We start from the raw sequence: 55,329 nt of genomic DNA, 5'->3' as shown, positions 1-55,329 counted from the left end.
GCCTTGCCGTCGACCTGCGTCTCGAACACCGCGAGCACCTTGCCCTTCCGGTCGGCCTTGATCAGGAAGGGACCGAACTCCTCGCCGATCCACAACGCGCCGCCGGCAAACTGGAAGCTCTCGGGATCGAAGTCGGAGCCGGTCAGGTAGCGCTGCTTGGTGCCTTCATGGACGATGCGGAACGGCACCTTCTTGTCAGGGTCGTGCAGGAAGATGGTGTTCAAGCGGTTGAACCTGCCGCTCTTGAAGTCCACCTTGTAGTGGTTCAGGTAGAGCATGAAGTCGGGCGAGTTGGCCTTGGCGCCGGCGCCGTTGTCGGTGAGGATCCAGAACGAGCCGTCGTCCATCTTCTTGATGCCCGAGTGGCCCTGCAGCGGCTGGCCCTTGAAGGGCACCGAGACACCGGTGCCGCGGCCGGCCGAGAGACCTTCCACGGTGCCCAATGCCTCCACGCGCTTGCCCGAGGTGAACTTGCCGCTGGCCTGCAGGTCGGCGGATGCATCCCTGGGCGCGGCGACGAAGCTTTGCGCGGGCAGCACGGCGTGGCCCGCGAGCGTGGCGGGGTAGGCGGTCTGTGCACAGGCATGTCCGCAGGCGAGCGCGGCGGCCAGCGCGATGGAAGAAGAACAGAAGAAAGAGGCAGTGCGCATCATTGGAAAAGAGGGGTTCCGTGTCGAAACGCGAGACCATGCCGGCCAGGCGTGACGCGGCCATGACATGGGCTGAAGGCACCCCGCGCCTTCAGCCCAGCGCCGCGCCCGCGACGTGCCCGCGCGTGAACGCCTCCTCAAAGATCGAGTAGCCCGACCAGTCGGCGTGGGCGAACGAAAGCCGGCCCGCGACCACGCGGCCATGGTGCGCCACGTCCGGCGACATGCGGTGCGCGCCGATCTGCGCAAGCAGCCCCGGCCGCGGGATCGACATGGCGTGGCCATAGCGCGTGATCTCGATGCGCGTGGCGAGCGAAGGCAGGTCGGGATGCGGCACCGAGAGCTCGGCGAGCAGGTCGTCGCGCCATCCGGTCCAGGGGCGGTCGAGCAGCAGGCGGCGGCCATCGGCGCCGTCGTGGCGGCTCGGGCCGAGCGGACGGTACCAGCTCAGCACGGTGCCGCGCGGCGTGGGGTCGAGCGCCTGATGGCGCGCATCGACGTAGCCGAGGCCGCGCGTGCCGTAGATCACGTTGTCCCAGCTCGGCGCGGCGCCGGGGCGGTCGGCAAGCGGCCCGCGCAGGTGCACGTTGGCCACGAGCCAGGGGGCATAGCGCAGATGCGCGGCGGCGTTCTTCAATACCTCCGGCGCGTTCTCGACCACGCGCGCGGCAATGAACACCGGCAACGCGACGATGCAGCGCTCGGCCTGCCAGCGCACCAGCGATTTGGACGTGGCATCCCACGCATCGACCTCGACGCCGCCGCGAAGCTCGGCGATGCGCGCGACGGCCTGGCCTGTATGCAGCCGGTCGCCCAGGGGCTCGGCCAGCCGCTTCGTGAGCCAGCCGTTGCCCTCTGGCCAGGTGAGCACGCCGTCGCGCTCGGCGTTCGGATCGGCGCCGCTGCCCGATGGCCCCGGCGGGTGAAATCCGTGCCGGCTAGCGAAATAGTGGATGCCGGCCCAGGCCGAGACCTGTTCGATGCCCGCGCCGTAATCGTCGCGGCAGCAGTAGTCGAGGTACCAGCGCAGCTGCGCATCGCCGAAGCCCTCGCCGTCGAGCCAGTTCGCGAAGGGGAGGGCATCGAGCGCGAGCAGCTCGGGCGTGACCGCGGCCCTCTGCGCGGGAATGGCGAAGTGCGCCGCGTGCTGCAATGCATCGATGCGCTGCGCGAACCTGCGGTATTGCGCGTGCGTCTCGGTACCCACGCCGTGCACGGGCAGCAGGCCGTCCTGCCACTCGCCCTGGAAGAACAGCCGCTCCTGCGGGCTGTGGCAAAGGTGGCGCTCGTCGTACTCCCAGCGGCCTGCCACGCGCCGGCGCAGGCCGAGTTCCTCGAGCAGGTCCTGCACTTCGCGCGCATCGTCGCCGGGCGTCGGCAGGTAGTGCGCGCCGAGCGGACAGGCAATGCCGCTCACCATGCCGCCGCGCGCATTGCCGCCCGCCGCGTCCTCGAGTTCGAGCAGCACGAAGTCCTCGATGCCCGCGAGCCGCAGTGCGCGCGCGGCGGCGAGACCTGCGACACCGCCGCCGGCAATCACCACGCGCGTGCGCTTGACGGCTGCCGGAGGCGAACTCTTGAGCGCGCCGTCGCGCAGCGCATGGCCGCGCGCCACATCGATGCCGGTGAAGCCGCCTTCGATGGGCGGCACCTGGGCCTCGCAGCCCGCGAGCGCAAGGGCGCCGGCCACACCGAGGAAATCGCGCCGCTGCATGCCGTCCGCCCCTAGTGCGTCGTGATGACCTTGCCCCACTCCTGCTCGTAGGTGGTGACAAGGGTCTGGTTCGACAGCCGGTTCACTTCGGCCGGCACGCGCGCCATGTCGAGCGGAAAGTCGAACATCAGCGGCAAGGTGGAAGGCGAGAGAAAACGCAGGCCCGAAGGCAGCGCCTCGGGCATCCGGTACGGCCGCCGGCCCGCGATGATGTAGCCCCATTCGCCGAAGCTCGGCACATGCGCATGGTAGGGCGTCGCGCGCAGGCCGACCGATTCGATGGTCGCCGCCACGGTCCAGTAGCTCTTGCGCGCAACCAGCGGCGAGGTGGTCTGGATCACCGCGTAGCCGCTCGCCGAAAGGCGCTTCTCGAGCAGCGCATAGAAGCTGTTGGTGTAGAGCTTGCCGATCGCGAAGTTGGTGGGATCGGGGAAGTCCACCACGATCACATCGAAAAAGTCCCCCGCCTCCTGCAGCCACTGGAACGCATCGGTATTGACGATCTTCACCTTCGGCGACGCAAGCGAGTGCCCGTTGAGCGCCGCCAGCGTTTCGTGCGCCGTGAAGAGCTGGGTCATGTTCGGATCGAGCTCCACCAGCGTGACCGATTCGACCGAGGGATATTTCAGGACCTCGCGCACCGCCATGCCGTCGCCGCCGCCGAGCACCGCGACTTTCTTCGGCGCGCCCTGCGCGGCCATCACCGGGTGGACGAGCGCCTCGTGGTAGCGGTACTCGTCGCGCTCGGCGAACTGCAGGTTGCCGTTCAGGAACAGCCGGTGCCCGAGCTGCCCGCGCGTGACCACGATGCGCTGGTAGGGCGAGGTGGCGCTGAACACGATGCGGTCCTGGTAGAACTTGTCCTCGGCCAGCGTGGTGATGTGGCCGGCCCCGGCGAAGGCGCCCACCAGCGCGGCCAGCGCGAGGAAGCAGGCCAGCGCATGCGCGCCGATGCGGCGCAGCTCATGGCGGAACAGCCACAGCGCCCACACGGCCACGGCGGCATTCATGATGCCGAACAGCAGGCCGGTGCGGATCATGCCGAGCTGCGGCACCAGGATGAGCGGAAAGGCCACCGACACCGCCAGCGCGCCGAGGTAGTCGAAGGTGAGCACCTGCGACACCAGGTTCTTGAGCTGGATGTTGCGCTTGAGGATGCGCATCACCAGCGGGATCTCGAGCCCCACCAGCGTGCCGACCACCACCACGAGCCCGTAGAGCAGCAGGCGGAACGCGCCGGGCACATAGGCGTTCGCGAGGAAAAGAATGGCCGGCAGCGCGCCGCCGACCAGCGCCACGAGCAGTTCGATGCGCAGGAAGTGCGCCGGCAGCTGGCGCTCGAAGAAGCGCGAGAGCCACGAACCCACGCCCATCGCGAACAGGTAGGTGCCGATGATGGTGCTGAACTGCAGCACCGAGTCGCCGAGCAGGTAGGAGCTCAGCGCGGCAGCGGTCAGCTCGTAGACCAGCCCGCAGGCCGCGACCACGAACACGCTGGCGAGCAGCGCGATCTCGACCGGCTGCGGCCCGCGCGCATCGGCGGAATGCGCGGACACGGCCGCCTCCCCGCTCAATGGATCGCTGCGGCGACGATGACGCAGATGCCCAGGCTCATGGCGGCCACCACCAGGCCCAGCGCCACGTTCTGCTTCTCGACGATCTCGCCCCAGAGGTCGTAGGGCGTGACCTTGTCGATGATCAGGAAGCAGAGCCAGAAGATCAGCACGCCAAGCAGCGCATACACGAGCGATCCGAGGACCACGCCCGGTTTCAGCCATTCAAATCCCATGGGGACCTCCAGTCGTAGTTGCAGTAGTGGGTGACATCAGCGCGAAGCTATGTTGCTCTCGTTCATTTGTGGCCGCCGCCGCTCGAATAGCCGCCGTAGGACCCGCCGTAGCTGCGCGACCCGCCGGACGACCCTCCGCTGCAGGTGCTCAGGATGACCAGCAGCACGATGATGACGACCACGATCAGGATGATGGTGCCGCAACCCAGCCCCGATGCGGCGCTGACCGGCAGCGCATCGCCGCGCACGAACATGTCCTTCTTGTCGTCGAGCTTGAAGGCGGCGGACACCAGGCCGCTGTCGAGCTTGCTGCCCGAGGACCAGGTCAGCTCGTTGGCCGAGCGTTCCATCGAGAGCAGCGCGCTGCCGCTCGCGAAATCGCGGTTGAAGGTTTTCTGGCCGCGCTCCACCTGCCAGTAGAACTCGCCTGCCACGTAGGTGGTTTCGGCGTTGTAGGCGTATTGCTGCGCGTAGCGCTTGCCGAGGTAGGTGGCGCTGCTGCCGTTCTCGGCCATCACCGGCGCGCCGGTGGTCGGCTTGACCATGCTCCAGCCGTCCTCGGCATCGACCAGGAAGCTGAAGCCGCGCCTCTTGTTGTACAGCAGGTATTCGTTCCAACCGAAGTGCTCGTCGTCGCCGGGCTCCACGCCCATGCGGTGCTGGAAGCCCACCACCTGCCATTGCGCGCCCTGCAGCTGGCCCATGCTGCCGATGGGGATGAGCGGGCGAACGGGTTCGTTCTGCTCCGCGTGCTTCAGCTCGCCGCCGATGCCCTGCGACAGGTCGATGATGCTGTTGCACGAGCCGCAGGTGATGCTCTTGCTGTCGGCCAGGTTGGCCGTGACGGGTGCGCCGCAGTTCGGGCAGTTGAAGGCGCGGCCTTTTTCGTCCTTGGCGGATTCGTCGCGCAGGCCCGTGAGCTGCAGGTCCTCGAGCTGCACCGAGCGACCCAGGTAGGCGCCGGGCGGCTCGGTGCCGTAGTCGATGCTGAGCACCAGGCCCTTGTCGCTGCGCAGCTCGACCATGGGGAACGGGCGGCCCAGCTCGGGCAGGTGCGGCAGCTCGCCCTGCGCGGAAAGCAGCGCCACCTGCTCGTTCGACGAGACGGTGTAGCTCTGGCCGTTGAACGCGGTGGTGGCCCCCACGCGCAGATCCGTGGGCGGCGGCGCGGCGCGCTGCAGCTCGAAAGGCAGCGCGAAGACATAGGCGCCGTTGTCCTCGCTCAGGATGCCGGTGCGGTCGCCATCGAGCGCGGCGATCCACTCGGTCCAGCGCCCGCCCGGATGGCTGTACTGCAGCCGGCCGACGATGGTGAACGGCTGGTTCTGGATGCGGCCCGCGGCAAACAGCTGCAGCGGACTGAAGTCGTCGAACAGCTCCGCCATCTTGCCGATGCGCGCGAGCGTCTCGCCCTGGCGCACGACGGTGCTCTGGCAGTACGGGCAGACTGCGAAGGCCGACTGCGCGGACCTGAATTCGACCGGTGCGCCGCAACCAGGGCAGGGCGCACGGTAGGCGCGCTGGGCGCCTGCTTGCTCAGCCATTGCCGGTGCTTAGACCAGCTTCTTGAGCAGTTCCGCCTTCTTGGCGTCGAACTCTTCCTGCGTGAGGATGCCCTTGGTCTTGAGCTCGCCGAGCTTCTCGAGCGTGGTCATGACGTCGGCCGGGCTCACCACGGCCACGGCCGGCTGCTGCTGGGTCGCCGCGGCCTGGGCCGCTGCGCTCGGGCTCAGGCCCTGCGCGAGGTTCTGCGCCAGCACCTGGCCCAGCGCGACGCCGGCGCCCAGGCCCATGGCATCGCCCGCGATGCCGCTGCCGCCGCCCGCGCCTTCGGCAAACTTGGGAATGGCCTGCGCGGTCTGGTACTGCATGAACTTGCCCATGTCGTTGCCGACCATGCCCATGCCGATCTTCTGGTCGAGGATCTTCTGCAGCTCTTCGGGCAGCGAGACGTTCTGGACCGTGATGTTCTCAAGCTTGATGCCGATCTTCTCGAACTCGGGCACCAGTTGTGCGGCCAGCGCCTGGGCGAACTGGATCTGGTTGGCGGCAAGGTCCAGAAACGGCACGCCGCTGGAAGCGATGGCGTTGCTGATGTTCTGCAGCACCAGCCCGCGCAGCTGGCCGTCGAGGTCGGCCACGCCGTAGACGTCGCGCGTGCCCGAGATCTCGGTGTGGAACAGCTTGGCATCGCCGATGCGGAAGCTGTAGTTGCCGAAGGCGCGCAGGCGCACGGCGCCGAAGTCCTTGTCGCGGATGGTGATGGGCTGGGGCGTGCCCCACTTCTGGTCGACCTGCTGGCGGGTGCTGAAGAAGTAGACGTCGCTCTTGAACGGGGACTCGAACAGCTTGTCCCAGTTCTTCAGGTACGTGAGCACGGGCAGCGTCTGCGTCGTGAGCTTGTACATGCCCGGGCCGAACACGTCGGCCACCTGGCCTTCGTTGACGAACACCGCCACCTGCGACTCGCGCACGGTGAGCGAGGCGCCGTTCTGGATTTCCATCTCCGCCATCGGAAAGCGCCAGGCCAGCGTGCCATCGCCAGTCTCGGTCCACTGGATGATGTCGATGAACTGTTTCTTGATGAAATCCATCAGGGCCATGGCCGCTCCTCGTCGAGTTTTTTTCCGGACTGCGCATATTGCCACATCGTCTTGACGGGTCTTCGTGCTTTCGGCATGGCCGATCTCCGCCATGCGGCCTATGGCGCCGCGGGCCGAGGTCTACAATCGGCGCCCCCAGAAGAAGCGCCACCAGGAGCAACGGCCCATGTCCGATTCGACGATCTCATCGACCCCCACGCCCGAAGACAAGCGCGCCGAATTGCGGCGCGCCGCCCTCGAGTACCACGAGCTTCCGGTGCCGGGCAAGATTGCCATTGCCGCCACCAAGCAGATGGTCAACCAGCGCGACCTGTCGCTGGCCTACTCGCCCGGCGTGGCCGCGCCCTGCGAGGAAATCGTCAAGGACCCGGCCAACGCCTTCAAGTACACGGCGCGCGGCAACCTGGTGGCGGTGATCACCAACGGCACCGCCGTGCTGGGCCTGGGCGACATCGGCCCGCTGGCCGCCAAGCCGGTGATGGAAGGCAAGGGCGTGCTGTTCAAGAAGTTCGCCGGCGTCGACGTGTTCGACATCGAGATCGACGAGAAGGACCCGGCCAGGCTGGTCGAGGTGATCGCAGCGCTGGAGCCCACCTTCGGCGCCATCAACCTGGAGGACATCAAGGCCCCCGACTGCTTCTACGTCGAGCGCGAACTGCGCAAGCGCATGAAGATCCCCGTGTTCCACGACGACCAGCACGGCACGGCCATCACCGTGGCGGCGGCCATGCTCAATGGCCTCAAGGTGGCGGGCAAGGACATCAGCGAGGTCAAGCTGGTCACCTCGGGTGCGGGCGCCGCGGCGCTGGCCTGCCTGAACCTGCTGCTCAAGGTGGGCCTGAAGCGCGAAAACGTGTTCGTGACCGACCTGGCCGGCGTGGTCTACGAAGGCCGCGTAGAGCTCATGGACGACGACAAGCGCCAGTACATGCAGAAAACCACGGCCCGTACGCTGGCCGAGGTGATCGAGGGCGCCGACGTGTTCCTGGGCCTGTCGGCCGGCGGCGTGCTCAAGCCCGCCATGGTGGCCAGGATGGCGCCGCGCCCGGTGATCTTCGCACTGGCCAATCCGAACCCGGAAATCTCGCCCGAGGACGCCCATGCGGTGCGCCCCGACGTGATCATGGCCACCGGCCGCACCGACTACCCGAACCAGGTCAACAACGTCCTGTGCTTCCCCTACATCTTCCGCGGCGCGCTCGATTCGGGCGCCACCACGATCACCGACGAGATGGAAATTGCCGCGGTGCGTGCCATTGCCGACCTCGCCCAGGCCGAGCAGAGCGAGCGCGTCGCTGCCGCCTACGTCGGCGAAAAGCTCACTTTCGGACCTGAATACCTGATCCCGAAGCCCTTCGATCCGCGTCTCATGATGAAGATCGCCCCGGCGGTGGCCAAGGCCGCCGAGGAAAGCGGCGTGGCTTCGCGTCCGATCAAGGACATGGACGCCTACCGCGACCGCCTGCAGAGCTTCGTCTACGCCTCCGGCACCACGATGAAGCCGATCTTCGACGCCGCCAAGCGCGCGCAGAAGAAGCGCGTGGCGTACTGCGAGGGCGAGGAAGAGCGCGTGCTGCGCGCCGCCCAGATCGTGGTCGACGAGGGCATTGCGCGCCCCACGCTGATCGGCCGCCCGGCCATCATCGCGCAGCGCATCGAGAAGTTCGGCCTGCGGCTGAAGGAAGAGCTCGACTACGACATCGTCAACGTCGAGCAGGACCACCGCTACCGCGACTTCTGGCAGACCTACCACCGCATGACCGAGCGCAAGGGCCAGACGGTGCAGACCGCCAAGATCGAGATGCGCCGCCGCCTGACGCTGATCGGCGCCATGCTGCTGCACAAGGACGAGGTCGACGGCATGATCTGCGGCACCTGGGGCACCACGCTGATCCACCTGCACTACATCGACCAGGTGATCGGCAAGCGCCCCGGCGGCTGCGAAAGCACGCCGCAGGACGTGCCGGTGTACGCCTGCATGAACGGCCTGCTCCTGCCCGACCGCCAGGTGTTCCTGGTCGACACCCACGTCAACTACGACCCCTCGCCCGAGGAACTGGCCGAGATCACGACCATGGCGGCCGAGGAAATGATGCGTTTCGGCCTCAAGCCCAAGGCCGCGCTGCTGTCGCATTCCAACTTCGGCACCAGCAACGAGCCCAGCGCCATCAAGATGCGCAAGACGCTCGACCTGCTGCGCGTTCAGGCGCCCTGGCTCGAAGTGGACGGCGAAATGCACGGCGACGTGGCGCTCGACAGCAAGCAGCGCGCGATCGTCATGCCGCACAGCGCGCTGGCGGGCGACGCCAACCTGCTGGTTTTCCCGAACATCGACGCGGCCAATATTTCCTACAACCTGCTCAAGACCGCGGCCGGCGGCAACATCGCGATCGGCCCGGTGCTGCTCGGCGCCGCCAAACCTGTGCATATTCTCACGGCCAGCGCAACAGTTCGGCGCATCGTGAACATGACAGCCTTGACAGTCGCCGACGCAAACGCAGAGCGATAGGCCATTTGGCGAGAGTGGCCGCCAACTTAAAGCGCCACTCGATCCCCTTGCGACTGCTCAAACTTTGGGCAGTCGCTTGCTATTTTCGCCAGCGTGGTGCACACTCGCGGGCTTGAATTTGCGGGTTAACCCCAGGGTTGGCTGCCAATTCGGAACCCCGCTCTTTTCTTGTGGTGCCCCATGGCGGCTTACGCCTCGATCACGTCCTCTGTCACTAAGTTTGCGCTCACCGGCTTGATGCTGGCGGCGTTGGCGACGGGGGCCGAGGCCCGCGGATGGTTCGGCACCGGAAAGCCCGCCCAGGAATCGATCGCACTGTCCGACTTGCCGGTTCAGGGCCAGCGAACCTACGAAGCCATCCTGAATGGCGGCCCCTTCCGATACGAAAAGGACGGCACGGTATTTGGCAACCGCGAGCGTCTTTTGCCGCCCGCGCGGCGCGGTCACTACCGCGAGTACACGGTGGCAACGCCCGGCTCGCGCGATCGCGGTGCACGGCGCATTGTCTGCGGCGGAGAACAGCGCACCACCCCCGAGGCCTGCTGGTACACGGCAGACCACTACGCGAGTTTCAGACGGATTGCACCATGAGCGATGACAACGACTTGAGCGGCGCCCCGAAGCGCCCCGAAGAAATGATGATGACTATGGAAAGACCAGCGGAGATGACTTTATCCCTTCGTGCCGTACGCCCGAACATCGTGCAATCGATTCGTGCGTTCCGCGTGAACGACTTGCAGGAAGCCGCCAACGCCGCGGGCCAGCATTTCCTGTACGCCAACCTGGGGAACGCCCAGACCAAGCAGGACGTCCTGGACCTGATCGCCCAGCAGTTCACCTTTCCGGCGCATTTCGGCAAGAATTTCGACGCGCTGTACGACTGCATGACCGACCCGTTGCATAAATCGGGCCCGCAGCCCGGCTTTGTCATCGTGCTCGAGCAGATCCCGGCCAACGCCAAGTTCGACAAGGAAGCGCGCGAGCAGCTGCTCGACATCTTCCGCGATGCCTCCGACTACTGGGGAGACCGGAAAGTCCCGTTCCGCTGCTTCTATTCTTTTCTGTAGCCCGTTCTGCACACACCAGCCAAGCAGAACGGGCGAACGAGGCTCAGCCGAACGGCGCAGCACTCGATGGCATCGAAATCAACGGCAACACCGCCAATGCGGCAGCCGGCACGGAACCCGAAGGCGAGAAGATGCCGACCGACAAACTGGTCGACGTCTCGCCGCTCGCATTGCGCATGAGCAGCCCCTTCAACGCGGGCTACTGGCTCGCAGCGGCCTGAATAGGCCCCCCTGAAGCGGCTCACTTCGTGTAGCCGCCTCCCCCTCGAGGGGGCAACACCTGCGGCCCGGCGAAGCCGGTTGCGCGGTGTTCACGAACGAAAGCCCGCCTTTGCCAAGGCGGGCTTTTTCATGGGCGCGGGGGAACGGCTTGAGCGAGCGCCACGTATTCGGCCACCGGCACCTCTTCGGCGCGCCGCTGGGCGTCGAATTCGCCTGCAAAGCCGTGTTCGTCCAGCCACTTGCCCAGCGTGTGCCGCATGATCTTGCGGCGCTGGCTGAAGGCCACCTGCACGATTTCGCCCAGGCGGGCGGCATCGACGGCCGGCGGCTCGGCCAGCGGCACCATCCGCACCACCGCGCTGTCGACACGCGGCGGCGGATCGAAACTCTCGGGCGGCACGAACAGCACGTTTTCCATCCTGTAGCGCCACTGCAGCATCACGCTCAGTCGGCTGTAGTCGGACGTGGCGGGCCGCGCGACCATGCGGTCGATCACTTCCTTCTGCAGCATGAAGTGCTGGTCGGCAATCAGGTGCGCGAAGCCCAGCAGGTGGAACAGGATGGGCGTGGAGATGTTGTAGGGCAGGTTGCCGACCACCCGCAGCGGCGCCGCGAACCTGGCGGCCAACTCGGCGAAATCGACCTTGAGCACGTCGGACTCGATGACATCGAGCTGCGGATGCTCGCGCAGCCGCCTGGCCAGGTCGCGGTCGAGCTCGATGACGGTCAGGCGCCCGAGCCGCTCGACCAGCGGCTGGGTGAGCGCCGCCAGGCCCGGACCGATCTCGACCATGGCATCGCCAGGCTGCGGCGCGATCTCCTGCACGATGGCATCGATGATGCCCCCGTCGGACAGGAAGTGCTGCCCGAACCGCTTCCTGGCGATGTGTGCCATCAGGACTGGGGCGCCTCGCGGTATTCGACGTAGGCGCGCGCGCGCACCTCCTGCACCCAGGTGCTGAAGGCTTCCTCGACCCGCTGCTCGCGCAGCACCGCCCGCGCGGCTTCGCGCTGCTCGGCCTGGGTGAGCTTGGATTCACGCCGGCCGACCACCTGGATCAGGTGCACGCCGAAGCGCGACACCACCGGGTCGCTGATCTGGCCCGGCGCCAGGCGATCCATGGCTTCCTCGAACTCGGGCACGAACTGGCCCGGGCGCGACCAGCCCAGGTCGCCGCCTTCCTTGGCGCTGGCGTCCTGCGAGTTGTCGCGCGCCAGGCCGGCGAAGTCGGCGTTGCCGGCCTGCAGGCGGCGCTTGAATTCCGCGAGCTGCGCGACGGCCTGCGCGGTGGTGCGCCTCGGGTCGTTGAGCAGCAGGATGTGGCGCACCTGCGTCTGGGTCACGGTGGCATCGGCGGCGCCGATCTGGGCCTTGGCCAGCACCTTGAGCACGTGGAAGCCCGCACCCGAGCGGATCGGGCCGGCAATGCCGTTGACCGGCGTCGACTGCGTGGCTTCGACGAACAGCGACGGATAGCGGTCGGCGCTGCGCATGCCGACGGCGCCGCCATTGGCGCGGTCCGGCGAATCGGAGTTTTCCTGCACCAGCTTGGCGAAGTCCTCGCCCGAGCGGGCACGCTGCGCGAGGCCTTGGGCCCGCTGCTGCAAGGTGGCGACCTGCGCCTCGGTGGCGTTCTCGGGCACGGCGACCAGGAGGTGCGCGAGGTTGATGTTCTGCAGTGCCGCGTCCTTGGTGGGAGCGTTGCGCTGGTCGCGCAGGTATTCGTCGGCCTCGGAGTCGCTGATCTTGACCTTGGACTCGACCTCGCGGTCGCGCAGGCGCGTGAGCAGCAGCTGGTCGCGCAGGTCGTTGCGGAATTCGCGCAGCGAGAGGCCCTCGGCCACCACGCGGCGGCGCAGCTCCTCGACGCTGACCTGGTTCTGGCGCGCCACGGTCTGCTCGGCCTGGTCGATGGCAACGTCGTCCACCTTGATGCCGTTTTCCTTGGCCAGCTGGAGCTGTGCGCGCTCCGAGATCAGGCGTTCGAGCACGAGGCGCGTGAGCTCGGCGCGCGGCACGCGCTCGGCCTCGGCATTTTCCCGCATCAGGCGCGTGACGCGCGACTGCACCTCGGTGTTGGTGATGGGCTCGGAATTGACCAGCGCAACGATGTATTCGGCCGCGCGCTGCACCGGCGCGGCGGTGGAAGGCGCGGTGCGCGGCGCCGGCGGCGCCAGGCGGGGACCGGCGCGCATGATGTCGGTGATGCCGCTGCCGCCACCGGGACGCAGGCCCTGCGCGCCCGAGGTTGCGGCCAGCGCCGCGAGGCAGCCCAGGGTCAGGATGGAACGGATGTGTTTCATGGCGTTGCTCAATCGTCTCAGTCGTAATTGGTGAAGCGGCTCGGCCCTTCGGTGGGCTGGCGAAGGGGCTGGTAGCGCTGGATGTTGGTCCGCAAGGTCTGCATCGGGCTCGAGCCGATGCTGGAGAACCCGACGAATTCGAGCTGGAACATGATGCGGGTGTTGGCCGTCACCGTGCCGGTCGTGATGCGCTGCAGCACCACGCGCCCGATCCAGCAGCAGCCGTCGTACTCGAAGCCGAGCACACCGTCCGTGAGTTTCTTGTCCTGCAGGCTGTAGTTGAGCCGGCCGACCGCATACCACCGCCCGCCGCCCTGGCCCTTGCCCGGGCCGAGGTCCTTGCCCTTGTCGCCCCACAGGTCGTTGAGCGGCCACTGCCAGCCCACGTCGAAGGACTTGTTGCCGTCGGTGGCGAGGGGAGTGGTGGGCGCCTGGTAGCGGAAGGCCGCACTGAGGTTGCGGTACGGCCCGGGGTTGTAGCGCGCGGTGATGGCCGAGCGCTCCGACTTGCGCGTGTCGGGGTTGTACTGGACGACCGTGTCCAGGCTCCACTTGGGCGTCCAGTTGATCTGGGCGCCCAGCAGCAGGTCGCTCGCACGGTCGGTCACCGGCGTGCCGCCCGGCAGCGTGACCCTCTGGTCGCTGAAGCGCAGCCGCTGCGCAACGCCGAAGCGCGCCGCCTCGACGCCGGTGTCGGGATCGATCAGGCGCGAGGTCACGCCGAGCGTGAGCGTGTTGGTGTCGGAAATGCGGTCGTTGCCCGAGAAGGCGTTCTCGGTGTAGATGGTCGCAAAGCTGAAATCGTTGGCCGCCGAATCGTAGTTCGGCAGCATGCTCTGGTTGCGGAACGGCGTGTAGACGTAGTAGGCGCGGGGCTCCAGCGTCTGGCGGAAGGCGCGGCCGAAGTAGTTCGCGTCGCGCTCGAAGATCAGGCCGCTGTCGAGGCTGAAGGTCGGCACCGTCCGGTTGCTCGAGGTCGGGAAGAAGTACAGCGAGTTCGGGTTGTAGGGCACGCCGTTGACGTACTGGGTCCCGTTCACGGTGAGCCTGGGAACGTCGGACTGCGGCAGGAAGTAGTTGTACGAAGCCGTGTTCAGCTGCAGCTTCGGGATGACGAAGGAGCTCGGCGTGATGAACGGCCGGCTGATGGTGGCAATGGCCAGGGCGCGGTCGCCGTCGGGCTGCGACTGCTGGTTGATGTCGAAGCCCGGCTGGCCGGCCAGGATGGTGTTGACGCGAAAGCGCGTGTAGTCGAGGTTCAGCGAAACGTCGAAGCCGTGCCAGTCGTACTTGTTGTAGTTGGCCGTGATCTGCGGCATCCGGTCATAGGACGGCACGATCGGCGACAGGCTGTATTGCAGCGTCTGGTAGCGCAGCGCACGGATCCCGCCGTTCCAGTCGCCCTTGCTCCAGTTGAGCGACGCGTCGTTCGACAGCTGGCGCTGGGCCAGCGTGGGCGTGCGCGTGAAGTCGCGCCAGTAGTCGTTGTCGCTGACCCGGTTGATGTTGATGTTGGCCGCGAGCGAATCGAGCCCGAGCGCCTTGGCGTTGAAGTCCTGGTGGTGATTGGCCCAGATGCCCCAGCGCTTGGTGCTGGGCGGCGCGCCGAAGCTCAGGTCCGAGGCCTGGATTTCCCCGTTGGCGAGCTGCTGCAGCTGTGCGGCGCGCGTTTCGTTGTAGCGCTGGCCCACCAGGCGGTCGCTGCCCATCAGGTCCATGCGGACGCTGCCGCTGTATTCCTTCTCGAGGTAGCGGAATTCCGAGCCCAGGTTGAGGCCGCGCTTGCTCATCAGCGTGGGCGTGAAGGTGGCGTCGCGGTTGGGCGCGATGTTCCAGTAGTACGGCTGCGAGATCTCGATGCCGTTGGTGTTGTCGACGCCGATCGTGGGCGGCAGCAGGCCGCTCTTGCGTTCGTTCGACAGCGGAAAGCTCACGCTCGGGATCGGCGGCGTGCTGATGCCCATGAAGCTCAGCCGCGCGTCGGTGGCCACGCCGACGTTTTCCTCGGTGTCGGTGGTCAGCGTGGCTGCGGACAGCAGCCAGGCCGGCATCCAGCCCGGGTAGTCCTCGCGCCGGCAGGTGGTGTAGGTGGCGCTGCGGGCCACCGACACGTTGCTGTCGACGAAATCGATGCGCTGCGCCTCGCCATGCCCGCCGGTGGCAAGGAAGGAGTAGCGCACGTTGTTGAAGAAGCCCTCGAAGGTCTCGAGCTTGAGCTCGAGCTCGGGGCCTTCGTACACATTGCCGGCCTGGTTGACGCGCACGTTGCCGCGCGCCCTGGCGCGGTCGTCGGGCTGGTAGTACTCGAGCCGGTCGGCAGTGATGGCGACTTCGCCGCGCCGCAGCGTGGCATGGCCTTCGACCACGGTTTCGAGATCCTGGCGGCCCGACAGGCGGTCGCCGGTGATCAGGCTGGGCAACTGGCTGCGTTCGGCGGGCGGCAGCGTTTCGGTCAGCTGCGGCGTGCGCTTGAGCGTGAGCGGACCATCGAGGCCCCCGGCCGGCTGGGCCGAGGCGCCGTGCGCATGCAGCAGCGCCAGCGACAACACGGCCAACGGCAGGGGCGGGCCGGAACGCAGCAAGGCAACGCGCCGCCTCATCAGGCCTCCCGCCGCATCGTTCCGGAAAAGGTCCGCAGTCTTCCCGAGGAGGGCTGCGAGTGCACAGGGTGCCAAGCGTGGGGGCTTTGGGTCGTAGGCATCGGTCAGGAACGAAGGATCGTCGGGAGGACGGCGCGGCAGGCCGGCAGGTTGCAGGAGCCGGCGGCAACTCTGTTCGACCAGGGAGGACCGCAGGAGTTGCCGCGCCAGGCGGATTTGTAGAATCGATTATCCATGACAGCACCCCCGCTCCCGGCCTCCGAGCCCACACCCTCCGCCACGGCCATTCTCTGGGCAGATCCGCAGCGGGCTGCGGCGTTCCAGAACTGGCTGGCCGGCATCGGCGCCGCGCACGGCCTGCTGCCCGAGACGGTGCGCCTTGCGTCCGCCGATGCGAGCTTTCGCCGCTACTTCCGCATCGACGCCACGGGAAGCGCCGCCAGCCGCATCGTGATGGATGCGCCGCCCGACAAGGAGAACAGCGAGCCCTTCGTGCAGGTCGCCCGCCTGATGGCCGAGGCCGGCGTGACCGCGCCGCAGGTGCTCGAGTGGGACAGGACCCACGGTTTCCTGCTGCTCGACGACCTGGGCCGCGAAACCATGCTCGACGTGATCGATGCGGCCCGGCCCGACGCCAGCCGCCCGCTCTACGACCAGGCGATCGATGCGCTGATCCGCTGGCAGCTGGCCTCCAGGCCGGGCGTGCTGCCGCCCTATGACCGCGCATTGCTCGAACGCGAACTGGCGCTTTTCCCCGAGTGGTACATCGGGCGCCACCGCGGCATTGCGGTCGAGGGCCAGCTCAAGGAGCGGCTGGAACGCAGCTTCAGGCTGATCGTCGAGAACAACCTGGCCTCGCCCAGCGTCTACGTGCACCGCGACTTCATGCCGCGCAACCTGATGGTCCGCAATGGGGCCGATCTGGGCGTGCTCGACTTCCAGGATGCGGTCTACGGTCCGATCACCTACGACATCGCGAGCCTGATGCGCGACGCCTTCCTGAGCTGGGATGAGGAATTCGTGCTCGACGTCACGATCCGCTACTGGGAAGCCGCCCGCAAGGCCAGGCTGCCGGTCGATGCCGATTTCGGCGCGTTCTACCGATCGGTCGAATGGATGGGGCTTCAGCGCCACCTCAAGGTGGCCGGCATCTTCGCCCGCCTGACGCTGCGCGACGGCAAGCCGCGCTACCTGGCAGACACGCCGCGCTTCATCGCCTATATCCGCTCCACCGCCAGCCGCTACATGGAACTCACGCCGCTGCTGCGGGTGATCGACGAGATCGAAGGCACTTCGGCGCTGACCGGCTTTGCCTACGGCAGGGTCTAGATGCCCCGTTTCCACTGCCCGGTGCCTTTGACGGCAGGTGCCACGCTCGAACTGCCACCCGGCCCCGCGCGCCACGTTCAGGTGCTGCGCATGCAGCCCGGCGACGCACTCACGCTGTTCGACGGTTCGGGCGGCGAATATGCGGCCATGGTCGAGCGCATGGGGCGCAGCGATGTATCGGTGACGATCGGCGCCCATTCGCCTGCCGAGCGCGAGGCCGTGCGCGCGGTGCACCTGGCCGTCGGCATGCCGGCCAACGAACGCATGGACTGGCTGGTCGAAAAAGCCACCGAACTGGGCGTCGCGAGCGTCCAGCCGCTGGCCACGGCCCACGGCGTGCTGCGCCTTTCGGGCGAGCGCGCCGAGAAGAAAAGGGCGCATTGGGAAGCGATTGCCATTGCCGCCTGCGAGCAATGCGGCCGCAACCGCGTGCCGCGGATCCATCCGGTGCGGCCGTTCTCGAGCCCCTCGGCCTGGATCGGCACGAATGCGGGCGACGCCCCGCTGCGCCTTGTCCTGAGCCTTGCCGAAGGCACGCGGCGCCTTGCCGATGCCACCGCCTCCGCGCCGGCCGATCGCAGCGTGCTGGTGCTGAGCGGCCCCGAGGGCGGCCTGAGCAGCGCCGAAGAGCAGGAAGCGCTGGCATGCGGCTTTGCGCCGGTCACGCTCGGGCCGCGCGTGCTGCGCGCCGAAACCGCGGCGCTTGCCGCACTGGTATTGCTCGCCGGCCTTTGACAGGCGTTTTCCGCAACGGCCTGCCCCACATTCCATCCCCATCACAAGAAAAGGATCTCCACGCCATGCCTCGTTCGCCACGCGCCCTCCGGCTTGCCCCTCTCGCGCCCCTTGTGCTGGCCCTGCTCTGCGCCGCGCCGGGCGCGCAGGCCCAGAACACCGCCGTCGCCCCCACGCCGGCGCAGGTCACCCCCGAGGTGGAAAAGACCTTCACGCAGCTGATGGCGGCGCCCGCGATCCAGAAGCTGCTCGACGCGGTCAAGGCCGACCATGAGCGCTCGATCGAAGACCTGAAGATGCTGACCGAGATCGAAGCGCCGCCGTTCAAGGAAAGCAAGCGCGCCGAGGCCTTCCTTGCGCGCATGAAGGCGCTCGGGCTCGCCGACGCGAGGATCGATGCCGAAGGCAATGTGGTCGGGCTGCGCAAGGGCACGGGAAACGGCCCCAAGCTGCTGGTCTCCGCCCACCTCGACACCGTGTTCCCCGCCGGCACCGACGTAAAGGTGAAGGAGCGCGACGGCAAGCTCCACGCGCCCGGCATCGCGGACGACACGCGCGGCCTGTCGGTGCTGCTGTCATGGCTCAAGGTGCTCAACGACAACAAGATCCAGACCGTGGGCGACCTGCTCTTCGTTGCCAATGTGGGCGAGGAAGAGCTCGGGAACCTGCGCGGCATGAAGGCCATCTTCCGCGACCACCTCGACATCGACGGCATGGTGGGTCTGGAGCCTTCGCCCGACGGCAACGTGCTGGTGCTCGGCACGGCGAGCCACCGCTACGAAGTCACGTTCAAGGGGCCGGGGGGCCACAGCTTTGCCGCGTTCGGCCAGGTGCCCAGCGCGATCCACGGCATGGGCCGCGCCATTGCCAAGATCGCCGAAGTCCGCACGCCCAGCTTTCCCAAGACCACCTTCACCGTCGGCACCGTGGGAGGCGGCACCTCGGTGAACACCATTGCGCCCGATGCCCGCATGGCCATCGACATCCGCTCGGACGACATGGCGTCGCTGCTGGAGACGGAAAAGAAGATCCTCGCGGCCATCGACGAAGCGGTGGCCGAGGAGAACAAGCGCTGGAACGTGGCGACGCTGACTGCCAGCAACAAGCTGATCGGCGACCGGCCGGGCGGGCGCACGCCGTCCGATTCGGTGATCGTGGAAGCGGCCGTCCGCTCGAACACCGCCTTCGGCCACAAGACGCTGCTGCGCGGGGGCAGCACCGACGCCAACGTGCCGATGTCCTACGGCATCCCGGCCATCATCATCGGCGGCGGCGGAAAGTCGACCGGCTTCCATGCCCTGAGCGAGTCGATCGACGTGACAGATGCCTGGAAAGGCGCGCAGAATTCGCTGGTGACAGTGCTGGGTCTGGTCGGCGTGCAAGGGGTAAGCCCCGCGTTGCTGCCGAAACGCGCACCGCGTCCCAGGTAATTTGTCACGCTGCGGGCTGAAAAGTAGACAAGCTCGTTCGCTCGCGGCCCTTCGCGCTGGGAAAATGCCAGCGGTTCTGTCACACACCAAGGAAACGTCCATGGGAATGCTCGATTCGGTACTCGGCCAGGTTCTCGGGGGCGCCGCCCAACAGCAGCAGCCGCAAGGCGGCAGCATCGGCGGGCTGGGAGACCTGGGGGGCCTTGCCGGCGCGCTGGGCGGCCTGCTGGCCAACAACGGCGGCGCGGGTGGCCTGGGTGGGCTGGTCTCGAAATTCGAGCAGGCCGGCATGGGCGACGTGATCGGCTCCTGGATCGGCAAGGGCGAAAACCAGCCCGTATCCGGCGGCCAGCTGCAAGACGCGCTGGGCAGCGACACCATCGCCAGCATCGCCTCCAAGCTCGGCATCAACGCGCAAACGCTGCTGCCCATGCTGGCCACCATGCTGCCGGCCTTGATCGACCAGCTCACGCCGCAGGGCAAGGTGCCGGAGCAGGGCCTGGACAACCCGAACGACCTGCTGGGTGCGCTCGGCGGCCTGCTGCAGAACAGGCAGCCTTGAGCGAACTTTTTGCTCATCGGAAATTCCGGCGCCCGCGAGGGCGCTTTTTTTGGCCTGCCGCATTTCGGCTGGCGCATCCGCGGCGATTCGCGTAGAACCGCAGCCTTCCATGCCGCAACGCGCTTTCGCCGCCATTTCTCCATGAACCGCAACCTCTGGCTGCTCGCCATCTGCCAGGGCCTGTTCCTGACCAACAACGTCACCTTCATTGCCATCAACGGGCTGGTGGGCCTGAGCATCGCGCCGCGCGGCTGGATGGCCACGCTGCCGGTCATGGGTTACGTGGTGGGCGGTGCGCTCACCACCGGGCTGGTGGCGCGCACGCAGCAGCGCTTCGGGCGGCGCGGGTCGTTCCAGATCGGGCTGGCAGTGGGGCTGGGCTCGGCGTTGCTGTGCGCATTCGCGGCCATCTCGAAGAACTTCTGGCTCCTGTGCCTTGCCACGGTGGTGGCGGGCTACTACAACGCCAACGCGAACCTCTATCGCTTCGCGGCCGCCGAACTCGCAGCCCCGGCCTGGCGCGAGAAGGCGGTGTCGCTGGTGATGGCCGGCGGGTTGATCGGCGCCGTGGCAGGTCCCAACCTGGCGGCCGCTACGCGCGAGGCATTCGCGGTGCCGTTCGCGGGCGCCTACATCGCGCTGGCGGCGGTGGCGCTGCTGTCGATGGCGGTCATGCGCTTCATCGAGTTTCCCGCCACGCTCACGCGCCAGCAGGCGATGGGCGGGCGGCCGCTGTCGCAGATCATGCGCCAGCCGGTGTTCATCGTGGCGGCCGCGGCGGGGGCGCTGGGCTTTGGCGTGATGAACCTCCTGATGGCCGCCACGCCCATTGCAATGCAGATCTGCAGCCTGCCTTTTTCCGATGCCGCGCTGGTGCTCGAATGGCATGTGATCGGCATGTTCGCGCCGGGCTTCTTCACCGGCCACCTGATTCGCCGCTTCGGCGCGCTGCCGGTGATGGGCGTGGGGCTCGCGCTCAACTTCGGCTGCATCGCCGTCGCGCTGTCGGGCGTGGAGCTGCAGCACTTCCTCGTGGCCCTGTGCCTGCTGGGCGTGGGGTGGAATTTCCTGTTCACGGGCAGCACCACGCTCTCGCTCACGGCCTACACCGCGGAAGAGCGCGACCGGGCGCAGGGCGCGCTCAATTTCTGCGTGTTCGCGACGCTCGCGCTGACTTCGTTCGCCTCGGGCGTGCTGGTCACGACGCAGGGCTGGCAGCTGCTGAACTACGGCTCGCTGGTGCCGATGGCGCTCACGGGCGCGGCGCTGCTGTGGCTTGCGCAGACGCGCCGGCGCGAGGCTGCGGCCGCGGGCACCTGAAGCGCTTCTTCTTCAATCTGGCGGAAAGCGCTTGCCGAGCCAGCGCTGCAGCGCGGCGAACACGGGTTCGGCATCGAGCTCGTTGAATATCTCGTGGTACAGCGTTTCGAAGCACTGCGCTTCGACCATGCCGCCGGGCGCAGCGGCGGCCGCGAAGGCCCGGCTGGCGGCCGGCACTACCAGCCGGTCGTCGCCTGCATACAGCAGCAAGGTCGGCACCGGCCAGTGCGCCGCCGCCTGCTGCACCACCGCCCCTTCGTAGGCAAGAAAGCGCGCGAGCCGGCCGCCGATGCGGTCGTGCGTGAGCGGATCGTCGCGGTAGGCCTGCACCACCGCCCGGTCGTGCGAAAGGAAGTTGTCGTCGAGTCCATTCCTGACGCGCAGCCCGGGCGCAATGCGCGGCAGCACCGCGAGCAGCGCCTTCTGGAATCCGCTCAGGCCCGGGTCGAGCCCCGGCGAAGACAGCACCAGCCCATCGACCGGACGCAACCCGCGCGCCACCAGGCTGGCAGCAACCAGCCCGCCCAGGCTGTGGCCGAGCAGCACCAGCGGCAAGCCGGGGTTCTCGCGCCGCGCATCGTCGATGACCCGCGCGAGGTCTTCGACCAGCCGCAGCTCGCCGGGCAGTGCGCCGCGCGCGCCGGACGATCCGCCGTGGCCATGATGGTCATGGGCCCACACTGCGAAGCCCCATGCGTGCAGGCGCGCCGCGAGTCGGTGATAACGCCCGGCATGCTCGCCGAGCCCGTGCACCAGCACGACGACGCCGCGCGACGCGCCGGCCGACGGGAGGCGGCGCAGCAGCAGCGTTTCGCCGTTCGGCGTGGGCAGCGACACCCGCTGCGGCAAAGGCAGCAGCAGCGCCGCCGCCGGGCTCAAGCGGCCACCGGCTCCGCGGCCGCGGCGCGGTGCGCGGCCGGCAGGGCCGCAATCACCTCGGCCACCGCGGCCGTGAGCTTCTTGGCATAGGGCACGTGCAGGAACTCATTGGGGCCGTGGGCATTGCTCTTCGGACCCAGCACGCCGCAGACCATCATCTGCGCCTTGGGGAAGCCGGCGCTCAGCATGTTCATCAGCGGGATCGTGCCGCCCTGGCCGATGTAGCCGCAGGACGCACCGAAATGCGCCTGCGAGGCCTTGTTGAGCGCATCCTCGAACCACGGCGTGATCGTCGGCGCATTCCAGCCGGTGGCGCCGCCTCCGCTTTCGAAGGTCACGCGTGCCTGGTAGGGCGCGTTGTCCTCGAGCAGCGCCTTCAGCTGCTGCACCGACTCGGCCGCGTCGACCAGCGGCGGCAGGCGCAGCGAAAGCTTGAAGGCGGTGTAGGGACGAAGCACGTTGCCCGCGTCCTTCAACGCCGGGAAGCCTTCTGCACCCGTCACCGACAGCGTGGGCTTCCAGGTGCGGTTGAGCAGCGCCTCGACCGGATCGGTGGTGGTCGGCAGCGCGAACATGGTCGAGCCGCCGCAATCGTAGTGCGCCCAGGGAAAGCGCTTGTAGACCTCGTCGCCCAGGATCGCCGCGGTGGCCCTGGCCTGTGCCAGCCGGTCGGCCGGCACTTCGCAGTGGAAGCTCGCGGGCAGCAGCCGGCCGGTGGCGCTGTCCTCGAGGCGGTCGAGCACCTGCCGCATGATCCGGAAGCTCGAGGGCACGAGGCCCGAGGCGTCGCCCGAGTGGATGCCTTCGGTCAGCACCTCGACCTTGAGCGTGCCGCTGGCCATGCCGCGCAGCGAGGTGGTGAGCCACAGCTGGTCGTAGTTGCCGGCGCCGGAGTCCAGGCAGATCACCAGCTCGACGTTGCCCAGCCGCGGACGCAACGCATCGACATACGGCAGCAGGTCGTAGGAGCCGCTTTCCTCGCAGGTCTCGATCAGCCCGACGATGCGCGGATGCGCTGCGCCCTGGTTCTTGAGCGCCTGCAGCGCGGCGATGCTGGCGTAGACCGCATAGCCGTCGTCGGCGCCGCCGCGCCCGTAGAGCAGGCCGTTCTCGTACTTGGGCGTCCAGGGGCCAAGGTCGTTGCGCCACCCGGTGAATTCGGGCTGCTTGTCGAGGTGGCCGTACATCAGCACGGTCTCGTCCATGTCGGTGCCGGTGGCGGCCACTTCGAAGAACAGCACCGGCGTGCGGCCTTCCAGGCGCACGATCTCGAGCTTCAGCCCCTCGACCTTCTGCGCCTCGACCCAGGCCGCCGCATTGCGCAGCACGGTCTCCAGGTAGCCGTGGGCCGACCAGTCCTTGTCGAAGCCGGGCGACTTGGCGGGAATGGCGATGTAGTCGGTGAGCTGCTTGAGGATGTCGCCGTCCCATTGGGCGCTGACATCGGACAGGGCGCGCTCGGCATCGAGCAGGCCGGCAGGCATTTCGCGGTGCAGGGGGGCGTTCATCGGGTTCTCCGCGGCTAAGGAAAAAATCGCATTTTGCGCCCTTGGGCGAGCGCGCGTAGAGTGCGGCGATCTCAACCCGGAGCGCAATGTGAGCAAGGCAGCATCGACTCGGATCAAGGTGGGCATCGGCGGCTGGACCTACGAGCCCTGGCGCGACAACTTCTATCCCAAGGGGCTCGCGCAGGCGAAGGAGCTGCGCCATGCGAGCCGCCAGGTGAGCGCCATCGAGATCAACGGCACCTACTACAGCACCTTCAAGCCCGAGACCTTCCGCAAATGGCACGACGAGGTGCCGGAAGAATTCATGTTCTCGATGAAGGCCTCGCGCTTTGCCACCAATCGCAAGGTGCTGGCCACCGCGGGAGACTCGATCAAGCGCTTCATCGACAGCGGCGTGAGCGAACTCGGCGACAAGCTCGGCCCGATCGTGTGGCAGTTCATGCCCACGAAGCCCTTCGATGCGGAAGATTTCGAGGCCTTTCTCGAGCTGCTTCCCAAGAAGGAAGGCAGCCGCGCGCTGCGCCACGTGATGGACGTGCGGCATCCAAGCTTCATCACGCCCGGCTACCAGGCGCTCGCGAAGAAGCACAAGGTCTCGACCGTGCTCACCGACGCGGACAAGTTTCCCTCGTTCGAGGAGCCCGAAGGCGACTTCGCCTATGCGCGGCTCATGATGGCCGACGCCAAGCTCAAGACGGGTTATGGGCCGAAGGCGCTCGACGGCTGGGCCGAGCGCGCGCAGCGTTGGGCCGAAGCACCCAAAAAGCGCGACGTGTTCGTCTACTTCATCAACGGTGCCAAAGAGAAGGCACCGGCCGCGGCCGGTGCCTTGCTGGAGCGCCTGGGTTGGAAGCCGCCTGAAGAGGCGGCCTGATCGGTCAGGCTGCGGCTTGCAGCGACGGCTTGGCGCCGAAGCTGATTTCGCCGGACAGCTGGCCGCCTTCCTCGATCACGATCTTGCCGTAGCGGATCTTGCCGGTGACCTTGCCGGTCGAGTGGATCACGAGCTTTTCGCGCACCGTGAGATTGCCGTCGAACACGCCGCGGATCTCGGCGATGTCGATCTCGGCCGAGCCCTTGAACTCCCCCTGTTCGGCGATCTGCATCAGGCGCGAGTCCATGGTCGCTTCGACCAGGCCTTCGACCACGAGCGTGTCGCAATCGGTGATCTCGACGCCCTTGAGCTTGATGTTGGGGCCGACGGTGAGCTTGCTGCCGCCTTCCTTGGCCGGTGCGGCCGCCGCGGAGAGGCCCCCTTGCTGCGCGGTCAGCGACGAAGGATTGACGGGCGAGCCCGAGAGATTGGTGCCCGAGCCCACCAACGGCGCGGGGCGAGAGGTCAACGAGTCGGTATCACGATCACGCTTGCCGAAAAAGGGGGACTGTGTGGCCAATGGGGAGCTCCTCAACAAAACGACTATCGTAAGAACCCGCTCGCGGCCTGCGGCACTTCATTGCGCAAGAAACGTAACTGAATAAGTCCCCGGACGCCCGATAACGACACTCTCCCGTGACCCCGGCCCTGCAAGATGACCCGATCGAACACCGCACCTGTCGCCCGGAGCCTCGCGATCTCCTCGACCATCGACTCGCGCTTCGACAAGCCTGCCAGCGGCTGGCGGCGCCAGCTGTTCACGGTGATCTTCGAGGCCGACACGCGTGCGGGCCTGCTTTTCGACCTGGCCTTGATCGCCGTGATCGTGGCCAGCGTGCTGGTGGTGATCCTCGACAGCGTGCAGTCGATCCGCGAACAGTGGCGGCCCGTGCTCAACACACTCGAATGGGCGTTCACCATCCTGTTCACGCTCGAGTACATCGCACGGCTCGCCTGCGTGAACAAGCCGCTGCGCTATGCGCTGAGCTTCTATGGCGTGATCGACCTGCTCGCGCTGCTGCCGACCTTCCTGGTGGCGTTCGCGCCCGAGCTCGCCTACCTGATCGACGTGCGCGTTCTGCGGCTTGTGCGCGTGTTCCGCATCTTCAAGCTGTCGCGCTACTCGGTGGAATACCGCGCGCTGGTCTCGGCCGTGGCCGCGAGCCGGCGCAAGATCACGGTGTTCGTGGGCTTCGTGATGCTGGTGGTGCTGGTGATGGGCACGCTGATGTACGTGGTGGAAGGCCCGGTGCACGGCTTCACGAGCATTCCGGTGGCGATCTACTGGGCCATCTCGACCATGGCCACGGTGGGCTTCGGCGACCTTGTGCCCAAGACGGACCTCGGCCGCGCGATTGCCTCGGTGATGATGCTGCTCGGCTGGGGTGTGCTGGCCGTGCCGACCGGCATCGTGACGGCCGAGATGGCGCGGCGCGGTCCCGACGACGACACGCCGGTGCCCGTGGCGCTCGCGTCGCGCGGCGTGCTGGCGATGACCCCGCCCTCGGCCGTGGCCGCGCCCGCGCGGCGGCTCACGCCCGCGGCCAGACGGCGCGCCCTTGCGCAGCATCGTCGAGGCGGGCGATGAAGGCATTCGCGTCGGGCTCGGGCAGCGTGAACGTGAAGTCCACCGCGTCGCCATGCCGCACGTCCACCAGCGAAGCGCCGGCCGCCGCGGCAATCTCGCGCCGCACCAGCCCTTCGAGCGCATAGGGCACGCTGCATTGCAGCAGCTGCTGGCGCACCAGCGGCACCAGCGCGGCTCCGAGGCAGGCCTGCGCCACCGCATCGGTGTAGGCCCGCACGAGTCCGCCCGCACCCAGCTTGACGCCGCCGAAGTACCGCACCACCGTGGCGAGCACGCCTTCGAGCTGCTGGTGCCGCAGCACTTCGAGCATGGGGCGCCCGGCCGTGCCGCCCGGCTCGCCGTCGTCGTTGGCGGCCGACTGGCCGCCCGCCATGAGCGCCCAGCAGACATGCGCGGCGGCAGGATGCTCGCTGCGCAGGGATGCCACCACGGCCAGGGCCGCGGCCCGGTCGGCCACCGGCTGCACGCAGCCGATGAAGCGGCTCTTCTTGATCAGCAGCTCGCTGTGCGCCGGTTGCGAGAGCGTGAAGCTCATGGAGCGGCCGTTGTTTTCAGTCGGGGCGCGGAATCGCTCAGCGCTCCCGCTCGAACTTGAACACGGCCGTGCCCGCGCGCGCATTGGGCAGCCAGCGCACGCTGCGGCCTTCCTGCACGCCGAAGGCATCGAGCACGCGCAGGCTGTTCTTCTGCGCCAGCACCTCGAAATCCTTGAAGGTGCCGACCCGGATGTTGGGCGTGTCGTACCACTGGTAGGGCAGGCGGCGCGTCACCGGCATGCGGCCGCGCGCAATGCTGATGCGGTTGGGCCAGTGCGCGAAGTTGGGAAAGGCCACGATGCCGATGCGGCCCACGCGCGCGGTTTCGCGCAGCATGATCTCGGCGTTTCGCAGATGCTGCAGCGTGTCGATCTGCAGCACCACGTCGAACGAGGCGTCGTCGAACATCGCCAGGCCTTCATCGAGATTCAGCTGGATCACGTCGACGCCGCGGCGGATGCACTGCAGCACGTTGCCGTCGGCAATTTCCACGCCGTAGCCGGTGCAGCCGCGCTCGCGCTGCAGCAGGTCGAGCAGGGCGCCGTCGCCGCAGCCGAGGTCGAGCACGCGCGCGCCCTCGGGCACGAGGTTGGCGATGAGCCGCTGGGTTTCAATATCGCTCACGATGCGCTCCCTTCGGCCAGCACTTCTTGCGCCACGCGCTCGAAGTAGGAACGCACCACGCCCATGTAGCGCACGTCGTCGAGCAGGAAGGCGTCGTGCCCGTGCGGCGCGTCGATCTCGGCGTAGCTCACGTTGCGGCGGTTGTCGAGCAGCGCCTTCACCAGCTCGCGGCTGCGCGCGGGCGAGAAGCGCCAGTCGGTCTTGAAGCTCACGAGCAGGAACTTGGCCGTGGCACCGGCGAAAGCCGCGCTGAGGTTGCCGCCGTGCGAGCGCGCGGGGTCGAAGTAGTCGAGCGCTCGCGTGATCAGGAGATAGGTGTTGGCGTCGAAGTATTCGCTGAACTTGTCGCCCTGGTAGCGCAGGTAGCTCTCGATCTGGAACTCGACATCCTGCGTGGAGTAGCGGTAGTCGAGCCCCGCCGCCTCGCCCTCAACCGCGCTGCGCAGGATGCGGCCGAACTTCGCGTTCATGACGTCGTCGCTCAGGTAGGTGATGTGGCCGATCATCCGCGCGATGCGCAGGCCCCGCTTGGGGATCACGCCATGCTCGTAGAAATGGCCACCGTGGAAGTCGGGATCGGTGACGATGGCGCGGCGCGCCACTTCGTTGAAGGCGATGTTCTCGGCCGTGAGGTTGGGCGCGCTGGCCACCACCACGGCATGCCGCACGCGATCGGGGTACTGCAGCGTCCACGACAGCGCCTGCATGCCGCCCAGGCTGCCGCCCATCACGGCCGCGAGCGTGCGGATGCCGAGCGCGTCAAGCAGCGCCGCCTGCGCATCGACCCAGTCTTCGACCGTGACCACCGGAAAGTCCGCGCCATAGACGCGGCCGGTGGCGGGATCGGCGTGCATCGGGCCGGTGGAGCCGAAGCAGGAGCCGAGGTTGTTCACACCGATCACGAAGAAGCGGTCGGTGTCGACCGGCTTGCCCGGACCCACCATGTTGTCCCACCAGCCCTCGGACCGCGCCTGGCCTTCGTAGGTGCCGGCCACGTGGTGCGAGGCATTGAGCGCATGGCACACCAGCACCGCGTTGCTGCGCTCCGCGTTCAGGCTGCCGTAGGTTTCGTAGGCGAGCGTGTAGCTGCCGAGGGACGCGCCGCTGCGCAGGGCCAGCGGGCCCTCGAACTGCATCGACTGCGGAGTGACGACCAAGGGAGGTGACGACATCAATGAAAAACCCGGCCTCGCCAAAAACGAGCCGGGTTGCTTGTTCGCCAACTTGACTGTCTTTAGCTGAATTTATTAAGCGCCCGCAAGCTGTAGCAAATCGGCGCAGGCGGCAGTATATCGCCCCGCCGCGCTACCAGCCGACGATCATCACGAGGCCGAGCACGAGGAAGATCGCGGCCGAGATGCCGTGCACCAGCTTGATGGGCACGCGCCGCACGATCTTCTCGCCGAGCCACACCACCGGCGCGTTGGCCAGCATCATGCCGAGCGTCGTGCCGGCGACCACCCAGACGTAGTCCTGCGTGAAGCGGGCGGCCAGCATGACGGTCGCGATCTGGGTCTTGTCGCCCATTTCGGCCAGGAAGAACGCGACCAGCGTGGTGCCGAAGACCCCGTAGTGGGTGGCCGCGGGGGCGTCGTCTTCGTCGAGCTTGTCGGGAATCAGCATCCACGCCGCCATCGCGATGAACGAGCCGCCCAGGATCCAGCGCAGCATGTCGGGCCCGAGCCAGTGGGTGATCCAGTTGCCGACCGCACCGGCCAGCGCGTGGTTGACGATGGTGGCCGCGAAGATCCCGAGCACGATCGGCCAGGGTTTCCTGAAACGCGCCGCGAGCAGGAGAGCCAGCAACTGGGTCTTGTCGCCCATTTCGGCGAGCGCAACCACGCCGGTTGCAACGAGAAAAGCTTCCATGAAAGAGAGGGGTTCCTTGGGCCGAAGGACGCAATTGACCGTGCAACACCTTCGGCCATAGTCCCGAAGTTGCACGGTCAAAGGTCTCGCCAGGTGTGTTCACTGCACGCGCCATGTCCTGTGTGGGGCAGGACAAGTCTGTTGACGCGGGCCCTTCTCGCGATGGAAGGCGGCTACTCCCCAATGACGGGTCGGATTCTACCTGCTGCGCTGCAGACATCGGCCGAGTTTGTAAGCGTGCGCTAGCTTCTCTTAAATTTTTCGAGGCCCTGCAGGATGCAGCAAATTACTGCTTGCATTCCACGTATTTCACCCATAATGCACGAGCCTCCCTCTTCATTTTGCCGGGGAGGCAGTTCGGTGATCGGTCAGTTTCGCGCGACTCGACGGCTCTCGTTTGAGTGATGCTTTCGGGACTCCATCGCTTTTCTTGCTATGTGTTTATAGGAGTCCCTTGATGGGCAACAAACTGTATGTCGGCAACCTGCCTTATTCGGTGCGCGACAGTGATCTCGAACAGGCTTTTGGACAATTCGGCGCGGTGACCAGCGCCAAGGTCATGATGGAACGCGACACGGGCCGCTCGAAGGGCTTCGGCTTCGTCGAGATGGGCAGTGACGCGGAAGCGCAGGCGGCCATCAATGGCATGAACGGCCAGCCGCTCGGCGGCCGCAGCGTCGTCGTCAACGAAGCACGTCCCATGGAAGCACGTCCTCCGCGCAGCGGTGGTGGCGGCGGCTACGGCGGCGGCGGTGGTGGTTATGGCGGCGGTGGTGGCGGTGGCTACGGCGGCGGTGGTGGCGGCTACGGTGGTGGTGGCGGTGGCCGCTCCGGTGGTGGCGGCGGCTATGGCGGCGGTGGTGGTGGCCGCTCCGGCGGTGGTGGCGGTGGCGGCGATGGCGGCTTCCGCAGCCCCTACGGTGCCGGCCCGCGTGGTGGCGGCGGTGGCCGCTCCGGCGGTGGTGGCGGCTACGGTGGCGGCGGCAACAGCGGCTACTGAACGCTGCATCCCGGCACACACAAGCAAAAAAGGCTCCTCAGGGAGCCTTTTTCATTGGAGCCGCCGCCCCGGCGAATTCATCAGCCTTCGCCGCTGCGCTTCTTGCGGGCGCGGCCCTGCACGGCACGGTCGAGCAGCGCGTTCGGCAGCATGCGCATCAGCTTGGCGACCACGCCCATCTGCCAGGGAATCACGCGGTAGCTGGTGCCGGCCTCGATGGCGCGCAGCGCCTGGTCGGCGAAGTCCTGGGCCTTCATGAGAAAGGGCATGCCGTAGCGGTTGCCCTGGGTCAGCGGCGTGTCGATGTAGCCGGGGCAGAGCGTGACGACCTTGACGCCGCTGTTGTGCAGCTCGCCGCGCAGGCTCTCGCAGTACGCGACCACGCCCGCCTTGCTGGCGCAATAGGCGCCGTGCCCCGGCAGCCCGCGAATGGCCGCGACGCTCGCGATGCCGACCAGCCGGCCGCTGCCGCGCTGCCTCATTGCCGCCACGAAAGGATGGAAGGTGGCCATCAGGCCGACGTTGTTGGTGGCGAAGGTCCGGGCCATCACCTCGATGTCCTCGCGCTCTGCCGTGTCGATGCCCACGCTGATGCCGGCGTTGGCAATCACCACGTCGGGCAGGCCCTGGCGCTCGACGCAGGCAGCGCCGGCGGCCACGATGCTGTCGGTCTGCACCACGTCGGCGCCATAGACCTGGTAGCGGGCGGGGTCCAGCTGGCGTTCGCCGGCCCAGGATTCGATTTCCGCGGTGCGCCGCGCAACCAGCGCCAGGCGGTAGCCCGCCTCGTAGAAGCTGGCCGCCAGGGCCTGGCCAATGCCGCTCGATGCGCCGGTGATGAAGACAAGCGGGGATGGGCTCATGCGCGGGTTCAGCGCGGCTTGCCGGCCGCCGAGGGAATCAGCACGCCGCGCACCCGGCCGGTCAGGTTGGCAACGCCGCTCAGGTTGTCGTAGTCGAGGTTGTCGGCGGTGAACTGGTCGCTGCCGCGGATGAGCGTGACCGGCTTGTTCGAGGTCACGCGTTCGGTGTCGAGGAAGGCATGCAGGAAATCGCCGCGGAACTCCAGGCGCGGCGTGGACTTGCCGTTGGCGCCCACCACCGGGTCGCGGATGACGATGGCGTTGCCGAAGAGCTGGATCTCGCTGCCATCGGAATTCGAGAGGCCGCGATTGGCGGTGGCGTGGGTGGTGTAGCCCTGCGGCGACACGGAGCGCATGCGCACGTCGTCGACCTCGACGGTGTCGGTGTCGGGATAGTGCCGGCCTTCCTTGCCGTGGAGTTCGCTGCGCAGGTCGCCGTTGGGCAGGAAGTTCTTGATCACGAAGCCGCGCATGAAATAGTCGGGCTCGTGCGTGGGCGCGGCCTTGGCCGTGGGTTCGAGCAGCTTGGGCGCGTTGCGCACGAGCCAGTAAGTGCCGAGCGCAACGGCCGCCGTGAGAATGATGGGCAGGTAGATCGTGGCGCGGTCGAGCACGTCGCGCAGCAGGTTCCAGGCACGCTTCATTGCCTCGGGCCCCGGGCGGCGTCGAGCAGGCGCCGGTACTGGCCGCAGGCGGTCAGCAGCAGATCGCAGAACTCGCGCGCCGCGCCTTCCCCGCCGCGTGCGCGGGTGACGTAGTTGACCGCATCGCGCACTTCGACATGCGCATTGGCGGGCGCGGCCGCAAAACCGACGCGCGCCAGCACGGGCAGGTCGGGCCAGTCGTCGCCGATGGCCGCGGCCTGCAGCCAGCTGAAACCGAGCTCCTCGAGCATGGCCTGCGCCGCCGGCAGCTTGTCTTCGGTGCCGTAGCGCACGTGCTGGATGCCCAGTGCTTCGAGCCGCACGCGCAGCGGCTTGGAGTCGCGCCCGGTGATCACCGCGGGCGTGATGCCCGCCAGGCGCAGCAGCTTGAAGCCGTAGCCGTCCAGGATGCTGAAGCGCTTGAGGGTTTCGCCATGCTCGGTGAAATACACGCCGCCGTCGGTCAGCACGCCATCGATGTCGAAGAACGCGATGCGCACGTCCTGCGCGGCGAGCAAGGTCTCGGCCTGGAAGTCGATCGGCATCAGATGACCTTCGCGCGCATCAGGTCGTTGGTGTTCACCGCTCCGACGATCACCCCCGCGCCATCGATCACGAACAGGCGGGTGATGCCGCATTGCTCCATGAGTTCGGCCGCTTCCACCGCCAGCGCGTCGACGCGGATGGTGCGCGGGTCACGGTGCATGATGTCGGCCGCCTTGGGCGTGCGCAGGTTGGCGCCGGCCTCGATCAGGCGGCGCAGGTCGCCGTCGGTGAAGATGCCCAGCGCCCGGCCGTCGGGCTCGACCACCGCGGCGGCACCGAAGCCGTTGATACTCATCGCGCGCATCAGCTCGCTGACGGTGGCCGTCGGCGGCACGCGCGGTACATCGTCGCCCGAGCGCATCACGTCACTCACATGCGTGAGCAGCTTGCGGCCCAGCGCGCCGCCGGGGTGCGAGCGCGCGAAGTCCTCGGAGCCGAAGCCGCGCGCGTCGAGCAGCGCCACGGCCAGCGCGTCGCCCATGGCCATCTGGGCCGTGGTGCTCGCGGTGGGGGCGAGGTTGAGCGGGCAGGCCTCCTTGGCAACGCCGGCGTCGATCACGATGTCGGCGTGGCGCGCGAGGGTGGAATCGGTGCGGCCGGTCATGGCGATCAGGGGCACGCCCTGGCGCTTGACCACTGGCAGGATCACGGTGAGCTCGTCGACCTCGCCGCTGTTGGAGATGGCCAGCACCAGGTCGACCGGCTTGATCATGCCGAGATCGCCGTGGCTGGCTTCGGCCGGGTGGACGAACATGGCCGGGGTGCCGGTGGAGGCCAGCGTTGCCGCGATCTTGCGGCCGACATGGCCACTTTTTCCCATGCCCATGACGACCACACGGCCGCGCACGTCGAGGATCTTGCGCACGGCGTCGATGAAGCTCGGGCCCACGCGCGACTTGAGGCCGAGCACGGCATCGGACTCGATGTCGAAGGTGGCGCGCGCCCGCGCCAGGATTGCGTCGGCGTCGACCACGGGGGGCAGGGGAGCTGAACTCATCGGCGGATTTTACGGGCCGGCCGGCGCGCGCCGCCGCCCGGTACAAGCCGCACGTTCGGGGCATGGACATTGCTCTAGCATCCGGCCATGTCCTCGTTCGATCTCACGCTGATGTATTTGCTGGCCGCAGTGCTCGGCGTGGTGGTCTGCCGCTCGCTGAAACTGCCGCCGATGCTGGGCTATCTGTCGGCCGGCGTCCTGATCGGGCCGCATGCGCTGGCATTGGCGCAGAACTCCGAGGCCATCCGCCATCTCGGCGAATTCGGCGTGGTGTTCCTGATGTTCGTGATCGGGCTCGAATTCAGCCTGCCCAAGCTGCGCGCCATGCGCAAGCACGTGTTCGGCCTGGGCCTGCTGCAGGTGCTGCTGACCATGGCCATTGCCACCGCCGGGGCGCTCCTCATCGCCTCGCAGCTCCCGCCGGCCTGGCGGCTCGGATGGCAGACGGCGCTGGCGCTGTCGGGCGCCCTCACGATGAGCAGCACCGCGATCGTGGTCAAGCTGATGGCCGAGCGGCTCGAGCTCGAGAGCGAACACGGCAAGCGCGTGATGGGCGTGCTGCTGTTCCAGGACCTGGCGGTGGTGCCGCTGCTGGTGCTGATTCCCGCGCTGGGCGCGCCGCCCGAGACGCTGGCCAAGGCCATCGGCCTGGCGCTGGTGAAGGCCACGCTGCTGATCGGCGTGCTGCTCTACGGCGGCCCGCGCATCATGCGCTGGTGGCTCACGCTCGTTGCGCGGCGGCGCAGCGAGGAGCTCTTCATCCTGAACGTGCTGCTGGTCACGCTCGGCCTGGCCTGGCTCACCGACCTGGCCGGGCTGAGCCTGGCGCTGGGCGCCTTCATCGCCGGCATGCTGGTGTCGGAGACCGAATACAAGCACCAGGTCGAAACCGACATCCGCCCGTTCCACGACGTGCTGCTGGGCCTCTTCTTCATCACGGTGGGCATGTCGCTCGACTGGCACATCGTGGTGGAGCGCTGGGCGCTGGTGGCCGTGCTGCTGGTGCTGCCGCTGGCGTTCAAGCTGGCGCTGGTGACGGTGCTGGCACGGGTGCTGGGCGCCACCGCGGGCGTATCGCTGCGCACCGGCCTCTACCTGGCGCAGGCCGGCGAATTCGGCTTTGTGCTGCTGGCGCTGGCGCAGGAGCGCAGCCTCTTGCCGCCGTGGCTGGCCCACCCGGTGCTGGCCTCGATGGTGCTGTCGATGCTCGCCACGCCGTTCATCGTGATGTACACCAACGCCATCGTGCGCAAGCTGGTGGCAAGCGACTGGCTCCAGCAATCGCTGCAGATGACCAGCATCGCGCGCAAGACCATCAACACCGCCAAGCATGTGATCATCTGCGGCTACGGGCGCTGCGGCCAGAACCTGGCGCGCATCCTGGAGCGCGAAGGCATTCCCTACATGGCGCTGGACCTCGACCCCGACCGCGTGCGCCAGGCGGCTGCGGCGGGCGATTCGGTGGTGTTCGGCGACGCGGCGCGGCTGCAGGCGCTGATGGCGGCCGGCCTGGCCCGCGCCAGCGCCGTGGTCGTGACCTATCTCGACGTTCCGGGCGCCATGAAGGTGCTGGCCAACATCCGCTCCCACGCGCCGCAGGTGCCGGTGATCGTGCGCACGCAGGACGACCTCGACCTCGAGAAGCTGCAGGCGGCCGGTGCGACCGAGGTGGTGCCCGAGGCCATCGAGGGTTCGCTGATGCTCGCAAGCCATGCGCTGGCGCTGGTCGGCGTGCCCATGCGGCGCGTGATCCGCGTGGTGCAGGACCAGCGCGACGCGCGCTACAACCTGCTGCGCGGCTACTTCCACGGTGCGGACGACGACAACGCCGACGAGCTCGACCACGAGCGGCTCAACACCTTCACCCTCACCCCCGGCGCCCGCGCCGTCGGCCAGACCCTGGCGCGGATGGCGCTCGAAAGCCTGGGCGTGCGCGTCGCCAGCCTGCGCCGCCACGACGGCCAGAACCAGGTGTTCACCGACGACACCGTGCTGACCGACGGCGACACGCTCGTGCTGTGCGGCAAGCCCGCCGCCCTGGCCGTGGCCATAGAGCGCCTGCAAAAGGGCTGAGCCTCTCCGCCCGGAGCGCGTGAGCTCAGTTCATCAGCGAGGGATTGCGCTTTTCTTCCTCGATGCGCTGCTGCCGTCGCACGGCTTCGCACTGTGCATGCGGCTTGTATTCGGGCTTGAGGCACTGCGCGGCCATGCACTGGGCCTTCGCGATGAAGTTCCGGTCGCCACAGAGAGCCTGGGGATCGGCAGGCGCCGCCGGTGCCGGAGACGAAGGAGGCGCGGCGGCGGGAGCCGGTGCGGGCTCGGTCGCGCCAGGCTGCAAGGGCGCCGCTGGCGCCAGCTTGCGCGGCTTGGCCGTGGCGGATGGCGGCTTGGGATTGGCGGCGGCCGGCGCGACCGTCGCCGCAACCGATGCCGCAGCCTCCGCGGCGGGCGGCTCGGCGGCAGGAGGTTCTTCCGGCACCGCCGCAGCCGGCTCGGGCAGCAGGGCGGGCGCAGGGGCCGGCATGGGAGGCACCGCAGCCGGAGAAGTCTCTTCGGACGGCTTGCCGGTTCCGTAGCCGTACCAGCCGGCGGCGATCATGAGCAAGCCCACCGCCAGCAACGCTCCCCACAGCCACATGCCGCGGGAACGCGACGGCTTCTTCGGCGCGCCGGCGCCGGCGGGCCGCCGCGTCCTGGTCCCGGAGGAAGAAGAAGAGGAGGATTTCTTCCTCGCATGGCCATCCCGCTGCCGCAAAGGCAGCCGCTCGGAAGACCCCGGTGCGACGATGACGGTCTTGTCGTCGTCCAGCAGGCCCGCGCTCGCGGAAGAGGCAGCGGAAGCCGCGCAGGCGCCGGTTTCGAACAGCCCGCCCGGAATGGTGGGCGCACGCAGTTGCGCGGGCGCCGTGGCGGCCCACTCGCGCTCCGATCTGCTGCCGGGGGCCGGAGGCGGCGCCATCGGCGCGGGGGCCGCAGGCGCCAGCTTGCCGCCGCAGCCGCGGCAGAAATTGGCGCCCTCGCGGTTCTCCGCGCTGCACACCGGACAGATCAAGGCCATGACGACGGACTTCTAGGGAAAACGATTTCAGGAAAACTGGCGGCGAAGAGCCGTCGAGGCCAAATTCGAGGGGGCGAAGCGGCAGGCCGGTGCTCAGGTCACCGCGACGCGCTTGGACCGGTGGGCCATGCGCTTGGCGATCACCGCGCCGAGCCCCATGGCAATCTCCAGGGCCAGGTTGGGCTGCCGGTTCGACATTTCCGCGAAGCGGATCGCCGTGAGGCGCCACACGCGGCCCGCGCCGGTGACCACCACGTTGGCGGAGTGCGGCTGGCGCGAGAAGAAGGAGCCTTCGCCCACCACCGATCCAGGCATGAGCACGGCCAGCTTCATCTGCTCCTTGCTGCTCACGCGGTGCACGCTGATGGCGCCGCTCTCGAGGAAGTACACCGACCGGTCGTGCGTGCCCTGCTCGATGAGAACGTCGCCGACACCTGTCTCGATGGGCTGCAGGTAGCCCGCCAGCGTTTCCCACTGCTGTACGTTGAGCGTCAACGCGAAGGCGTCGCTGCTGCTGTTGTTGTCCGCGATTGCGCGGCTCAGGTTCTGGATGGACATGCTTTTCTCAACCCCCGCATCTGTGCCGGAGTATCCGCGAAGGGCGCGGCTTTCGACTACAACTCTTTACGTTTTTCGGGCGAGCTGTCGCTATTTGCCGATACAGAAGCGAGAAAAGATGACACCCAGCAAGTCGTCGGCGCCGAACTCGCCGGTGATTTCGTTCAGCGCGTTCTGCGCGAGGCGCAGTTCCTCGGCCAGCAGATCGAGCAGCTGCGCCTGCGCCGCCAGATGGCCCGCGGCCAGCGCCAGGTGGATCTCGACCTGGCCCAGCGCCTGCACATGGCGCGCCCGCGCCAGGTAGACGCCCTCGGGCACGGCCTGCCAGCCGGCCATGGCCAGCAGCTGTTCGCGCAGCGCCTCGATGCCGAGGCCGGTCTTGGCGGACAGGGCGATGCCTCGGGCCGCACCCACCGTATCCGGCATTGGCGCGGCGTCCTGCTTGTTCCAGACATCGAGCACCGGCACGCTCGCGGGCAGCTTCTGTTGCAGCCCGCGCAGGATCTCGGCGTCGGCGGCGGCATAGTCGGGCTGGCCGGCACGCGTCAGGTCGTGCAGGAACAGCACGGCATCGGCGCCCTCGATCTGGCCCCAGGCGCGGGCCACGCCGATCTGTTCGACCTCGTCGCTGCTTTCACGCAGGCCGGCCGTGTCCACCACGTGCAGCGGCACGCCGTGGATCTGGATGGTCTGCGACACCACGTCGCGCGTCGTGCCCGCCACCGCGCTCACGATGGCCAGCTCGGCGCCGGCCAGCGCGTTGAGCAGCGAGCTCTTGCCCGCGTTGGGCTGGCCTGCAATGACCACCTTGATGCCTTCGCGCAGCAGCGCGCCTTGTTTTGCGCGCTGCTGCACTGCCGCCAGCTGCATCTGCAGCTTCGCCAGTTGCCCGGCTGCATCGGCTTTTTGGAGAAAGTCGATTTCCTCTTCCGGAAAGTCGAGCGTCGCCTCGACCAGCATGCGCAGGTGGATCAGCGCATCGCGCAGCGCGTGGATCTCGCGCGAAAAGGCGCCCGAAAGCGACCGCCCGGCGCTGCGCGCGGCCGCCTCGGTGCTGGCGTCGATCAGGTCGGCAATGGCTTCGGCCTGGGCGAGGTCGATCTTGCCGTTGAGAAAGGCGCGCTGGCTGAACTCGCCCGGTTCGGCCACGCGCAGGCCGGGCAGGCGCGGCCGGCCGGTGACCGGGTCGGGCTCGGCGGCGGCTTCGAGGCAGCGCGCCAGCAGCAGCTGCAGCACGACCGTTCCGCCGTGGGCCTGCAGTTCGAGCACGTCTTCACCCGTGAACGAATGGGGCGAGGGAAAGCAGATGGCCAGGCCGTGGTCGACCGGTTCGCCGGCCGCATCGCGGAAAGGGAGATAGGTGGCTTCGCGGGGCTTCAGCGGCCGGCCGCAGAGCGCGTCGACCAACGGCGCGAGCCGGGCGCCAGACACCCGCACGATGCCCACCGCCCCGCGCCCCGAAGCGGTGGCGATGGCGACGATGGGATCGGTGGTGCGGGCGAAGGTCATGGAGGTGCGATTCTTTCAGCAAAAAGAAAAAGGGCCGCGCAGGCGGCCCTTTCTTGCGAGTGACGCAGGCAGCTGCGGCTTACTTGCCCAGCACGCCCAGCCGCTTGTTGATGAACCACTGCTGCGCGATCGACAGCACGTTGTTGGTGATCCAGTACAGCACCAGACCGGCCGGGAAGAAGATGAACATCACGCTGAACGCGAGCGGCATGATCCACATCAGCTTGGCCTGCATCGGATCGGGCGGCGTCGGGTTGAGCCAGGTCTGGAACAGCGAGGTGAGCGTCATCACGATCGGCAGGATGTACCAGGGGTCCGGTGCCGACAGGTCGGTGATCCAGCCGATCCACGGCGCGTGGCGCATTTCGACCGACGACAGCAGCACCCAGTAGAGGGCGATGAACACCGGGATCTGGATCACGATCGGGAAGCAGCCGCCCATCGGATTGACCTTCTCGGTCTTGTAGATCCGCATCATTTCCTGCTGCATTTCCTGCGGCTTGTCCTTCAGCCGCTCGCGCATTTCCATGATCTTGGGGTTGATGGCCTTCATCTTGGCCATGCTTGCGTAGGCCTTGGCGTTGAGCCAGTAGAAGGCGGCCTTCAGCAGCACCACCAGCGCCACGATGGCCCAGCCCCAGTTGCCCAGGATGCCGTGCAGCTGGTTCAGCAGCCAATAGAGCGGCTTGGAGATGATCGCGAAGATGCCGTAGTCCTTGACCAGGTCCAGGCCCGGCGCGATGGCTTCGAGCTTCTTTTCTTCCTCGGGGCCGGCGAACAAGGCGCTGTTGACCACCTGCGTCTGTCCCGGCGCGATCTTCGGCAGCGTCGCCACCATGGCGACGGTGTAGAGATTGTCGCCCAGGTCCTTCACGCGGAATTCGCGCTTGAGCTGTTCGCTGGCCGGGTCGCCCTTGAGCAGCCAGGCCGACACGAAGTAGTGCTGCACCATGGCAATCCAGCCATCGTTGGCGGGCGGGGGCGGCTGGACCTTGCCCTTGGCAATGTCCGAGAAGTCGAGCTTGTGGAACTTCTTCTCGTTGGTGTAGGCGGCCGGACCGGTGAAGGTGTTGGTGCCGAACATCGTGCCGGCGGCCACCGTGCCGTGGCGCAGCAGCTGCATGTAGAGCTGCGCATCGCGCGGCTGGTCGCTCACGTTGACGACCTCGTGGCGCACGCCGATGGTGTAGTCGCCGCGGTTGAAGATGTAGGTCTTGACGTACTTCAGGCCGCCGACCGGCGCGCTTTCGAAGCCCACCTCCAGCGTGTTCTGGCCTTCGGCCATTTCGCGCGGACCGGCTTTCGGCGCCATCGGCGTCAGGTGGTTGGGGAAGCGGTCGCCGGTATCGACGGGGTTCAGCAGGCCGGTCTGCGCCAGGTAGCGGGTGGCCGGCGAGGCATTCTCGAACAGCACGACATGCTTGGTGTGGTCGGCCTCGTCGTACTTGAGCAGTTCGAGGTAGTTGACCGTGGCGCCTTCGCTGTCGATCACCGCCTTGAACAGGTCGGTGGTCACGTTGACCTGCTCGCGCGGCGCCGCGGGCGCGGCCTGCGTGGGCACGGCGCCCGCGCTGCCGCTGGCGGCGGATGCGGTGGGCACGCCGTTGCCGGCGGCTGGCGTGGTGCCTGCCGGAGCGCTGGCCACGGCGGCCGGCTTGCTCGATGGCAGGAAGGTCGGCTTGTTGCCGTTGAAGACCTGCCATTGGTCCCACAGCAGCACCAGCGAGAAACCAAAAATCACCCACAGGATCGTGCGGCGGATATCGTTCATGACGAAGACTTCTTGTCGGAGGAGAGGAGAGACGAAAACAGTGAGCCTGACTTGTCAGTACGACACTGTGATGCCGGTGGAACCGGATCGTGCCCGCCCTGGCACCAGGGCTGGCAGCGTGCGATGCGGTGCAAGGTGAGACAGCTGCCCTTGAGCGCACCGTGCACTTCCAGCGCCTCGATCGAATACACGGAGCAGGTCGGCGTGAAGCGGCACGACTGGCCGAGCCAGGGGCTCAGCAGCAGGCGGTAGCCCTTCACGAGGCCGATCAGCAGGCGTTTCATGAGGAGGAGGGAGAGGAGGAAGCAGAGGGGGGCACGGCCGGCGGCACCGGCGCACGCGCGGCGCGCGCCAGCAACTGCTGGAGTTCGGCCCGAACGGCAGCCTTGAGCTTGTCCGAGGAGGCGCTCACGAATTCCTTGCGGTCGAAACCCGCGCGCAGCCGCACCACGTGCGCAGCACGCGGCAGGCCGGCGTCGGGCGCGGCGCTCACGGTGTAGATCTGGCGCTTGATGGCATTGCGCGTGACCGCGCGGCGCGCCCAGCGCTTGGGCACCATGGCGCCCAGCCAGACATCGTCGGACGCGAACAACGGCTGTGCGCTCGACGAAAGATCGAGCGCACAGCGATGCAATGCGAAATGAGCAGTGCGCGCCACGGTGGCACCTGCGAGGACGGCCTGGAATTGCGCGCGGGTCTTGAGCCGCTGCATGGAAGCCGAGTCGCGTCCGCCGTTACGGGTCGGGCCAGAAGCGCTGGCTGCAGGAGCTGGCGCTGGCGGTTCGGCTGCTGGCAACGGCAGGCGGGCTGCCGTCAGACGGCCAGGCGCTTGCGGCCCTTGGCGCGGCGTGCGTTGATGACGGCACGGCCGCCGCGGGTCTTCATGCGGACCAGAAAGCCGTGGGTACGGGCGCGGCGGACTTTGGATGCTTGGTATGTGCGTTTCATGATGGTTCCTGATTCCCTGTTTCCGCAGGCGAAAAAGCCGCGGGCGCCGGAGAGCGTGTTTCGGATTGGCCCCCGAAAGACGCAATGAGGTTTTCAGGGAAACCCGCAATTATCGCAAACATTCGGGCCCCGAACAATCTTCGACTGGATTTGCGGGCCTTTCGCCGCCGCGGGCAGCGTGTGGATAAGGTTTTGACAAGTTAGAATGCGAAGCGCCTTCAGCAGAGAATATCCACAATACATATACCAAAAAATGCCCGAGGGTTTCACCATTTTTTCAAGCGCCCATGTCCACTGACGGCATCGGCGAAAGCCTCTGGCAAGCCTGCGTCGACCAGCTCGCGCAGGAGCTGTCCGAGCAGCAGTTCAACACCTGGATCAAGCCCCTGACAGCGCAGGTCGCGGACGACCTTTCGCGCATGACGGTGTTCGTTGCCAACCGCTTCAAGCTCGACTGGATCCGGGCCCAGTACGCAGGCAAGATTGCCGCCATGGCCGAGAAGATGTACGGTCAGCCGGTGGCGGTTGAGTTAGCACTTGCTCCGCGGGAAGCGCCCGTGCGTTCTGCCCCGGTTGCCGTGCTGGCCGAAACCGACGTGCCGCGGGACGTGGCCGGCCCGGGCGAGGAGCCTGCCAACGCCGGCTTCAAGAACCGGCTGAATTCAGGCCTCACTTTCGACACGCTGGTGGAGGGCACGGCCAACCGCATGGCGCGCGCCGCCGCCATGCACGTGGCCGGCATGCCGGGCCACCTGTACAACCCGCTGTTCATCTACGGCGGCGTCGGCCTGGGCAAGACCCACCTGATGCACGCGGTGGGCAACCGGCTCCTGGCCGACCGCCCGGATTCCAAAGTTCTCTACATCCATGCCGAGCAGTTCGTCTCGGATGTGGTCAAGGCCTACCAGCGCAAGACTTTCGACGAGTTCAAGGAGCGCTACCACTCGCTCGACCTGCTGCTGATCGACGATGTGCAGTTCTTCGCCAACAAGGACCGCACGCAGGAAGAATTCTTCAATGCGTTCGAGGCCCTGCTGGCCAAGAAATCGCACATCGTGATGACCAGCGACACCTACCCGAAGGGCCTGGCCGACATCCACGAGCGGCTGGTCTCGCGCTTCGATTCGGGCCTGACGGTGGCGATCGAGCCGCCCGAGCTCGAAATGCGCGTGGCCATCCTGATCAACAAGGCGCGCGCCGAATCGGCCGAGATGCCCGAGGAAGTGGCCTTCTTCGTCGCCAAGAACGTGCGCTCCAACGTGCGCGAGCTCGAAGGGGCGCTGCGCAAGATCCTGGCCTACTCGCGCTTCAACCAGAAGGAGATCTCGATCGCCCTGGCGCGCGAGGCGCTGCGCGACCTGCTGTCGATCCAGAATCGGCAGATCTCGGTCGAAAATATCCAGAAGACGGTGGCCGACTACTACAAGATCAAGGTCGCCGACATGTACAGCAAGAAGCGCCCGGCCAGCATTGCGCGGCCGCGGCAGATCGCGATGTACCTGGCCAAGGAGCTCACGCAGAAGAGCCTGCCCGAAATCGGCGAGCTGTTCGGCGGGCGCGACCACACGACGGTGCTGCACGCGGTGCGCAAGATCTCGGGCGAGCGCCAGCAGCTCACCGAGCTCAACCAGCAGCTGCACGTGCTCGAGCAGACGCTCAAGGGCTGATCCCGGATGTCATCAGGCATGCCCCTCGCAACAGCGGAGAATGGCGTCTCACTGGCGGATTCAAAGAGATAAGAGAAGAGGAAGAAGACATGATCGTTTTGAAGGCAACCCAAGACAAGGTCCTCGCCGCGCTGCAGTCGGTGGCAGGCATCGTGGAACGGCGCCATACGCTGCCGATCCTGGCCAACGTGCTGATCCGCAAGACCGGCGGCCAGCTGCAGCTGACCACCAGCGACCTCGAGATCCAGATCCGCACCACGGCCGAACTCGGCGGCGATGAAGGCAACTTCACCACCACCATCGGCGCACGCAAGCTGATCGACATCCTTCGCACCATGCCGGCCGACCAGACCGTGAGCCTCGAATCGAGCGCGAGCAAGCTGGTGCTCAAGGGCGGCAAGAGCCGCTTCACGCTGCAGTCGCTGCCGGCCGAGGACTTTCCGCTGGTGCAGGAAGCCGCCAACTTCGGCCCGGTGTTCAGCGTGCCCCAAAAGACGCTGAAGGACCTGCTCTCGCAGGTTTCGTTCGCGATGGCCGTGCACGACATCCGCTACTACCTGAACGGCATCCTGTTCGTGGCCGAAGGCAAGCAGCTGAGCCTGGTGGCCACCGACGGCCACCGCCTGGCGTTCTCGTCGGCCACGCTCGACGTCGAGGTGCCGCGCCAGGAAGTCATTCTTCCGCGCAAGACCGTGCTCGAGATGCAGCGCCTGCTGTCGGACGCCGAGGGCGCCATCGAGATGCAGTTTGCGAACAACCAGGCCAAGTTCAGCTTTGGCGGCATGGAGTTCGTCACCAAGCTGGTCGAGGGCAAGTTCCCCGACTACAACCGCGTGATTCCCAAGAACCACAAGAACAGCGTCACGCTGGGCCGCGCGCCGCTTCTGGCCAGCCTGCAGCGCACAGCCATCCTGACGAGCGAGAAGTTCAAGGGCGTGCGCCTGAACATCGAGCCCGGCACGCTGCGCATCGCATCGAACAACGCCGAGCAGGAAGAGGCGCAGGACGAACTCGACATCGACTACGGCGGCGACGCCATCGAGATCGGCTTCAACGTGACCTACCTGATCGACGCGCTGTCCAACATGGGCCAGGACATGGTGAAGCTCGACCTGGCCGACTCCAACAGTTCGGCCCTGTTGACCATCCCCGAGAACGCATCCTTCAAGTACGTCGTGATGCCGATGCGAATCTAGAAGCCAGAAAACACAGCGCCTTGCGCAGACAGCCCGCGGCCCTCCGCGGGTTTGCGCTTTCAAGAGGCAGGAAAAACCGGCTCCGAGAGCCCGAGAAATCCCGTGAATGCCGTGAGAGATAGAGGAATATCCGAATGAGTGCAGAAGAGAACAAGCCCGAAGTACCCCACACCGAGCCGGTCTACACGCCCGAAATCGAGAGTGCGGTACCGATCGAGATCACGCCCGCCGACACCAGCTACGGCGAAGGCTCGATCACGATCCTCGAAGGGCTCGAGGCGGTGCGCAAGCGCCCCGGCATGTACATCGGCGACACCTCCGACGGCACGGGCCTGCACCACCTGGTGTTCGAGGTGGTCGACAACTCCATCGACGAGGCGCTGGCCGGCCATTGCGACGACATCGTCGTCACCATCCACACCGACAACTCGATCTCGGTCACCGACAACGGCCGCGGCATTCCCACGGGCGTGAAGATGGACGACAAGCACGAGCCCAAGCGCTCGGCTTCCGAAATCGCGCTCACCGAGCTGCACGCGGGCGGCAAGTTCAACCAGAACAGCTACAAGGTGTCGGGCGGCCTGCACGGCGTGGGCGTGAGCTGCGTGAACGCGCTGAGCGTGATGCTGCGCCTGGTGGTGCGGCGCGAAGGCAAGATCCACGAGCTCGAATTCAGCCGCGGCTTCGTGCAGAACCGCCTGCTCGAGATCGTGAACGGCGTCGAGGTGTCGCCGATGCGGATCATCGGGGAAACCGACAAGCGCGGCACCGAAGTCCACTTCCTGCCCGACACCGAGATCTTCAAGGAGAACGCCGATTTCCACTACGAAATCCTCTCCAAGCGCCTGCGCGAGCTGAGCTTTTTGAACAACGGCGTGCGCATCCGCCTGAAGGACGAGCGCAGCGGCAAGGAAGACGACTTCTCGGGCGCCGGCGGCGTCAAGGGCTTTGTCGACTTCATCAACAAGGGCAAGACCGTCCTGCACCCCAACGTGTTCTACGCGATGGGCGAGAAGCCGGCCGACACCTACGGCGGCATCCCGGGCACGCACATCGGCGTCGAGGTGGCGATGCAGTGGAACAGCGGCTACAACGAGCAGGTGCTGTGCTTCACCAACAACATCCCGCAGCGTGACGGCGGCACCCACCTCACGGGCCTGCGCGCCGCGATGACCCGCGTCATCAACAAGTACATCGAAGAAAACGAGTTCGCCAAGAAGGCCAAGGTCGAAGTCACCGGCGACGACATGCGCGAAGGCCTGTGCTGCGTGCTGAGCGTGAAGGTGCCCGAGCCCAAGTTCTCGAGCCAGACCAAGGACAAGCTGGTGTCCAGCGAAGTGCGCGCGCCGGTGGAAGACATCGTCGGGCGCCTCTTGACCGACTACCTGCAGGAGCGCCCGAACGACGCCAAGATCATCTGCGGCAAGATCGTCGAGGCCGCCCGCGCCCGCGAAGCCGCGCGCAAGGCCCGCGAAATGACGCGCCGCAAGGGTGTGCTCGACGGCATGGGCCTGCCCGGCAAGCTGGCCGACTGCCAGGAAAAGGACCCGGCGCTGTGCGAGGTCTACCTGGTGGAGGGCGACTCCGCCGGCGGCTCCGCCAAGCAGGGCCGCGACCGGAAGTTCCAGGCCATCCTGCCGCTGCGCGGCAAGATCCTGAACGTGGAAAAGGCGCGCTACGAGAAGCTGCTCACCAGCAACGAAATCCTCACCATGATCACGGCGCTGGGCACCGGCATCGGCCGCGCCGGCGCCACCAGCGCGGGCGGCGGGGCGGACGACTTCAACGTCGCCAAGCTGCGCTACCACCGCATCATCATCATGACCGACGCCGACGTCGACGGCGCCCACATCCGCACGCTGCTGCTCACCTTCTTCTACCGGCAGATGCCGGAGCTGGTCGAGCGCGGCCACATCTACATCGCGCAGCCGCCGCTGTACAAGGTGAAGGTCGGCAAGGAAGAGCAGTACCTGAAGGACGGCCCCGCGCTGGACGCCTTCCTGCTCAAGGTGGCGCTGAAGGACGCGAGCATCGAGACCGGCGGCCCCAACTCGACCACCCTCGCCGGCGACACGCTGGCCGAGCTCGCGCGCAAGCACCAGCTGGCCGAGGCCGTGATCGCGCGGCTGCGCAACTTCATGGATGCCGAAGCCCTGCGCGCCATTGCCGACGGCGTGGCGCTCGACCTCGACACCACGCCCGCGGCCGAAGCCTCGGCCGTGGCGCTGCAGGCCAAGCTGCGCGAGCTCAACACCACCGGCGTGCCGGCCGAGGTGAGCAGCGAGTTCGACGCCCGCACCGACAAGCCGCTCTTGCGCATCAGCCGCCGCCATCACGGCAACGTCAAGAGCAGCGTGCTCACGCAGGACTTCGTGCACGGCGCCGACTACGCCGCACTCGCCGAAGCCGCCAACACCTTCCGCAACCTCTTGAGCAGCGAGGGCGCCACCGTCCGCCGCGGCGAAGGCGAGCGCGCCAAGGAAGAAAAGGTGGCCGACTTCCGCATCGCGATGAAGTGGCTCATCGGCCAGGCCGAAAACGCCACTTCGCGCCAGCGCTACAAGGGCCTGGGCGAAATGAACCCCGCGCAGCTGTGGGAAACCACCATGGACCCGACCGTGCGCCGCCTGCTGCGCGTGCAGATCGACGACGCCATCGAAGCCGACCGCGTGTTCACGATGCTGATGGGCGACGAGGTCGAACCGCGCCGCGAGTTCATCGAGCAGAACGCGCTGCGGGCGGCGAATATCGACGTGTAAATTTGCAGAGCCGGGACTGCCGGCAGGGATGACTGACGACGGTCATCAAGAAAAGGGCCTTTGGGCCCTTTTTTTTTGGCAGTACTTTCACCAATCGGCCTCCGTTGTCAGGCGAAAGTCAGGAGTCCGATCCAGAATTGAATTCCAAAGTATTACTTCTGCTCGCGGACTCCGCCTGAACCTCGTTTCAGGGGAAGGAGCCCAAAAGCGATCCGGAGGATGCGATGTGCGTCGCCAACATGAATTCCATCGGGGCTTCGGAAACGATGTATCGGGTGTGGACGGACGACCCTGGCGGCTTCTCTACCCAGAGGATCACGCCGATGCACCACAACTTCCACGAGCATCCCCTGTTTCAGGTGCCTGAACTCGTGAAGCTCGGGATGGACCTCTCGAAGCTGGACCAATGCAGGTTCATGGACCCGAAAAGGACGGTCGCGTCCAGGCTCGCGCACGACAGCCGGCCTCCTGACGGACGCAGCATCGAGGAATTCTTCCAACGCATGGAGGAGCCGGGTTCTTCGGTGGCCTTCTACAACATTGAAGTCATCCCCCGCTACCAGGCCCTGCTGATGTTGGTGGTGAATTCGATGCGCTCCTTGGTCGAGCGCGAGCAACCGGACATCTTCAGGGTGAACGGATTCGTCTTCTTCGCTGCGCCGCCTTCCGTCACGCCCTTTCACATCGATCGCGAGAACAACTTCTGGCTGCAGCTGCATGGACACAAGATCCTCAACGTCTGGGATCACCGCGATCGCAGCATCGTGCCAGCCGAAGCCGTGGAGGATTTCATCGTCACGCAGTCACTCGGGAAAGTGCACTTCAATGAAGCGTTCTTGTCGCGCGGGCTGGAGTTCGATGCACAGCCGGGGGATGCCGTCTACTTCCCGAGCACCTCGCCCCACATGACGAGGTCCGAGGTTGGCCGCGCCGCCCCTGGCGATCGCCTTTCGATCTCGATCGGGGTGACCTTCTACACCGCCGCCACGCGCGAGGTGGCCCGCATTCACCAAGTGAACCGGCTGATGCGCAAGTGCGGGCTGTCTCCCTCGTATCCGAGGGAATCGCCGACGGCGGACGCTGTCAAATCAGCCGTCGGCGGCCTGGTTGGCGCCGGCCGGGCCCGGCTTGGCGCAGCGCGCGCCCGGTTCATCTGCATGACCTCGGCGCGACGCTTCAAACACACGCCGCCGCCGGGCTCCTACTGAAAAACGAATCTGCGAAACCTCTCCGATCCTGACGGTTTCGGAGACCGGCGCCAAGCCTGACGGCCCCGGGACTCAGATCGACCGGTGCACGCGAACGCCGTTCCTGCCGCCCCGGCCTCGCTGCATCATCCGCGCGACGCGCGCCAACCCGCCGGTCCCGCTCGCCGCGCGGCCAACCAGCGCACCGCCGGCGGCTCCCGCCAACAGGCGGCGTCCCAGCGAGCGGCTGCGCCCCGCCGTCAGCAAGAGCAGGAGGCCCGTGCCCAGAACAGCGAGATGCTCGCCCGGGAAACCTGGCCGCCGTGCGTCCTTCTGCTTGATTGCCTCGATCCTGGATCCAATGGTCATTTGAAGCTCCTTTCTGCTGTACGAACTTTCTTCATAACCAGCGATGCAATGCACCTCTGTAGGCGCCGATGACGTGCATCGCGTCGAATCGGGCCCACAGCGCGGCCTCTCAGGGTTTTCATAGGGAGGAGCTTTCAAAAGGGCGCCGACGCCCGTCACACACCTGTCATCAGCTATTAAAACAATAGCGTTCAATACGTCCCCGAGGATCCTTCCTCGTAAACGCTATATCTAGCCCGACTCTTGCTAAGCAAAATCCTCGACGGATTTCACGTCACCCCATGATCGAGGACATCGAAGCAATGAACCTTATGCGTCTGCGGCAGCCGATGGCTGCACTGGTACTGGGCGGCACAGCAGCATTCTTCGGGGCGATGACATCGGCCCATGCGTTCTCGAACCCGCCCATCCAGATGGCGCAGGGCGTCGAATACATGTGCGGCGGCACGAACAAGGCCGAGGCGGCCTTCATGCAGATGGTCTCGCCGCGCTGGGCGGCCACCATCGAATTCGGCATCAACGACAGCGCGCAGCGCGGCAATTTCCCGGTGCGCGCAGCGGTCCAGGTGCGCGAGAAGTACACGGGCCGCCCCGTGATGGAGGCGCAGTCGCAGGGCCCCTACATGCTCGCGCGGCTGGATCCGGGCGCCTACGACGTGAACGTGACGCTCGGCGGCCTCACGATCACGCAGACGCTGACGGTGATTGCGGGCGTGCCGGCCCGGGCGGTGTTCATGTGGCCGTCGAACTTCGACATGGCCTCGGTGATGCCGCCGATGCCGCAGGCGCTCGCGCAGTCCTCCGCGGCGCGCTGAGCTTCCCCGTCCTTTCTTCTTTTCCCGGCTCGGCCGGGCCTGGCCCTTTCCGTTAAGCCTTGCCTAAGCCGTGCGCCGCACAGTGGCGCCGTGGCCCTCCCCGGCCACGCAGACAAGCAAGCAAGAAAGGACCAGACCATGACCCCCCGGATTTCATCGCAGACGCGGCCCCTGGCGGCCGCCATGCTGTGCGGCGCCGTTCTTCTCGCGGCGCTTTCCTCTTCGGCGCATGCGGCGTTCAACCCGCCGATCCGCATGGCGCACGGCATCGAATACATGAGCGGCGGCATCGGCAGCGACGAGGCCAAGCTGATGGAGACGGTGGCGCCGCGCTGGCCTGCCACCTTCGAATTCGCGATCAAGGACCACAAGGGCGCCGAGTTCGCATCCGACGTGCGCGTGACCGTGCGCGACAGCCATGGCGCCGTGCTGCTCGACAACGTGGAGTCGGCCGGCCCGTTCATGGTGGCGCGACTCGACCCCGGCACCTATGAAGTGGAGGCTCGCTTGCGTGGAAACACGCTTAAGCAAACGCTGCAGCTCAGGCCGGGCACGCCCGCACGGGTGGCATTCCTGTGGCCGGCGGGCACCGATATGGCTTCTGCCGGCACGCGCGCGGTGCAGTAGGCTGCGAGTCACAATCTCGAGAAGGGCCGCCGGGCCTTCGGCTTTTCTGTCGGCGTCGCTCGCGGCGCCTGCTATCCGGTAGCCCGGCGCTATAGAAAAAATAGCGAGAGGCCGATCGCAGGCCACCTTGAATGCGCGGCATGCGCCTTGCAGATGCCGTATCCCGGGCAACGCCCGTTCCCATTGCCCCCATGCCGATACGTTCCCTGAGCGTGCTCACCGCGCTCCTGCATGCCTACATTGCGCTGCGCCTGCTGCCCGCGCTGGCCATGCTCACGCCGGCCTGGCCGCTCGCCCTGGCCGCGCTCGCCATCTCGGCTCTCACGATCCCGCTGCCCTTTGTCTCGCGCGGCAGGGAGCGCGGCGCCTCGGCGGGCGAATTGCTCCAATGGACGGGGCTCATCAGCATGGGCTGGTTCTCCTCGCTGTTCGTGGCGACGCTGCTGCGCGATGCGGGCCTGCTGCTCGCCTGGCTGGCGAGCGTGCTGTTCGGCGCACCGGTGCCCTGGCATGCCGTGCTGCCATGGAGCGCGATGGCCGTGCTGGTGCTGGCCACGCTGGTGTCGATGGTGGGTTTTCTCAATGCCCGCCGCACGGCGGACGTGAAGCGCGTGGAGGTTCCGATCCGCGGACTGCCGGCGGCGCTCGAGGGCTTCACGATCGCGCAGCTCAGCGACATCCACGTCGGCCCCACGATCCGCAGCGCCTACATCCAGCGCATCGTCGATGCGGTGAACCGGCTCGGCGCCGATGCCATCGCGATCACCGGCGACCTGGTGGACGGCAGCGTGGCCGAGCTGCGCGAGCACATCGCGCCGCTGGCCGGCCTGCGTGCGCGCCACGGTACTTTCGTGGTCACCGGCAATCACGAGTATTACGCCGGTGCGCACGCGTGGATCGACGAGCTGCGCAGGCTGGGCCTGAAGGTGCTGCTCAATGAGCATGTGGTGCTGCAGACGCGCAACGTGCGGGGCGCCCAGAACGACGAAGAGCTGTTCGAGAGCCAGCTGGTGCTGGCGGGCGTGACCGACTACACGGCCGGCCATTTCGACGCCGCGCATGCCAGCGATCCGCACCTGGCGCTGTTCGACGCGCCGCCGCTGGTGCACACGCGGGTGCTGCTAGCGCACCAGCCGCGCAGCGCGACGCTGGCGGCCCAGGCCGGCTACCAGCTGCAGCTGTCGGGCCACACGCACGGCGGCCAGTTCTTTCCGTGGAACCTGTTCGTGCCGATGCAGCAGCCCTTCACCGCCGGCCTGCACCGGCTGCACGACATGTGGGTCTACGTGAGCCGCGGCACGGGTTACTGGGGGCCGCCGAAGCGCTTTGGCGCGCCGTCCGAAATCACGCTGCTGACCCTGGTCGTGGCGCGCGGGTGACGCGCCCGCCCGGTCAGTCGCGCAGCTCGGCCAGCCGCCGGGCGTTCGAGGTGGCTGCGGCGTGGATCGGCTTCAGCCCTTCGCGTGCAATGCGCACTGCCGCGCCCGAAAGCCGGCTGGCCGTGCCCGCCGCCCGGGCCGTAGCCTGGACGAAGGCATCGCTGCGCTGCGCGGCCTGTGCGGGGGTGACGCTGCCGGCCATCGACAGAAAAGCCCCGGCACTCAGAAGCCAATGCTGCAGCGCGCGGTTCGCCAGCGAGACATGGCTGCTGTGCCATTGCCTGACCATGGCGGCCCCGGATTCGCCCGCGGCGGCGATTTTTTCATCGCCCATGAGCTGAAACTCCGCGAGATCGGCCGCGCTGGGCGCGAGCCCCGCCTTGGCGATGCGCTCGGTGCGCATCTGGATCACGGACCCGGAGGACAGCAGCATCTCCTGGGTCTTGAGGGCCACGTCGACCCACAGCATCAGCGGGTTGGACAGGCGGGCGACAGAGGTGAGGGATGGCATGGGCGCGATCTATGAGGACGGATGAACACCACTATAGGCGCGAGCCGCAGCAATTGCTGCATCGCAACAAAATCGACTCTGCAATTTTGTTGAACAAGTCCTACTTTTCGACATGGCAATAGCTTCGACCCTCGGCGCGGACTGCAGGGGAAAGTAATTATTTCTTTTCTTTCATTATTTGAAGACAACAACCACATCATGAAAGCACACAGGTCCGCGTCCCTCGGGTCCGCCGTGTTCGCAGGCGTCCTGAGCCTGCTCGGCGCACAGGCTCATGCGTTCGAAGACAGCGCACGCGGCTTTTATTTCGAGGGCGGCCATGCGCCGCATGGCGACAAGGGCGGCACGGAATCGGCCACGGTGGGCGTGACGCTGCCGTGGTCGCCGCGCCAGCCGGTGCACGAAGGGGCACTCACTTCGTACTGGGATCTGTTCGCGAGCCATTGGCATGCGCCGGCCCTGGGCAGCGGTTCGCGCAACTACACGCAGATCGGCGCGATCTACACGTGGCGCTACCGCTTCGACAGCGGCAGTTCGCCGTGGTTTGCCGAAGGCGGCGTCGGCGGCACGGTGATGGACCACCTCTACAGGACGCCCGACCGCACCTTCAGCACCGCGTTCCAGTTCACCGAAGTGCTGGGCGTGGGACGCAGCTTCGGCGAGAACGGCAAGCACGAACTGACGTTGCGGCTGCAGCATTTTTCGAATGCCGGCATCAAGAAGCCCAACCCGGGCGAAAACTTTGTCCGGCTGCGCTACACCTATCACTTCTAGCGCTTCGACGGCGTGGCATGCCGCCAGCGCCGCGCACGCAATTCAGTGACGAAGTACGCCACCGTGGCCACGCCGAGCGGCAGGAGGTAGTAGAGCCCGCGGTAGACCAGCAGCACGCCCAGCAGCCGGCCTTGCGCCACCTCGTGCGAGAGCAGGGCAAGGAACACCGCCTCCAGCACGCCCAGACCCGCCGGCACGTGCGTGACCACGCCCGCCACCGCGGCCACCAGCAGCACCGCGAGCACCGCGTGATAGGCCACCTCGCCCTGCAGCAGGACCCAGATCACGCTGCCGATCAGCGCCCAGTTCAGGCACGACATCGCCAGCTGGAGCAAGGCCATCCGAAGGGACGGCACCTTGAACGGATAGTGGCGCAGCCGGAACACGTGCCCGCTGGCCAGGGCACACAGCACGAAGTAGGCCGCGGCCAGCAGCAGCAGCACCGCGCCCAGGATGCGCAGCCCGCCGTTGCCGACCTTCCATTCGGCCGGCAGCGCCAGCGGCCAAAAGCAGAAGGCCACCCCTGCCACCACCAGGTAGCCGAGCCAGTTGGTCAGCATGCTGAAGCCGAGCACGCGCGTGATGGTGCCGTTGGGAAGGCCCAGGCGCGAATAGAGCCGGTAGCGGAATGCCACGCCGCCCACCAGCGAACCGAGGTTGAGGTTGAAGGCATAGCTGATGAAAGTCACGCCCATGACGGTGCGGGCGCCGAGCGGGTGGCGCGTGAGATGGCGGCCCAGCAGGTCGTAGGTGCTGTAGGTGGTGAAGCTGCCGGCGGCCAGCGCACCGGCCAGCCACAGCGTGGCCGCAGGCAGCGCGCGCATGGCGTCGAACACCTCCTGCCAGTCGATGGAACGCGCCTGGCTCACGAGCAGCCAGGCGATCAGGGCGAAGAAGGCCCAGACTGCGATGCGCCGCAGCCAGGGCCACCAGGGCCTGTGCGCAAGTCTCGCGGTGCGTGTGCTCACTGGGCGGCCTCCATGCTCCTTCGGAACGGCCGGCGGGCGCTCATGCCGCTTCCGTCGGCGTGGCCCCGTTGTCGCCGGCGCCCTCGCGCTTTTCGCGCTTCCCGGCAAGCTCGGTGGCCTCGGCCAGGGTGAGGCGCGGCACCTGCCGCGGCAGCCATCCCAGCCACGACGGATACCAGCGCAGGAAGTGGAAGATGAAGAAGCTGCGTACCAGCCGCCAACCGCTCCATCCGTTTTCCAGGTCGGCCGCGCCGATCTGCTGGCAGCTCTCGCGCATAAGCTTGTCCATGCGCTCCCACAGCAGCTGGTTGAAAGCCTTGTCGCGCGCGAACACGTTGGCCTCCAGGTTGAGCGACAGGCTCAGCGGATCGAGATTGCTCGAGCCGACCGTGGTCCACTCGTCGTCCATCAGCGCGACCTTGGCATGCAGCGGACGGTCGCAGTATTCGTAGATGCGCACGCCCGCATGCAGCAGATGGTGGTAAAGCATGGTGGCGGCCGTCTTGACGATCGGCATGTCGGGCTCGCCTTGCAGGATGAGCCGCACATCCACGCCGCGCCGGGCAGCGCGGCGCAGCTCCTTGATGAGCCTGTAGCCGGGAAAGAAATACGCGTTGGCAATCACGATGCGCTTGCGCGCGGCGCGGATCGCGGCCAGGTACTCGCGTTCGATGTCGCCGGTGTGGCGGCGGTTGTCGCGCGTGAGGAGCACCGCCTCCACATCGCCGACGGGCTCCCGGTCGACGGGCGGCGCCTGCTTGAGCCGGCGGCGAAACCAGCGCGGCCCCTTGTCGCCGAGCGCGATGGCGCGCAGCACGAACTGGTGGATCTGCGCCACGACGGGCCCGCGCAACTCCACCGCGTAGTCCTGCTTGGCCTTGGGTCCGAAGTCCAGCAGATGGTCGGCCGAATAGTTGATGCCGCCCACGAACGCGAGTTCTCCATCGACCACCACGATCTTGCGGTGCATCCGTCGAAACACGTTGAGCCGCTGGCCGAGGATGCGCTGCCCCGGATCGAACACCCGCACCCGCACGCCCACGGCGCTCAGCTGCGCGATGAATTCGCGCGAGAGATCGGGCGACCCGAAGCCGTCGACCATCAGGTCGATCTTCACGCCGCGCCGGGCCGCCGAGCGCATGGCGGCATGCAGCGCAAGGCCCACCTTGTCCTCGAACAGGATGAAGGTCTCGATGATGACTTCGCGCTGCGCCTGGCGAATGGCATCGAACACGCGCGCGAAGAACTCCTCCCCGTTCTCGAGCAGCGCGATGCGGTTGCCGCCCACCCACTGGCCGACGTTATCCATGGCGTTCACCGCAGGTCATGGGGGTCCGCTTCAAAGATCGATGTTCGCCACCAGCGGTGCGTGGTCCGACAGGTGCGACCAGGGCTTGCGCGGCAGCACCACGGGCGCGTGCACGCCCGCGTTGCGAACATAGATGCGGTCCAGCGACAGCAGCGGAAAGCGCGCCGGAAAGGTCTTGGCGGCCGAGCCGTTCGCATGCACGAAAACCTCGCGCAGCGCGGCACCTTCCTCCAGCACCTGGTGGGCACGGCCGCGCCAGTCGTTGAAGTCGCCCGCCACAATCAGCGGCGCATCGGCGGGCACCTCGTCGCGCACGATGTGCAGCAGCAGTTCGAGCTGCTGCTGCCGGTGCGCCTCGGCCAGGCCGAGATGCGCGCAGATCGCGTGGACGTCGACCGCGCGGCCCGGCAGGCGCAGCACGCAATGGAGCAGGCCGCGCTTTTCGGGCCCGGCCACCGACACGTCGTGGTTGCGGAAATGCACGATCGGAAACTTGGACAGCACCGCGTTGCCGTGGTGGCCCCTCGGGTACACGGCGTTGCGCCCGTAGGCGAACTGCGGCCACATGGTGTCCGCGAGGAATTCATAGTGCGGCGCCTCGGGCCAGTTGTTGACCTTGCGCGAATGGCGCGAATGGGTACCGAGCACTTCCTGCAGAAACACCACGTCGGCTCCCACCGTGCGCACCGCGTCGCGCAGCTCCGGCAGGATGAACTTGCGGTTGAGCGCGGTGAAGCCCTTGTGGGTGTTCACCGTCATGACCTTGAGCGAGGTCGGCGCCGCGGAGGCAAGCGGAATCGGGGAGGAAGACATCGGTCTTGAGGTTGTACGTTGCCGCGCCCGTCGCGCCTGTAGGAACGCGCCACCTTCTTCACCGCCTTTCGCGACGGGACGGCCGGCTCCTACAGGCAGGCCTGCCGCACCCCGACACGGGCCGCATCCGGGGCCTCCTACGGTGGTTTTCAAGCCGCAGCAAAAAAGCCGGCGGTCTTCTTCATCCTCATTTTCCAAAGGAACGCACCATGAAGCACGCAATCCTTGGCGCCACGGCGCTGGCCGGCCTGATGGCCGCGGCCGGTGCCGCCATGGCGCAAGCCACGTCGATACCCGCCCAGCCGGACCCGGCCGTGGGCGGCCAGGCCAGCACGCAGACACCCGCCGG

At 67.1% G+C, this 55,329-nt stretch carries 53 protein-coding genes and 1 riboswitch (2 of these 54 only partly in view); of the genes, 21 read left to right on the top strand and 32 right to left on the bottom strand.

What is annotated here, in order from left to right; all coding sequences use genetic code 11:
* The 6 genes from EJO66_RS12175 to EJO66_RS12150 all read right to left on the bottom strand — a co-directional run.
* Window positions 1-653, bottom strand: the 5' portion of a protein-coding gene (locus tag EJO66_RS12175) for an esterase-like activity of phytase family protein (protein ID WP_124959212.1). It extends 709 nt beyond the left edge of the window; the window shows 653 of its 1,362 coding nt (coding positions 1-653); it begins with the start codon at window positions 651-653; its stop codon lies off the left edge, out of view.
* An 88-nt stretch (window positions 654-741) separates the two neighbouring features.
* On the bottom strand, window positions 742-2,364 hold the full coding sequence (locus tag EJO66_RS12170) for an FAD-dependent oxidoreductase (protein WP_124959213.1): 1,623 nt from the start codon (window positions 2,362-2,364) through the stop codon (window positions 742-744).
* A gap of 11 nt (window positions 2,365-2,375) precedes the next feature.
* Window positions 2,376-3,920 (bottom strand): polyamine aminopropyltransferase, encoded by a 1,545-nt coding sequence (locus tag EJO66_RS12165; protein WP_124959214.1) that lies wholly within the window; start codon window positions 3,918-3,920, stop codon window positions 2,376-2,378.
* 14 nt (window positions 3,921-3,934) lie between these two features.
* Window positions 3,935-4,153, bottom strand: coding sequence for a DUF350 domain-containing protein (locus EJO66_RS12160; protein ID WP_124959215.1), 219 nt, complete (start codon window positions 4,151-4,153; stop codon window positions 3,935-3,937).
* Window positions 4,154-4,215: 62 nt separating this feature from the next.
* Window positions 4,216-5,697: a DUF4178 domain-containing protein gene (locus EJO66_RS12155; protein WP_125965350.1), complete on the bottom strand. Its 1,482-nt coding sequence runs from the start codon at window positions 5,695-5,697 to the stop codon at window positions 4,216-4,218.
* A 9-nt stretch (window positions 5,698-5,706) separates the two neighbouring features.
* On the bottom strand, window positions 5,707-6,756 hold the full coding sequence (locus EJO66_RS12150; protein ID WP_124959217.1) for an SPFH domain-containing protein: 1,050 nt from the start codon (window positions 6,754-6,756) through the stop codon (window positions 5,707-5,709).
* 166 nt (window positions 6,757-6,922) lie between these two features.
* On the opposite strand from EJO66_RS12150, the gene EJO66_RS12145 reads away from it, so the two are divergent.
* From EJO66_RS12145 to EJO66_RS12135, 3 genes are all read left to right on the top strand, one after another.
* A complete protein-coding gene (locus tag EJO66_RS12145; protein WP_124959218.1) occupies window positions 6,923-9,265 on the top strand; it encodes an NADP-dependent malic enzyme in 2,343 nt (780 codons plus the stop codon).
* A 180-nt stretch (window positions 9,266-9,445) separates the two neighbouring features.
* On the top strand, window positions 9,446-9,856 hold the full coding sequence (locus EJO66_RS12140) for a guanyl-specific ribonuclease (RefSeq protein ID WP_124959219.1): 411 nt from the start codon (window positions 9,446-9,448) through the stop codon (window positions 9,854-9,856).
* A gap of 50 nt (window positions 9,857-9,906) precedes the next feature.
* Window positions 9,907-10,332, top strand: a complete 426-nt coding sequence (locus EJO66_RS12135; protein ID WP_086012221.1) for a barstar family protein — start codon at window positions 9,907-9,909, stop codon at window positions 10,330-10,332.
* 349 nt (window positions 10,333-10,681) lie between these two features.
* Here EJO66_RS12135 and rsmA read toward each other — a convergent pair whose 3' ends face one another.
* The 3 genes from rsmA to EJO66_RS12120 are packed head-to-tail and all read right to left on the bottom strand — an operon-like array spanning window position 10,682 to window position 15,458.
* Window positions 10,682-11,449, bottom strand: coding sequence for a 16S rRNA (adenine(1518)-N(6)/adenine(1519)-N(6))-dimethyltransferase RsmA (gene rsmA / locus EJO66_RS12130; protein WP_124959220.1), 768 nt, complete (start codon window positions 11,447-11,449; stop codon window positions 10,682-10,684).
* Window positions 11,449-12,858 carry a peptidylprolyl isomerase gene (locus tag EJO66_RS12125; protein WP_124959221.1) on the bottom strand — a complete coding sequence of 470 codons (1,410 nt, stop codon included), beginning with the start codon at window positions 12,856-12,858 and terminating at the stop codon, window positions 11,449-11,451. Before EJO66_RS12125 ends, rsmA begins: the two co-directional genes overlap by 1 nt.
* A 17-nt stretch (window positions 12,859-12,875) precedes the next feature.
* A complete protein-coding gene (locus tag EJO66_RS12120) occupies window positions 12,876-15,458 on the bottom strand; it encodes an LPS-assembly protein LptD (RefSeq protein WP_124959222.1) in 2,583 nt (860 codons plus the stop codon).
* Between the two features lie 234 nt (window positions 15,459-15,692).
* Here EJO66_RS12120 and EJO66_RS12115 point away from each other — a divergent pair, with 234 nt between their 5' ends.
* The 5 genes from EJO66_RS12115 to EJO66_RS12095 all read left to right on the top strand — a co-directional run bounded on the left by EJO66_RS12115 (window position 15,693) and on the right by EJO66_RS12095 (window position 20,834).
* On the top strand, window positions 15,693-16,787 hold the full coding sequence (locus EJO66_RS12115) for an aminoglycoside phosphotransferase family protein (protein ID WP_124959223.1): 1,095 nt from the start codon (window positions 15,693-15,695) through the stop codon (window positions 16,785-16,787).
* Complete coding sequence (locus tag EJO66_RS12110) at window positions 16,788-17,522, top strand: 16S rRNA (uracil(1498)-N(3))-methyltransferase (protein ID WP_125965349.1); 735 nt, start codon at window positions 16,788-16,790, stop codon at window positions 17,520-17,522.
* Between the two features lie 65 nt (window positions 17,523-17,587).
* Complete coding sequence (locus EJO66_RS12105) at window positions 17,588-18,952, top strand: M20/M25/M40 family metallo-hydrolase (RefSeq protein ID WP_124959225.1); 1,365 nt, start codon at window positions 17,588-17,590, stop codon at window positions 18,950-18,952.
* Between the two features lie 100 nt (window positions 18,953-19,052).
* Entirely contained in the window at window positions 19,053-19,514 is a 462-nt protein-coding gene (locus EJO66_RS12100) for a YidB family protein (RefSeq protein ID WP_206168849.1), read from the top strand.
* Window positions 19,515-19,655: 141 nt separating this feature from the next.
* Window positions 19,656-20,834, top strand: a complete 1,179-nt coding sequence (locus EJO66_RS12095) for an MFS transporter (RefSeq protein ID WP_124959227.1) — start codon at window positions 19,656-19,658, stop codon at window positions 20,832-20,834.
* Window positions 20,835-20,846: 12 nt separating this feature from the next.
* On the opposite strand, the gene EJO66_RS12090 is transcribed toward EJO66_RS12095, so the two are convergent.
* Together EJO66_RS12090 and EJO66_RS12085 are read right to left on the bottom strand one after the other, a co-directional pair.
* Entirely contained in the window at window positions 20,847-21,713 is an 867-nt protein-coding gene (locus EJO66_RS12090; RefSeq protein WP_125965348.1) for an alpha/beta hydrolase, read from the bottom strand.
* Entirely contained in the window at window positions 21,710-23,221 is a 1,512-nt protein-coding gene (locus EJO66_RS12085) for a M20 family metallopeptidase (RefSeq protein ID WP_124959229.1), read from the bottom strand. Before EJO66_RS12085 ends, EJO66_RS12090 begins: the two co-directional genes overlap by 4 nt.
* An 88-nt stretch (window positions 23,222-23,309) precedes the next feature.
* Between EJO66_RS12085 and EJO66_RS12080 the strand changes: the two genes are divergently transcribed.
* Complete coding sequence (locus tag EJO66_RS12080; protein WP_125965347.1) at window positions 23,310-24,095, top strand: DUF72 domain-containing protein; 786 nt, start codon at window positions 23,310-23,312, stop codon at window positions 24,093-24,095.
* Window positions 24,096-24,099: 4 nt separating this feature from the next.
* On the opposite strand, the gene EJO66_RS12075 is transcribed toward EJO66_RS12080, so the two are convergent.
* A complete protein-coding gene (locus EJO66_RS12075; protein ID WP_015868023.1) occupies window positions 24,100-24,615 on the bottom strand; it encodes a bactofilin family protein in 516 nt (171 codons plus the stop codon).
* Window positions 24,616-24,750: 135 nt separating this feature from the next.
* Between EJO66_RS12075 and EJO66_RS12070 the strand changes: the two genes are divergently transcribed.
* Window positions 24,751-25,683: an ion transporter gene (locus tag EJO66_RS12070; protein ID WP_125965346.1), complete on the top strand. Its 933-nt coding sequence runs from the start codon at window positions 24,751-24,753 to the stop codon at window positions 25,681-25,683.
* On the opposite strand, the gene EJO66_RS12065 is transcribed toward EJO66_RS12070, so the two are convergent.
* From EJO66_RS12065 to EJO66_RS12050, 4 genes are all read right to left on the bottom strand, one after another.
* Complete coding sequence (locus EJO66_RS12065; protein ID WP_124959232.1) at window positions 25,628-26,218, bottom strand: IMPACT family protein; 591 nt, start codon at window positions 26,216-26,218, stop codon at window positions 25,628-25,630. The two genes, EJO66_RS12070 and EJO66_RS12065, sit on opposite strands and share 56 nt — an antisense overlap.
* 37 nt (window positions 26,219-26,255) lie before the next feature.
* The gene (gene metW, locus EJO66_RS12060) at window positions 26,256-26,843 is read right to left on the bottom strand and encodes a methionine biosynthesis protein MetW (protein ID WP_021013169.1); all 588 of its coding nucleotides are present in this window, start codon (window positions 26,841-26,843) and stop codon (window positions 26,256-26,258) included.
* Entirely contained in the window at window positions 26,840-28,015 is a 1,176-nt protein-coding gene (metX, locus tag EJO66_RS12055; RefSeq protein ID WP_125965345.1) for a homoserine O-succinyltransferase MetX, read from the bottom strand. Before metX ends, metW begins: the two co-directional genes overlap by 4 nt.
* Before the next feature lie 133 nt (window positions 28,016-28,148).
* Window positions 28,149-28,712: a TMEM165/GDT1 family protein gene (locus EJO66_RS12050; RefSeq protein WP_125965344.1), complete on the bottom strand. Its 564-nt coding sequence runs from the start codon at window positions 28,710-28,712 to the stop codon at window positions 28,149-28,151.
* An 8-nt stretch (window positions 28,713-28,720) separates the two neighbouring features.
* Window positions 28,721-28,906, bottom strand: a riboswitch (yybP-ykoY riboswitch).
* Between the two features lie 263 nt (window positions 28,907-29,169).
* Between EJO66_RS12050 and EJO66_RS12045 the strand changes: the two genes are divergently transcribed.
* Window positions 29,170-29,712 (top strand): RNA recognition motif domain-containing protein, encoded by a 543-nt coding sequence (locus EJO66_RS12045; RefSeq protein WP_124959235.1) that lies wholly within the window; start codon window positions 29,170-29,172, stop codon window positions 29,710-29,712.
* An 80-nt stretch (window positions 29,713-29,792) separates the two neighbouring features.
* Here EJO66_RS12045 and EJO66_RS12040 read toward each other — a convergent pair whose 3' ends face one another.
* The 4 genes from EJO66_RS12040 to EJO66_RS12025 are packed head-to-tail and all read right to left on the bottom strand — an operon-like array spanning window position 29,793 to window position 32,762.
* A complete protein-coding gene (locus EJO66_RS12040; RefSeq protein WP_124959236.1) occupies window positions 29,793-30,575 on the bottom strand; it encodes an SDR family oxidoreductase in 783 nt (260 codons plus the stop codon).
* 8 nt (window positions 30,576-30,583) lie between these two features.
* Window positions 30,584-31,219, bottom strand: coding sequence for an LPS export ABC transporter periplasmic protein LptC (lptC, locus tag EJO66_RS12035; RefSeq protein WP_124959237.1), 636 nt, complete (start codon window positions 31,217-31,219; stop codon window positions 30,584-30,586).
* Window positions 31,216-31,764, bottom strand: a complete 549-nt coding sequence (locus tag EJO66_RS12030; protein WP_124959238.1) for a KdsC family phosphatase — start codon at window positions 31,762-31,764, stop codon at window positions 31,216-31,218. Before EJO66_RS12030 ends, lptC begins: the two co-directional genes overlap by 4 nt.
* The gene (locus EJO66_RS12025; protein WP_124959239.1) at window positions 31,764-32,762 is read right to left on the bottom strand and encodes a KpsF/GutQ family sugar-phosphate isomerase; all 999 of its coding nucleotides are present in this window, start codon (window positions 32,760-32,762) and stop codon (window positions 31,764-31,766) included. Before EJO66_RS12025 ends, EJO66_RS12030 begins: the two co-directional genes overlap by 1 nt.
* Before the next feature lie 87 nt (window positions 32,763-32,849).
* Here EJO66_RS12025 and EJO66_RS12020 point away from each other — a divergent pair, with 87 nt between their 5' ends.
* Window positions 32,850-34,835 (top strand): monovalent cation:proton antiporter family protein, encoded by a 1,986-nt coding sequence (locus EJO66_RS12020; protein ID WP_124959240.1) that lies wholly within the window; start codon window positions 32,850-32,852, stop codon window positions 34,833-34,835.
* A 25-nt stretch (window positions 34,836-34,860) separates the two neighbouring features.
* Here the strand turns inward: EJO66_RS12020 and EJO66_RS12015 are convergent, their stop codons facing one another.
* From EJO66_RS12015 to rpmH, 7 genes are all read right to left on the bottom strand, one after another.
* Window positions 34,861-35,820 (bottom strand): zinc ribbon domain-containing protein, encoded by a 960-nt coding sequence (locus EJO66_RS12015; protein ID WP_125965343.1) that lies wholly within the window; start codon window positions 35,818-35,820, stop codon window positions 34,861-34,863.
* A gap of 93 nt (window positions 35,821-35,913) precedes the next feature.
* A complete protein-coding gene (locus tag EJO66_RS12010) occupies window positions 35,914-36,378 on the bottom strand; it encodes a Crp/Fnr family transcriptional regulator (RefSeq protein WP_124959242.1) in 465 nt (154 codons plus the stop codon).
* 90 nt (window positions 36,379-36,468) lie between these two features.
* Window positions 36,469-37,887 (bottom strand): tRNA uridine-5-carboxymethylaminomethyl(34) synthesis GTPase MnmE, encoded by a 1,419-nt coding sequence (gene mnmE / locus EJO66_RS12005; RefSeq protein ID WP_125965342.1) that lies wholly within the window; start codon window positions 37,885-37,887, stop codon window positions 36,469-36,471.
* A gap of 79 nt (window positions 37,888-37,966) precedes the next feature.
* Window positions 37,967-39,658, bottom strand: coding sequence for a membrane protein insertase YidC (yidC, locus tag EJO66_RS12000; RefSeq protein WP_124960365.1), 1,692 nt, complete (start codon window positions 39,656-39,658; stop codon window positions 37,967-37,969).
* Complete coding sequence (gene yidD / locus EJO66_RS11995; protein ID WP_124960364.1) at window positions 39,655-39,942, bottom strand: membrane protein insertion efficiency factor YidD; 288 nt, start codon at window positions 39,940-39,942, stop codon at window positions 39,655-39,657. The genes yidC and yidD overlap by 4 nt, the downstream gene beginning before the upstream one ends.
* Window positions 39,939-40,370 carry a ribonuclease P protein component gene (locus EJO66_RS11990; RefSeq protein WP_124960363.1) on the bottom strand — a complete coding sequence of 144 codons (432 nt, stop codon included), beginning with the start codon at window positions 40,368-40,370 and terminating at the stop codon, window positions 39,939-39,941. The genes yidD and EJO66_RS11990 overlap by 4 nt, the downstream gene beginning before the upstream one ends.
* A 101-nt stretch (window positions 40,371-40,471) precedes the next feature.
* The gene (gene rpmH, locus EJO66_RS11985; protein WP_007834827.1) at window positions 40,472-40,606 is read right to left on the bottom strand and encodes a 50S ribosomal protein L34; all 135 of its coding nucleotides are present in this window, start codon (window positions 40,604-40,606) and stop codon (window positions 40,472-40,474) included.
* 287 nt (window positions 40,607-40,893) lie between these two features.
* On the opposite strand from rpmH, the gene dnaA reads away from it, so the two are divergent.
* From dnaA to EJO66_RS11965, 4 genes are all read left to right on the top strand, one after another.
* The gene (dnaA, locus tag EJO66_RS11980) at window positions 40,894-42,273 is read left to right on the top strand and encodes a chromosomal replication initiator protein DnaA (RefSeq protein WP_012745166.1); all 1,380 of its coding nucleotides are present in this window, start codon (window positions 40,894-40,896) and stop codon (window positions 42,271-42,273) included.
* 89 nt (window positions 42,274-42,362) lie between these two features.
* Window positions 42,363-43,469 carry a DNA polymerase III subunit beta gene (gene dnaN, locus EJO66_RS11975; RefSeq protein WP_124960362.1) on the top strand — a complete coding sequence of 369 codons (1,107 nt, stop codon included), beginning with the start codon at window positions 42,363-42,365 and terminating at the stop codon, window positions 43,467-43,469.
* Window positions 43,470-43,603: 134 nt separating this feature from the next.
* Window positions 43,604-46,228, top strand: a complete 2,625-nt coding sequence (gene gyrB / locus EJO66_RS11970) for a DNA topoisomerase (ATP-hydrolyzing) subunit B (protein WP_125965341.1) — start codon at window positions 43,604-43,606, stop codon at window positions 46,226-46,228.
* A gap of 224 nt (window positions 46,229-46,452) precedes the next feature.
* Entirely contained in the window at window positions 46,453-47,436 is a 984-nt protein-coding gene (locus EJO66_RS11965) for a JmjC domain-containing protein (protein ID WP_124960360.1), read from the top strand.
* Window positions 47,437-47,508: 72 nt separating this feature from the next.
* Here the strand turns inward: EJO66_RS11965 and EJO66_RS11960 are convergent, their stop codons facing one another.
* Window positions 47,509-47,784, bottom strand: a complete 276-nt coding sequence (locus EJO66_RS11960) for a hypothetical protein (RefSeq protein ID WP_124960359.1) — start codon at window positions 47,782-47,784, stop codon at window positions 47,509-47,511.
* A 302-nt stretch (window positions 47,785-48,086) separates the two neighbouring features.
* Between EJO66_RS11960 and EJO66_RS11955 the strand changes: the two genes are divergently transcribed.
* From EJO66_RS11955 to EJO66_RS11945, 3 genes are all read left to right on the top strand, one after another.
* Window positions 48,087-48,599 carry a hypothetical protein gene (locus EJO66_RS11955; RefSeq protein ID WP_124960358.1) on the top strand — a complete coding sequence of 171 codons (513 nt, stop codon included), beginning with the start codon at window positions 48,087-48,089 and terminating at the stop codon, window positions 48,597-48,599.
* Between the two features lie 138 nt (window positions 48,600-48,737).
* Window positions 48,738-49,226 carry a hypothetical protein gene (locus EJO66_RS11950; RefSeq protein WP_124960357.1) on the top strand — a complete coding sequence of 163 codons (489 nt, stop codon included), beginning with the start codon at window positions 48,738-48,740 and terminating at the stop codon, window positions 49,224-49,226.
* 131 nt (window positions 49,227-49,357) lie between these two features.
* Entirely contained in the window at window positions 49,358-50,605 is a 1,248-nt protein-coding gene (locus tag EJO66_RS11945; protein WP_124960356.1) for a metallophosphoesterase, read from the top strand.
* A 13-nt stretch (window positions 50,606-50,618) separates the two neighbouring features.
* On the opposite strand, the gene EJO66_RS11940 is transcribed toward EJO66_RS11945, so the two are convergent.
* Window positions 50,619-51,116 (bottom strand): polyhydroxyalkanoate granule-associated phasin, encoded by a 498-nt coding sequence (locus EJO66_RS11940; protein ID WP_124960355.1) that lies wholly within the window; start codon window positions 51,114-51,116, stop codon window positions 50,619-50,621.
* Window positions 51,117-51,314: 198 nt separating this feature from the next.
* On the opposite strand from EJO66_RS11940, the gene EJO66_RS11935 reads away from it, so the two are divergent.
* Window positions 51,315-51,890 (top strand): acyloxyacyl hydrolase, encoded by a 576-nt coding sequence (locus EJO66_RS11935; protein WP_125965340.1) that lies wholly within the window; start codon window positions 51,315-51,317, stop codon window positions 51,888-51,890.
* Here the strand turns inward: EJO66_RS11935 and EJO66_RS11930 are convergent.
* The 3 genes from EJO66_RS11930 to EJO66_RS11920 are packed head-to-tail and all read right to left on the bottom strand — an operon-like array spanning window position 51,887 to window position 54,980.
* Window positions 51,887-52,858, bottom strand: coding sequence for a lysylphosphatidylglycerol synthase domain-containing protein (locus EJO66_RS11930; protein ID WP_125965339.1), 972 nt, complete (start codon window positions 52,856-52,858; stop codon window positions 51,887-51,889). The genes EJO66_RS11935 and EJO66_RS11930 overlap by 4 nt on opposite strands.
* Before the next feature lie 40 nt (window positions 52,859-52,898).
* Window positions 52,899-54,167 (bottom strand): cardiolipin synthase ClsB, encoded by a 1,269-nt coding sequence (clsB, locus tag EJO66_RS11925; protein WP_124960352.1) that lies wholly within the window; start codon window positions 54,165-54,167, stop codon window positions 52,899-52,901.
* Window positions 54,168-54,197: 30 nt separating this feature from the next.
* The gene (locus EJO66_RS11920; protein ID WP_124960351.1) at window positions 54,198-54,980 is read right to left on the bottom strand and encodes an endonuclease/exonuclease/phosphatase family protein; all 783 of its coding nucleotides are present in this window, start codon (window positions 54,978-54,980) and stop codon (window positions 54,198-54,200) included.
* A 209-nt stretch (window positions 54,981-55,189) separates the two neighbouring features.
* Here EJO66_RS11920 and EJO66_RS11915 point away from each other — a divergent pair, with 209 nt between their 5' ends.
* Window positions 55,190-55,329, top strand: the 5' end (the start) of a protein-coding gene (locus EJO66_RS11915; protein ID WP_124960350.1) for a serine/threonine protein kinase. The gene runs 289 nt beyond the window's last position; the window shows 140 of its 429 coding nt (coding positions 1-140); the start codon lies at window positions 55,190-55,192; the stop codon falls past the right edge of the window.

Source organism: Variovorax beijingensis (genome assembly GCF_003951285.1).
GTDB lineage: Bacteria > Pseudomonadota > Gammaproteobacteria > Burkholderiales > Burkholderiaceae_C > Variovorax > Variovorax beijingensis.
Note: the sequence above shows the minus strand (reverse complement) of the source record. Positions and strands in the feature narration are given on the sequence as shown.

Excerpts from the sequence above, each read along its gene's own strand:
- EJO66_RS12065 (WP_124959232.1), bottom strand. The coding sequence starts at position 26,218 with ATGAGCTTCACGCTCTCGCAACCGGCGCACAGCGAGCTGCTGATCAAG.
- EJO66_RS12050 (WP_125965344.1), bottom strand. The coding sequence starts at position 28,712 with ATGGAAGCTTTTCTCGTTGCAACCGGCGTGGTTGCGCTCGCCGAAATG.
- clsB (WP_124960352.1), bottom strand. The coding sequence starts at position 54,167 with ATGGATAACGTCGGCCAGTGGGTGGGCGGCAACCGCATCGCGCTGCTC.
- EJO66_RS12170 (WP_124959213.1), bottom strand. The coding sequence starts at position 2,364 with ATGCAGCGGCGCGATTTCCTCGGTGTGGCCGGCGCCCTTGCGCTCGCG.
- EJO66_RS12040 (WP_124959236.1), bottom strand. The coding sequence starts at position 30,575 with ATGAGCCCATCCCCGCTTGTCTTCATCACCGGCGCATCGAGCGGCATT.
- EJO66_RS12095 (WP_124959227.1), top strand. The coding sequence starts at position 19,656 with ATGAACCGCAACCTCTGGCTGCTCGCCATCTGCCAGGGCCTGTTCCTG.
- EJO66_RS11960 (WP_124960359.1), bottom strand. The coding sequence starts at position 47,784 with ATGACCATTGGATCCAGGATCGAGGCAATCAAGCAGAAGGACGCACGG.
- EJO66_RS12020 (WP_124959240.1), top strand. The coding sequence starts at position 32,850 with ATGTCCTCGTTCGATCTCACGCTGATGTATTTGCTGGCCGCAGTGCTC.
- rsmA (WP_124959220.1), bottom strand. The coding sequence starts at position 11,449 with ATGGCACACATCGCCAGGAAGCGGTTCGGGCAGCACTTCCTGTCCGAC.
- EJO66_RS12045 (WP_124959235.1), top strand. The coding sequence starts at position 29,170 with ATGGGCAACAAACTGTATGTCGGCAACCTGCCTTATTCGGTGCGCGAC.
- EJO66_RS12150 (WP_124959217.1), bottom strand. The coding sequence starts at position 6,756 with ATGGCCCTGATGGATTTCATCAAGAAACAGTTCATCGACATCATCCAG.
- lptC (WP_124959237.1), bottom strand. The coding sequence starts at position 31,219 with ATGAAGCGTGCCTGGAACCTGCTGCGCGACGTGCTCGACCGCGCCACG.
- rpmH (WP_007834827.1), bottom strand. The coding sequence starts at position 40,606 with ATGAAACGCACATACCAAGCATCCAAAGTCCGCCGCGCCCGTACCCAC.
- yidD (WP_124960364.1), bottom strand. The coding sequence starts at position 39,942 with ATGAAACGCCTGCTGATCGGCCTCGTGAAGGGCTACCGCCTGCTGCTG.
- EJO66_RS12010 (WP_124959242.1), bottom strand. The coding sequence starts at position 36,378 with ATGTCCATCCAGAACCTGAGCCGCGCAATCGCGGACAACAACAGCAGC.
- EJO66_RS11940 (WP_124960355.1), bottom strand. The coding sequence starts at position 51,116 with ATGCCATCCCTCACCTCTGTCGCCCGCCTGTCCAACCCGCTGATGCTG.
- EJO66_RS12120 (WP_124959222.1), bottom strand. The coding sequence starts at position 15,458 with ATGAGGCGGCGCGTTGCCTTGCTGCGTTCCGGCCCGCCCCTGCCGTTG.
- EJO66_RS12135 (WP_086012221.1), top strand. The coding sequence starts at position 9,907 with ATGACTATGGAAAGACCAGCGGAGATGACTTTATCCCTTCGTGCCGTA.
- dnaN (WP_124960362.1), top strand. The coding sequence starts at position 42,363 with ATGATCGTTTTGAAGGCAACCCAAGACAAGGTCCTCGCCGCGCTGCAG.
- EJO66_RS12110 (WP_125965349.1), top strand. The coding sequence starts at position 16,788 with ATGCCCCGTTTCCACTGCCCGGTGCCTTTGACGGCAGGTGCCACGCTC.
- dnaA (WP_012745166.1), top strand. The coding sequence starts at position 40,894 with ATGTCCACTGACGGCATCGGCGAAAGCCTCTGGCAAGCCTGCGTCGAC.
- EJO66_RS12115 (WP_124959223.1), top strand. The coding sequence starts at position 15,693 with ATGACAGCACCCCCGCTCCCGGCCTCCGAGCCCACACCCTCCGCCACG.
- EJO66_RS12070 (WP_125965346.1), top strand. The coding sequence starts at position 24,751 with ATGACCCGATCGAACACCGCACCTGTCGCCCGGAGCCTCGCGATCTCC.
- yidC (WP_124960365.1), bottom strand. The coding sequence starts at position 39,658 with ATGAACGATATCCGCCGCACGATCCTGTGGGTGATTTTTGGTTTCTCG.
- EJO66_RS11950 (WP_124960357.1), top strand. The coding sequence starts at position 48,738 with ATGACCCCCCGGATTTCATCGCAGACGCGGCCCCTGGCGGCCGCCATG.
- EJO66_RS11955 (WP_124960358.1), top strand. The coding sequence starts at position 48,087 with ATGAACCTTATGCGTCTGCGGCAGCCGATGGCTGCACTGGTACTGGGC.
- EJO66_RS12030 (WP_124959238.1), bottom strand. The coding sequence starts at position 31,764 with ATGCCGATCGACTTCCAGGCCGAGACCTTGCTCGCCGCGCAGGACGTG.
- EJO66_RS12140 (WP_124959219.1), top strand. The coding sequence starts at position 9,446 with ATGGCGGCTTACGCCTCGATCACGTCCTCTGTCACTAAGTTTGCGCTC.
- EJO66_RS12125 (WP_124959221.1), bottom strand. The coding sequence starts at position 12,858 with ATGAAACACATCCGTTCCATCCTGACCCTGGGCTGCCTCGCGGCGCTG.
- EJO66_RS11965 (WP_124960360.1), top strand. The coding sequence starts at position 46,453 with ATGTGCGTCGCCAACATGAATTCCATCGGGGCTTCGGAAACGATGTAT.
- EJO66_RS11920 (WP_124960351.1), bottom strand. The coding sequence starts at position 54,980 with ATGTCTTCCTCCCCGATTCCGCTTGCCTCCGCGGCGCCGACCTCGCTC.
- metX (WP_125965345.1), bottom strand. The coding sequence starts at position 28,015 with ATGTCGTCACCTCCCTTGGTCGTCACTCCGCAGTCGATGCAGTTCGAG.
- EJO66_RS11935 (WP_125965340.1), top strand. The coding sequence starts at position 51,315 with ATGAAAGCACACAGGTCCGCGTCCCTCGGGTCCGCCGTGTTCGCAGGC.
- EJO66_RS12105 (WP_124959225.1), top strand. The coding sequence starts at position 17,588 with ATGCCTCGTTCGCCACGCGCCCTCCGGCTTGCCCCTCTCGCGCCCCTT.
- EJO66_RS12100 (WP_206168849.1), top strand. The coding sequence starts at position 19,053 with ATGGGAATGCTCGATTCGGTACTCGGCCAGGTTCTCGGGGGCGCCGCC.
- mnmE (WP_125965342.1), bottom strand. The coding sequence starts at position 37,887 with ATGACCTTCGCCCGCACCACCGATCCCATCGTCGCCATCGCCACCGCT.
- EJO66_RS12155 (WP_125965350.1), bottom strand. The coding sequence starts at position 5,697 with ATGGCTGAGCAAGCAGGCGCCCAGCGCGCCTACCGTGCGCCCTGCCCT.
- EJO66_RS12085 (WP_124959229.1), bottom strand. The coding sequence starts at position 23,221 with ATGAACGCCCCCCTGCACCGCGAAATGCCTGCCGGCCTGCTCGATGCC.
- EJO66_RS11990 (WP_124960363.1), bottom strand. The coding sequence starts at position 40,370 with ATGCAGCGGCTCAAGACCCGCGCGCAATTCCAGGCCGTCCTCGCAGGT.
- EJO66_RS11945 (WP_124960356.1), top strand. The coding sequence starts at position 49,358 with ATGCGCGGCATGCGCCTTGCAGATGCCGTATCCCGGGCAACGCCCGTT.
- EJO66_RS12160 (WP_124959215.1), bottom strand. The coding sequence starts at position 4,153 with ATGGGATTTGAATGGCTGAAACCGGGCGTGGTCCTCGGATCGCTCGTG.
- EJO66_RS12025 (WP_124959239.1), bottom strand. The coding sequence starts at position 32,762 with ATGAGTTCAGCTCCCCTGCCCCCCGTGGTCGACGCCGACGCAATCCTG.
- EJO66_RS12015 (WP_125965343.1), bottom strand. The coding sequence starts at position 35,820 with ATGGCCTTGATCTGTCCGGTGTGCAGCGCGGAGAACCGCGAGGGCGCC.
- EJO66_RS12145 (WP_124959218.1), top strand. The coding sequence starts at position 6,923 with ATGTCCGATTCGACGATCTCATCGACCCCCACGCCCGAAGACAAGCGC.
- gyrB (WP_125965341.1), top strand. The coding sequence starts at position 43,604 with ATGAGTGCAGAAGAGAACAAGCCCGAAGTACCCCACACCGAGCCGGTC.